At 43.3% G+C, this 57,671-nt stretch carries 48 protein-coding genes and 1 other RNA gene (2 of these 49 cut by a window edge); 44 read left to right on the top strand and 5 right to left on the bottom strand.

Features of this window, described 5'->3' with window-relative positions; translation table 11 throughout:
* The 5 genes from G588_RS0101795 to G588_RS0101815 all read left to right on the top strand — a co-directional run.
* Positions 1-732: the 3' end of a DNA internalization-related competence protein ComEC/Rec2 gene (locus G588_RS0101795; RefSeq protein WP_081644218.1), read on the top strand. Its footprint begins 1,581 nt before the window's first position; 732 of the gene's 2,313 nt are visible here — the last part of the coding sequence; the start codon falls outside the window, past its left edge; its stop codon occupies positions 730-732.
* A 93-nt stretch (positions 733-825) separates the two neighbouring features.
* Positions 826-1,851: a DNA polymerase III subunit delta gene (gene holA / locus G588_RS0101800; protein ID WP_022777044.1), complete on the top strand. Its 1,026-nt coding sequence runs from the start codon at positions 826-828 to the stop codon at positions 1,849-1,851.
* A gap of 57 nt (positions 1,852-1,908) precedes the next feature.
* Positions 1,909-2,529 (top strand): DUF1653 domain-containing protein, encoded by a 621-nt coding sequence (locus tag G588_RS0101805; protein WP_022777045.1) that lies wholly within the window; start codon positions 1,909-1,911, stop codon positions 2,527-2,529.
* 7 nt (positions 2,530-2,536) lie between these two features.
* Positions 2,537-3,562, top strand: a complete 1,026-nt coding sequence (locus G588_RS0101810; RefSeq protein WP_022777046.1) for a glycosyltransferase family 2 protein — start codon at positions 2,537-2,539, stop codon at positions 3,560-3,562.
* 121 nt (positions 3,563-3,683) lie between these two features.
* Positions 3,684-4,394 carry a phosphatase PAP2 family protein gene (locus G588_RS0101815; protein ID WP_022777047.1) on the top strand — a complete coding sequence of 237 codons (711 nt, stop codon included), beginning with the start codon at positions 3,684-3,686 and terminating at the stop codon, positions 4,392-4,394.
* Positions 4,395-4,476: 82 nt separating this feature from the next.
* On the opposite strand, the gene G588_RS0101820 is transcribed toward G588_RS0101815, so the two are convergent.
* Positions 4,477-5,460 carry a diacylglycerol/lipid kinase family protein gene (locus tag G588_RS0101820; protein ID WP_022777048.1) on the bottom strand — a complete coding sequence of 328 codons (984 nt, stop codon included), beginning with the start codon at positions 5,458-5,460 and terminating at the stop codon, positions 4,477-4,479.
* Between the two features lie 157 nt (positions 5,461-5,617).
* Between G588_RS0101820 and glyA the strand changes: the two genes are divergently transcribed.
* Positions 5,618-6,856 (top strand): serine hydroxymethyltransferase, encoded by a 1,239-nt coding sequence (gene glyA, locus G588_RS0101825; RefSeq protein WP_022777049.1) that lies wholly within the window; start codon positions 5,618-5,620, stop codon positions 6,854-6,856.
* An 891-nt stretch (positions 6,857-7,747) separates the two neighbouring features.
* On the top strand, positions 7,748-9,028 hold the full coding sequence (locus G588_RS18795) for a glycoside hydrolase family 3 N-terminal domain-containing protein (RefSeq protein WP_022777050.1): 1,281 nt from the start codon (positions 7,748-7,750) through the stop codon (positions 9,026-9,028).
* Between the two features lie 36 nt (positions 9,029-9,064).
* On the opposite strand, the gene G588_RS0101835 is transcribed toward G588_RS18795, so the two are convergent.
* Both G588_RS0101835 and G588_RS18800 read right to left on the bottom strand, forming a co-directional pair.
* Positions 9,065-9,946: a YitT family protein gene (locus tag G588_RS0101835; RefSeq protein WP_022777051.1), complete on the bottom strand. Its 882-nt coding sequence runs from the start codon at positions 9,944-9,946 to the stop codon at positions 9,065-9,067.
* Between the two features lie 67 nt (positions 9,947-10,013).
* A complete protein-coding gene (locus tag G588_RS18800; protein WP_022777052.1) occupies positions 10,014-10,790 on the bottom strand; it encodes a PHP domain-containing protein in 777 nt (258 codons plus the stop codon).
* 134 nt (positions 10,791-10,924) lie between these two features.
* Here G588_RS18800 and G588_RS0101845 point away from each other — a divergent pair, with 134 nt between their 5' ends.
* The 3 genes from G588_RS0101845 to G588_RS0101855 all read left to right on the top strand — a co-directional run bounded on the left by G588_RS0101845 (position 10,925) and on the right by G588_RS0101855 (position 14,248).
* Complete coding sequence (locus tag G588_RS0101845; protein ID WP_022777053.1) at positions 10,925-12,049, top strand: SGNH/GDSL hydrolase family protein; 1,125 nt, start codon at positions 10,925-10,927, stop codon at positions 12,047-12,049.
* Between the two features lie 34 nt (positions 12,050-12,083).
* Positions 12,084-13,448, top strand: coding sequence for an MATE family efflux transporter (locus G588_RS18805; RefSeq protein ID WP_022777054.1), 1,365 nt, complete (start codon positions 12,084-12,086; stop codon positions 13,446-13,448).
* Positions 13,449-13,528: 80 nt separating this feature from the next.
* Complete coding sequence (locus G588_RS0101855) at positions 13,529-14,248, top strand: DUF3592 domain-containing protein (protein WP_022777055.1); 720 nt, start codon at positions 13,529-13,531, stop codon at positions 14,246-14,248.
* On the opposite strand, the gene G588_RS0101860 is transcribed toward G588_RS0101855, so the two are convergent.
* Positions 14,224-15,048, bottom strand: a complete 825-nt coding sequence (locus tag G588_RS0101860) for a hypothetical protein (protein WP_022777056.1) — start codon at positions 15,046-15,048, stop codon at positions 14,224-14,226. The genes G588_RS0101855 and G588_RS0101860 overlap by 25 nt on opposite strands.
* Before the next feature lie 174 nt (positions 15,049-15,222).
* Here G588_RS0101860 and thrC point away from each other — a divergent pair, with 174 nt between their 5' ends.
* The 18 genes from thrC to G588_RS0101945 all read left to right on the top strand — a co-directional run bounded on the left by thrC (position 15,223) and on the right by G588_RS0101945 (position 34,849).
* Entirely contained in the window at positions 15,223-16,716 is a 1,494-nt protein-coding gene (gene thrC, locus G588_RS0101865; RefSeq protein ID WP_022777057.1) for a threonine synthase, read from the top strand.
* Positions 16,717-16,726: 10 nt separating this feature from the next.
* Positions 16,727-17,095, top strand: coding sequence for a hypothetical protein (locus G588_RS0101870; protein WP_022777058.1), 369 nt, complete (start codon positions 16,727-16,729; stop codon positions 17,093-17,095).
* 22 nt (positions 17,096-17,117) lie between these two features.
* Positions 17,118-18,491 carry a citrate/2-methylcitrate synthase gene (locus G588_RS0101875; RefSeq protein ID WP_022777059.1) on the top strand — a complete coding sequence of 458 codons (1,374 nt, stop codon included), beginning with the start codon at positions 17,118-17,120 and terminating at the stop codon, positions 18,489-18,491.
* A 168-nt stretch (positions 18,492-18,659) separates the two neighbouring features.
* Positions 18,660-20,966, top strand: a complete 2,307-nt coding sequence (locus tag G588_RS18810) for a DUF3160 domain-containing protein (RefSeq protein ID WP_022777060.1) — start codon at positions 18,660-18,662, stop codon at positions 20,964-20,966.
* 95 nt (positions 20,967-21,061) lie between these two features.
* Positions 21,062-22,420, top strand: a complete 1,359-nt coding sequence (locus tag G588_RS21160) for a CapA family protein (protein ID WP_022777061.1) — start codon at positions 21,062-21,064, stop codon at positions 22,418-22,420.
* 120 nt (positions 22,421-22,540) lie between these two features.
* Positions 22,541-22,819, top strand: coding sequence for an HU family DNA-binding protein (locus G588_RS0101890; protein WP_022777062.1), 279 nt, complete (start codon positions 22,541-22,543; stop codon positions 22,817-22,819).
* A gap of 145 nt (positions 22,820-22,964) precedes the next feature.
* Positions 22,965-23,624 carry a deoxyribose-phosphate aldolase gene (gene deoC, locus G588_RS18820; protein ID WP_022777063.1) on the top strand — a complete coding sequence of 220 codons (660 nt, stop codon included), beginning with the start codon at positions 22,965-22,967 and terminating at the stop codon, positions 23,622-23,624.
* Between the two features lie 24 nt (positions 23,625-23,648).
* Positions 23,649-25,475, top strand: coding sequence for an aminopeptidase P family protein (locus G588_RS0101900; protein WP_022777064.1), 1,827 nt, complete (start codon positions 23,649-23,651; stop codon positions 25,473-25,475).
* Between the two features lie 86 nt (positions 25,476-25,561).
* A non-coding RNA gene (gene ssrS / locus G588_RS21960) (6S RNA) lies at positions 25,562-25,769 on the top strand.
* 58 nt (positions 25,770-25,827) lie between these two features.
* Positions 25,828-26,745, top strand: a complete 918-nt coding sequence (locus G588_RS18825) for a YihY/virulence factor BrkB family protein (RefSeq protein WP_022777065.1) — start codon at positions 25,828-25,830, stop codon at positions 26,743-26,745.
* Positions 26,746-26,764: 19 nt separating this feature from the next.
* Entirely contained in the window at positions 26,765-27,907 is a 1,143-nt protein-coding gene (locus tag G588_RS0101910) for an AI-2E family transporter (protein WP_022777066.1), read from the top strand.
* A gap of 59 nt (positions 27,908-27,966) precedes the next feature.
* Positions 27,967-28,176 carry a hypothetical protein gene (locus tag G588_RS0101915; RefSeq protein ID WP_022777067.1) on the top strand — a complete coding sequence of 70 codons (210 nt, stop codon included), beginning with the start codon at positions 27,967-27,969 and terminating at the stop codon, positions 28,174-28,176.
* A 63-nt stretch (positions 28,177-28,239) separates the two neighbouring features.
* Positions 28,240-29,346 (top strand): endonuclease/exonuclease/phosphatase family protein, encoded by a 1,107-nt coding sequence (locus G588_RS0101920; protein WP_022777068.1) that lies wholly within the window; start codon positions 28,240-28,242, stop codon positions 29,344-29,346.
* A gap of 69 nt (positions 29,347-29,415) precedes the next feature.
* Complete coding sequence (locus tag G588_RS0101925) at positions 29,416-30,675, top strand: 6-phosphofructokinase (RefSeq protein ID WP_022777069.1); 1,260 nt, start codon at positions 29,416-29,418, stop codon at positions 30,673-30,675.
* Between the two features lie 182 nt (positions 30,676-30,857).
* Positions 30,858-32,246, top strand: a complete 1,389-nt coding sequence (locus G588_RS0101930; protein ID WP_022777070.1) for a GGDEF domain-containing protein — start codon at positions 30,858-30,860, stop codon at positions 32,244-32,246.
* A 125-nt stretch (positions 32,247-32,371) separates the two neighbouring features.
* Positions 32,372-32,650, top strand: a complete 279-nt coding sequence (locus G588_RS0101935) for an HU family DNA-binding protein (protein WP_022777071.1) — start codon at positions 32,372-32,374, stop codon at positions 32,648-32,650.
* 139 nt (positions 32,651-32,789) lie between these two features.
* Positions 32,790-34,451, top strand: coding sequence for a GGDEF domain-containing phosphodiesterase (locus G588_RS0101940; protein WP_022777072.1), 1,662 nt, complete (start codon positions 32,790-32,792; stop codon positions 34,449-34,451).
* Positions 34,452-34,600: 149 nt separating this feature from the next.
* A complete protein-coding gene (locus G588_RS0101945; RefSeq protein ID WP_022777073.1) occupies positions 34,601-34,849 on the top strand; it encodes an HPr family phosphocarrier protein in 249 nt (82 codons plus the stop codon).
* Positions 34,850-34,944: 95 nt separating this feature from the next.
* Here the strand turns inward: G588_RS0101945 and G588_RS0101950 are convergent, their stop codons facing one another.
* Complete coding sequence (locus G588_RS0101950) at positions 34,945-35,832, bottom strand: DegV family protein (RefSeq protein ID WP_022777074.1); 888 nt, start codon at positions 35,830-35,832, stop codon at positions 34,945-34,947.
* Between the two features lie 738 nt (positions 35,833-36,570).
* Here G588_RS0101950 and G588_RS21165 point away from each other — a divergent pair.
* From G588_RS21165 to G588_RS0102030, 16 genes are all read left to right on the top strand, one after another.
* The gene (locus G588_RS21165) at positions 36,571-38,313 is read left to right on the top strand and encodes a GGDEF domain-containing protein (RefSeq protein ID WP_022777075.1); all 1,743 of its coding nucleotides are present in this window, start codon (positions 36,571-36,573) and stop codon (positions 38,311-38,313) included.
* A gap of 169 nt (positions 38,314-38,482) precedes the next feature.
* The gene (locus G588_RS0101960) at positions 38,483-38,968 is read left to right on the top strand and encodes a manganese efflux pump MntP (protein WP_330361396.1); all 486 of its coding nucleotides are present in this window, start codon (positions 38,483-38,485) and stop codon (positions 38,966-38,968) included.
* Between the two features lie 414 nt (positions 38,969-39,382).
* Positions 39,383-40,429 carry a phenylalanine--tRNA ligase subunit alpha gene (gene pheS, locus G588_RS0101965; protein ID WP_022777077.1) on the top strand — a complete coding sequence of 349 codons (1,047 nt, stop codon included), beginning with the start codon at positions 39,383-39,385 and terminating at the stop codon, positions 40,427-40,429.
* Between the two features lie 31 nt (positions 40,430-40,460).
* Complete coding sequence (gene pheT / locus G588_RS0101970; RefSeq protein ID WP_022777078.1) at positions 40,461-42,881, top strand: phenylalanine--tRNA ligase subunit beta; 2,421 nt, start codon at positions 40,461-40,463, stop codon at positions 42,879-42,881.
* Positions 42,882-42,967: 86 nt separating this feature from the next.
* Positions 42,968-44,467, top strand: coding sequence for an aminopeptidase (locus tag G588_RS0101975; RefSeq protein ID WP_026668523.1), 1,500 nt, complete (start codon positions 42,968-42,970; stop codon positions 44,465-44,467).
* Positions 44,468-44,487: 20 nt separating this feature from the next.
* Positions 44,488-45,453: a glycosyltransferase family 2 protein gene (locus G588_RS0101980; RefSeq protein WP_026668524.1), complete on the top strand. Its 966-nt coding sequence runs from the start codon at positions 44,488-44,490 to the stop codon at positions 45,451-45,453.
* 8 nt (positions 45,454-45,461) lie between these two features.
* Positions 45,462-46,517 (top strand): tRNA preQ1(34) S-adenosylmethionine ribosyltransferase-isomerase QueA, encoded by a 1,056-nt coding sequence (queA, locus tag G588_RS0101985; RefSeq protein ID WP_022777081.1) that lies wholly within the window; start codon positions 45,462-45,464, stop codon positions 46,515-46,517.
* 61 nt (positions 46,518-46,578) lie between these two features.
* Entirely contained in the window at positions 46,579-46,932 is a 354-nt protein-coding gene (locus tag G588_RS18835) for a PilZ domain-containing protein (protein ID WP_022777082.1), read from the top strand.
* A gap of 92 nt (positions 46,933-47,024) precedes the next feature.
* A complete protein-coding gene (locus tag G588_RS0101995) occupies positions 47,025-48,215 on the top strand; it encodes a nucleotide sugar dehydrogenase (protein WP_022777083.1) in 1,191 nt (396 codons plus the stop codon).
* A 183-nt stretch (positions 48,216-48,398) separates the two neighbouring features.
* Entirely contained in the window at positions 48,399-49,499 is a 1,101-nt protein-coding gene (locus G588_RS0102000) for a prephenate dehydrogenase (protein WP_022777084.1), read from the top strand.
* A 23-nt stretch (positions 49,500-49,522) separates the two neighbouring features.
* Positions 49,523-50,851, top strand: coding sequence for a 3-phosphoshikimate 1-carboxyvinyltransferase (gene aroA, locus G588_RS0102005; protein WP_022777085.1), 1,329 nt, complete (start codon positions 49,523-49,525; stop codon positions 50,849-50,851).
* A gap of 167 nt (positions 50,852-51,018) precedes the next feature.
* Positions 51,019-53,109 (top strand): elongation factor G, encoded by a 2,091-nt coding sequence (locus tag G588_RS0102010; RefSeq protein ID WP_022777086.1) that lies wholly within the window; start codon positions 51,019-51,021, stop codon positions 53,107-53,109.
* A gap of 133 nt (positions 53,110-53,242) precedes the next feature.
* Positions 53,243-55,189 (top strand): EAL domain-containing protein, encoded by a 1,947-nt coding sequence (locus tag G588_RS0102015; protein WP_081644221.1) that lies wholly within the window; start codon positions 53,243-53,245, stop codon positions 55,187-55,189.
* A gap of 175 nt (positions 55,190-55,364) precedes the next feature.
* Positions 55,365-56,801, top strand: a complete 1,437-nt coding sequence (locus tag G588_RS0102020) for a 2-isopropylmalate synthase (RefSeq protein WP_022777088.1) — start codon at positions 55,365-55,367, stop codon at positions 56,799-56,801.
* A gap of 10 nt (positions 56,802-56,811) precedes the next feature.
* Entirely contained in the window at positions 56,812-57,495 is a 684-nt protein-coding gene (locus G588_RS0102025; protein WP_022777089.1) for a GntR family transcriptional regulator, read from the top strand.
* Positions 57,496-57,609: 114 nt separating this feature from the next.
* A protein-coding gene (locus G588_RS0102030; protein WP_022777090.1) for an NADP-dependent isocitrate dehydrogenase crosses the window boundary here: on the top strand, positions 57,610-57,671 show its 5' end (the start). It continues 1,144 nt past the right edge of the window; the window shows 62 of its 1,206 coding nt (coding positions 1-62); it begins with the start codon at positions 57,610-57,612; the stop codon falls past the right edge of the window.

Raw genomic sequence — 57,671 nt, forward strand, 5'->3', positions numbered from 1 at the left:
ACCTCCGAGAAGCAGATAGGTAAATATAAGCTGATTCCCTTCTTGCAATATGAAGGTATCGGTTATATCGACATAGCGGTTATGACCCATGAGGATACGGATCATATAAGCGGGCTTCTGGAGCTTATGGACGATATGGAAAAGGGTGGAATTGCTATTGGTAACCTGGTGCTTCCGGGGATTCCTGAGAGCCTTAAGGGCGATAATTATCATGAGCTGGAGAGTAGAGCCTCTAAGCTTAATATTCCCATAACATATATCTGCGAGGGCAAGAAGCTGGTTATTCCCGGAACAAGCGCTGAACTTATCTGCCTCAATCCGGACCCGCATATTTCCTATGAAGGTGCCAATGAATACTCTACTGTTCTATATATGCGATATGGTGATTTCTCCGCTCTTTTTACAGGAGATGTGGAAGGCGCCGGGCAGGAGAATCTCAAGGAAAATATTGCATTGGCAGGGGGTGAATATTCAGGTCTTACGCTACTTAAAGTGGCCCATCATGGTTCCGAATACACCACCGATGAGGAATTTCTTAATATGGTCAGGCCAAAGATCGCAGTGATCAGCTGCGGAAAAGACAATTCCTACGGGCATCCCCACAGAGCCCTTCTTGAGAGGCTTAACTCCTTGGGCGCAGGAATCTATCGCACCGATGAAAGCGGCGCGATAAGGATAGAAACAAACGGGAAGAACTGCAAAATCATCCCATTCGTGAGCTTAGGAGAGTAAATATGGAAATTGGCCAAATAGTCAGTTGTTATTGGTCAGCCAACTTGCTAAAATATTAGGGATATTATTACAACCATTTGGAAAAGGAATAAAATGCCGGCTAAAACGTCAGACTTTCAGGTAAAGCAAAAACAACTAAACGATGATATCAAGAACGGGGTTTTTAAGCCTTGTTATCTTATCTGTGGTGAGGAAGCCTATCTGAGATACCAGAACAGGGACAAGCTTCTCAAGGCTCTTTCCGCGGATGCTTCTTCCATGAATTTCACAAGATATGAGGGAGACGGCATCAATCCTCTTGAAATAATCGATATGGCAGAGACAATGCCTTTTCTTGCGGATAAAAGAGTACTGCTTATAGAGGACAGCGGCTTTTTCAAAAACGGATGTCCTGAGCTTGCGGAGTACCTTAAGAGTCCTGCTGAGTCTGCAGTCATAATATTTGTGGAAAAGGACCTGGATAAGAGGAAAGATATTTATAAGGCCCTCAGTAAGACGGGCTTTGAGATAAGCTGTGATGTACAGGATGATCAGATGCTTATCAGGTGGATCCTTTCCAGAGTCACTTCCGAAGGAAAAAACATTTCACCCGGTGCTGCGTCTTTTTTCCTTGAGAGAGTGGGAACGGATATGTCCAATATCAGCACGGAGATTGAGAAACTTGTGTGCTATTGCATGGACAGAGACCGCATAACGGAGGAGGATATCGAGGCAGTCTGCGCCAACTGGCTTACCAGCCGCATTTTTGCCATGACTGATGCCATTGTTGAGAGGAATCAGAAGAGAGCCATCGATCTTTATTATGATCTGCTGGCACTTAAGGAGCCTCCTGCCAAGATCCTTGCACTTATCACAAGGCAGTTTAATATCATGCTGCAGGTCAAGGAGATGACAGACAACAGGCGTGATAAGGGAAGTATCGCAAGTGCACTTAAGATTGCCCCTTTTCTTGTCGGAAAATATCAGAACTGGGCCAGAGGATACAGCAATCAGGAGCTTTTGGATGCTCTGGAGCTGTGTGCCTCCAATGACGAAGCGGTCAAGACCGGCAAGCTGGATTATGTCATCAGTGTCGAAATGGTCATAATAAAATGTACAACGGTCAAAAAGGTGGTTTAAAAAAAACTGACTTAAGGTTATACTAAATAAATGTGTATTGATTTAGGAGGTTATAAGGTGGAAAGACCGGTTAAACCAAGCCCACAGGAGTTATACAGGCATTTTAAAGGAAATCTGTATCAGATAGTTACAGTGGCCACTCATTCCGAGACCAGGGAAGAGATGGTGGTATATCAGGCCCTGTACGGTGATTACAAGATATATGTACGTCCGCTTGATATGTTTATGTCCAAGGTGGACAGAGTAAAATATCCTAACGCCGTTCAGGAATATAGATTTGAGAAAGTCAGCCCTTCCAAGGAGGTTTCCGTTAAGGAGCTGAATGATACTTCTTCCTTCGAAACACCTTCAGGAAAAAGAACTTTTGAACAGGCCAGAGAGGACTTCAGGAAAGAACCATATAAGCCCTCGCAGGTTATGGCCAAGACAGCCGATGAGGAAGCCAGTGAGCTCAATCTTGATCCGCTGGTGATCAAATTCCTGGATGCAGACCTGGCAGCGGAGAAGAACGATATTTTATCCAAGCTTCGCCCCATAATAACCAATGATATGATAGACATAATGGCAATGTCTTTGGGCGTTGTTGTGGAGAAGGGGGATGTGTACGATCGCTTTAACGATCTTCGTACCTGTCTCAGTGCCATAGAAAAATTTGAAAGCAGTAGATTAAGGAGTTAAGAAACAAATGAAATTACTTTCAGTAGCAGTACCTTGCTATAATTCAGAAGCCTACATGGAGAAATGTATCGAATCTTTGCTTCTCGGTGGAGAAGAGGTGGAGATTCTTATCGTAGATGACGGATCCAAGGACAGAACTGCAGAAATCGCAGATGAGTACGCAAGAAAATATCCTACGATCGTCAAAGCAATTCACAAACCCAACGGAGGACACGGTTCTGCTGTAAATGCAGGTCTTGAGAATGCCACCGGACTTTATTTCAAGGTTGTTGATTCCGACGACTGGGTAAAAGAGATAGCTTACAGAAAGATCTTATCAACTCTTTCAGAACTTTCAGGAGGGGAGAAGCCTCTTGACCTTCTTATCAGTAACTTTGTATACAACAAGGTTGGAGAGAAGAGACATAAGGTAATGCGTTACAACACCATGTTCCCCATCGAGCAGCTCTTTACCTGGAAGGATGTTAAGAGAACTCCCAAGGGACATTATCTTCTTATGCATTCCGTAATCTTTAGGACCAAACTTCTTAAACAGTGTGGTCTGAGACTTCCGGAGCATACCTTCTATGTTGATAACATTTATGTTTTCAATCCGCTTCCTTTTGTTAAGAACATGTATTATCTTGATGTTAATTTTTACTATTACTACATTGGAAGGGAGGATCAGTCCGTTAATCAGAAGATCATGCTTTCAAGAATCGATCAGCAGATCCGTGTAAATAAGCTTATGATCGATTACTATGTAGAGAACTATGGCATGATTCGTTCTCAGCGAGAGAGACATAAATACATGTTTAACTATCTGGAGATCATTACAGCTATTTCTTCAGTGCTTCTTATCACTGAGGATACTCCTGAGAACCTGGCTAAGAGAAAAGAGCTTCTTCAGTACATCAAGGACAAGAACTTCCTTCTGTATATGAAGATCAGATACAGCATTGAGGGCACCTATATTTACCTGCCCGGAAAAGGCGGAAGAAAGATAACTCTTGCAGGCTACAAACTGCTGCAGAAGATCTTCCACTTTAATTAATAACGATAATATGATATAATTTATCTTTGTAGATGATCATAATCTACTTGAGGAGTAATGTGATTTAGTGCAAGAACTGACATAATTACATATACAGTTTCTTTGCAATGAGGATTTATTTATGAAAAAACTATACGAGAAGTGGGCCGGAAGACCGTTTGACAGAGATACGGTGTCTGATCTTTTGAAGCTTGCGACACCGATTTTTGTCTATGCGCCTATTTATCTTATCTGGTTCATTTGGATAGAGCATCACAGATTTTCGCATTATGCGATAATCCACACGCAGCTCGATGACCTTATTCCCTTTGTGGAAGCGTTTATTGTTCCTTACTACATGTGGTTTTTGTATGTTTCGGTAACACTGCTGATACTTATGTTTAGCTTTGAAGTGGAGGATTATTACAAGAATTTCTTCTTCCTGGCTACAGGAATGACGATATTCCTTATTATTTCAACCCTGTTCCCGAACATGCATCACCTTAGACCTGTAGTAATGCCAAGGGACAATTTATTTACACACCTGGTCCTTGGAATATACAAGGCCGATACACCTGCCAACCTGTGGCCCAGCATTCATGTTTACAATTCAATCGGAACCATGATCGCCATTCAGCGCAGCAGGAGATTTAACAAGACAGCCAAGGTGATCGGACATATCATAGGAGCATCGATTATCCTTTCAACAGTATTTGTTAAGCAGCATTCCGTTTATGATGTTATTACTGCCTTTATCATGGCAACGATTTTCTACTATGTGTTCTATCACACATCACTGGTGGAGAGCTTTTGCAGGAAGAGACAGGAGCAGGTTGCTTACAGGTACAACTAAGATTATCATAACAAGAATATCAGAAAGAGCATGAGATATTACATCCCATGCTCTTTCTTACTGTTGATATTGGTATATGCACTTAGCTCATAAGCTGAAGTTTTTTGCGGAGACACTCAAGTGTGATGTTGTCGGATTTAACCGATACTTCGCCGTCTGTGTGAACCCACATGGGTTTATCTGTCTTGATGGTGATCTTATCCGTGAGATAATGATCAATTCCTCTTATCCAGTAGTGATGTCCGAAGAAAACAAAGGGGAGAGCGCCCAGCATCTTGAATCTTCCCAGATTACCAGCCATGCAGATATCAAAAAGTCCGTCTGTGAGATCCGCCTTGGGAGCAAATTTGAAGCCTCCGCCTTCATAATGATGAATCATAGCTGTTATAACGATGAAGTGATCAAGCTTAACAGTATTTCCGTCGGCAAACTTTACTTCGCAGGGAATCTTCTCAGCACCCAGGAGCTGCTTGATGGCAATGGTTCCATAGGTGAGCTTGCCAAGACCTATTTTGTTAAAAAAGTTCTTGGTTCCGGAGGAGAGGGCCTCTTCGCATACGGCGGCGTCAAAGCCGATTCCTGAACTTACATCAAAGAGTCTTGTATTAAGAATATGCTCGTCATGAAGACGCGACATGTCTCTGGACATGGCATTGTAGGTGAGTTTACCAAGGTCAAGATGACGTCTGACCTTGCCCTCAACTATTCGGTTCAGCAGATCGTCGATATTCTTGGGATAATCCAGATCCCTTGCAAAATCGTTACTGGAGCCGATTGGAATATAACCCAAAAGAGTGTTGTCGAAGTCTTTGATACCGTTAATGGCTTCGTTTAGTGTGCCGTCGCCGCCCATAACGACGATTTTTTTTGGAAGCTCATGGCCTTTCTTTTTATCGTCGTCGATTTTCTCCGTTATCTGAGATGCGAGCCTGGTTGCATGTCCCGGACCTTTGGTATAAACCACCTGGTATTCGATTTTCTTTTCTATGAAACGTTTTTCAAGATTGTCCCAGATTTCTTTTCCTTTTCCCGAGCGGGCAGAAGGATTAACAATGCAATAATACATATCATTCCCCAACTTTTCTTTTGTTAATTATTAAATTAATACAGTTATTATAGCATTTTTTACGAGAGTGTGTTACGATAAGCGGGATGTTGCTTTAGCGCATTAAATTGAAAAAATATAATAGTATTAATCTATCTTTTTCAGGAGGGAATGGAAAATGTATTCAATTGATGAACTTAAAAAAGTGGATCCTGAGATAGCAGCTCTTATCGAAAAGGAAGTTGCACGTCAGAACGATCACATCGAGCTTATCGCTTCAGAGAACTGGACCAGCAAGGCAGTTATGGCCGCAATGGGCAGCCCCCTTACCAACAAGTATGCTGAGGGCCTTCCGGGAAAAAGATATTATGGTGGATGCTATGTGGTAGACGAAGTAGAGAACATAGCAAGAGACAGAGCCAAGAAGCTCTTTAACTGCGATTATGCCAATGTTCAGCCCCATTCCGGAGCTCAGGCCAATCTGGCTGTTCAGTTTGCTCTTCTTCAGCCCGGTGATACCATCATGGGCATGAACCTTAACCAGGGCGGACATCTTACCCACGGCAGCAGTGCCAATATTTCAGGAACCTATTACAAGGTAGTTCCTTACGGTGTAGACGAGAACGGTGTTCTTGACTACGAAGAAATGTACAGACTTGCAGTAGAACACAAGCCCAAGCTTATCATTGCCGGTGCTTCCGCATACTGCAGAACCATTGATTTCAAGAAGTTCAGAGAAGCAGCAGATGCCTGCGGCGCTGTACTTATGGTTGATATGGCTCACATAGCAGGTCTTGTGGCAGCAGGTGTTCATCCGAGCCCATTCCCATATGCTGACGTTGTTACCACAACAACACATAAGACACTCAGAGGACCCAGAGGAGGACTTATCCTTTGGAACCAGGCTGCACAGGATAAATTCAAGTTCAACAAGGCCGTATTCCCCGGAATCCAGGGAGGACCTCTTGAGCATGTTGTTGCAGCCAAGGCTGTATGCTTTAAGGAAGCTCTTTCACCTGAGTTCAAGACCTATGCTGAGAATGTTGTTAAGAATGCCAAGGCCCTTTGCGATGGCCTTATGAAGAGAGATATCAAGATCGTATCAGGAGGCACTGACAATCATCTGATGCTGGTTGACCTTACCAACTACGGTCTTACCGGTAAGGAGGTTGAGGCATGGCTTGACGATGCTCATATCACCGCCAACAAGAACACTATTCCAAACGAGCAGCAGTCTCCCTTCGTTACAAGTGGTATCCGTCTCGGAACACCTGCAGTTACAACCCGTGGCATGAACGAGGAAGACATGGACAAGATCGCTGAGGCTATTGCTATTGTTATCAAGAACAAGGGCGAGAAGAACGACGAAGCCCGCGCTATCATCAAGGAGCTTACAGACAGATATCCCCTTGATTGAAATTGATTTAATATGATCAGATGACAGCAGGGACGGTTTTTATACCAGTGGGGACGGTTCTGTTTGGTAAAGTTTTGTCTGCAAAACTTTACCAAACAGAACCGTCCCCACTGGTATAAAAACCGTCCCATTGTCATCCCCTCAGTCAACTGTCGGCATAGATCATTAAAAATTCTGTAAATATATCATTTGCTATTTTTGGGGGATGTTAAGTGTGTGAAAACAGATTTTGCATTATCACGGCATTTATAACAGCTGAGAATGAATCTGCATAATTGTGTATAATGTATATTCAATTAGAATAATACACAGATTATTTTACAATTATAGCCTAATAATCAAAAAACATTAATTTTATTGCAAAAATGTATTGACAACTTAATGCCGGGTGCTATAATGAGTACATCAAGAGAAAAGAAACACAAATACTTCTCTAGCCAATATGTCGATTTGGGGAGAAAGAAAGGCAGGTATAGTCCAAAGGGATAGTTAATTAAAATATTCAGGGAAAGGATGGTACAGACCACCAGACTACTAAAAAGGTTTTTTAAAAAGATTTAAAGTTTTAAAAGTATTCAAACGAAGTATTAGGAAATAAGATCCAAAAATACAGCATTTCAAGTACATGAGTAGTGGCTAGGACAAACGTAACGGTTTGCAACCACAGCATATGAATGCAAAAGTAAATGGAACGAATTGGCTGAGAAGATCGGAGGACGGTCCATTGGACGGAATAAACAAGGAAATTGAAGATAAGTACTCGGTATGAGGGCAGAAGCAGGTAATATAGATGAAGCTTCTGCCCTAGTTTTTTGTCTTTTTTATCTCAAGATCAGGCCATTTTATGTTAAAATAGAACAGTAGAAATTAGTTTTGTTTGACGGGGATAAAATGGGTAAATTTGAAGATCAGGATTTAGATGAGAAAAGACTTCGCAGGAGACAGAGGAGGAAGAGAAGCCAGCTGATGGCGGCTATTACTCTTGCTGTCTTTTTATTGCTTATAATTTCGGGAGCGGCATTTGGCATACACTATCTTAAGGGGATTCTTAAGGATAAGAAAATCGTGCAGGAGGTACAGGAGGCTGCAGCTGCTGAACAGTCGAGCCAGGAGATAGTTATTGAGACGCCTCAGGAAGAAGAGGAAGTCCCGGAACTGTCTGAGGAGGACCTTCTGGAGGAAATAGTAGATACCTGTATTTCAGAGATGCCGTTGGAGGATAAGGTGGCAGGATTGTTCATCGTAACTCCGGAGCAGATAACAGGTGTTGAGACGGCGGTTAAGGCCGGAAGCGGAACCCAGGATGCTCTTGCGCAATATGCAGTCGGAGGAATATCCTATGCAGCCAAGAATATCAAGTCAGAGGACCAGATAACCGATATGCTTAAGGCTACAGTATCCATGAGTAAATATCCTATTTTTACCATGGCTTCCGAAGAGGGCAATATTCAGTCAGCCATAACCTCCTCCATAGATACTGTTGGAGCGGATGAGATCACTGATGTAGCATCTGCAGAGCAGGCAGGCTCCAAGATCGGAGCTGTTATGTACAAATACGGATTCAATATGAATCTGGCACCGACAGTAGTGTTATCAGAGGACAATCATTTCGGAGCGGACCCCGGTGAAGCCGGAAACCGTATGACATCGTTCATAATAGGACTTAAGAGTCAGGGCATTAACAGCTGTGCCAATTCTTTCCCGGTATCAGCTGATACAGATGAAGAGACCCTTTCTCAACTGACCAAAGAGGATCTTGAGGCAGGGGCATACATACCTTTTAAGAATGCTATTGAAGGGGATAATCTTACGGCAGTGCTCGTTGGCAATGCGGTACTTCCTAACATTGCAACTGATTCATCTCCCGCAAGTCTCTCCGAGACAATGATAAATACAGAGCTTAGAGGGAACCTTGGTTTTAACGGAATCGTTATTTCCGGACCTTTTAATGACAAGGCTATAACAGACAGTTATCCTGCAGACAGAATTGCAGTGCAGGCTTTGAGTGCCGGAGCGGATATGATTTACCTCTGCAGTGATTTTGAAGCAGCCTACAATGGCCTTCTGGAAGCAGTTAAGAGTGGTGAGATATCCGAGAGCAGGATTGATGATTCCCTGAAGCGTATATACAGGATCAAGTACGCTGACAGAGTTGATGAAATAACAAATTGATAGAAAAAGGACGGCCATGGCCGTCCTTTTCTGCTATTAATCTCTGGGCTTCATATAGAAGTTACCCATAATTTCTTCTGTTCTGACTGAATTGATAAATGCATTTCTGTCAATCTCTTTGATCTTGGGAATAAGCTTTCTGGTATCAGAAGCGCTTACTATCGAGTAAACAATCTTTTTATTCTTATGTGCAAAAGAACCTTCGCCGTCAATAAGTGTGGCACCGTGTCCGCAGGTTGCGTAGATGAGAGAACATACTCTGTCGGGCATGTCGGTAATGATAAACAGGGTTCTCTGCTGATAGGTCTTGTACAGTACGTGAAGCGCCTGAGTTGTTACATACTGGAATATCATGGAATAGAGCGCCTTGCCCCAACCAAAGACGATACCTGCAACCGTAAGGATGACGATATTGCCTGCCAGAATATAAGGGAAGGCATCAATTCCTTTTTTCTGTGACAAAAAGATTGATATGAAATCTGTTCCGCCGGAGGTGGCATCCACCTTAAGGCACATGGTAATGGCTATTGCGTTTACAATACCTCCGAACACAGCCACAAGAAGCGGATCATGTGTCACCTGGAAGGATGGGAGAATATCGACGAATACACCGTTGAAGAACACCATTATCATTGAGAACAGGGTGAACTTCTTGCCGATATATCTGTAGCCGATATAGACGGGAATCGCGTTGAGGACAATGTTTATCGGAGTATACAGCAGGTTGATGCCAAAGTACTTGCTGAATATTCGCTGTGTGATGATGGTGATTCCCTGGGCGCCGCCGGGATACAGTCCTCCTGCATTGATGAAAGTGTTGATGTTAAACGCCATGAGAAGAGCTGACAAAAGAACGACCACCAGTCTGAAGAAGTCTTTTTTGAGCGTCGTTTTGATACTTTTTTCTGATGAATCCATATATTACCCCATATTATTAAGTATTAATATAATTTAAGTATACAATAAAGTAGGTTCAATGGACAAATCACAAATTATCGTGATCTATAACCGGCAGAACAGGCGGCTGTGTTACCGTAGTAAGTTCACTTGTAGCTTCAACGGAAATGAATTCTTTTGCCTCGGCTGCATTTCTTTTCTGAACAGGAGTGCCGTCTCCTGCCTTGAAAGCTCTGACAAACTCGGAGATTGAACCAATCTTGTAGGGGAAGCTTGTTCCGCCCATGTCTTTCTGACCCAGAAGATGAATATCAGAGCCGCCTGTCATAAGGAAATCATGCTCTTTGCCAAAACGGTAACCAAGAGCGTTCTGATAATCCGGGTTGGCTGCATTGTAGCATTCTATTCCATCGCATACAGAGGGCATAAGGTGTATTGCGGACAGATAGTCCCTTTCTCTGTAAGGGTGAGCCTGAACCATAATGCCGCCTGCTTCGTGAACCAGGTCTCTTACAAGGCATCTGTCCCTTTCCATGATCTCAGGGTGGGCAAGAAGCCATTCTTTATCTATTCCGTAGAGAAGGTATTCATCCCCCTGGAAGTTATATTCTATTCCAAACATTACGGTAAAGTCGCGGCCTTTGGCTGCTTCAAGGGCATGCTCATAGCCGCTGCAGTACATCTCGACTCTTTCGCTCCAGGGAAGGTCTGCCGGTACGCAGCTGTTGCCGGTAAAAAAGTGATCGGTTACGATTATTCCGCTGTAACCAAGATCTATCATATAGTCTATGTAGTCTTTACCCGGAGTTTTGCCGCATTTGCTGGCTTCCACAGTGTGAAGATGAGTCTCATATACGTAATTCATGTTTTATCCTTTTCCTTTTTTTGATTTTGACCAATGGATATTATAACACAGTAAAAAAGGTTGAATATGCGCTTTTTTTTGAAACGAAAAGCAATATAATAAAATATAATGCTTAAGTCAGAGAGGGAAAAAAGATGGGAGAGTTAAGGTATTTTGCGGTAAATGATATTGAAGACAGAAATATAAATATCTACGGAAGACTTGGCAGGGTAAGACAGCCCTTGCCGCTTCTTTTTAACGGCAGCGCCGTTGAGATCAGGGTTTCTGGCTCCGACTTGTGGATCGAGGTGGAGACGGACAACGACTTCCATGAGCCATGGGTTGCCTATGAGTTGAACGGAGCACTTATGGGGAGACAGATGCTGCTTCCGGGAAAACACAGGATCTGCCTGTTCAGAAACATGGATCCCGCCGGAATTAAGACCGTGAAATTCTACAGAGAGCTTCAGGCTATGAGCGAGGATGAGAAATGCAAGGTTCTGGTTCACGGCTTTGAACTAAACGGAGAATTTCATGAGGTGAGAAAGCTCACAAGAAGACTTGAATTCATCGGAGACAGTATCACCTCCGGAGAGGGGAGCTACGGCGCTGTTACAGATACAGACTGGCTTGCCATGTATATGAGCGCCTCCGTGAACTATGCTGTTATGACGGCCAAAGAGCTTGATGCTGACTACCACATTCTGTCCCAGGGCGGCTGGGGAGTATTCTGCGGTTGGGACAATGATCCAAGGCACAATATTCCCAAGGTATATGAGAAGGTCTGCGGTCTTGTGACAGGGCCTCTTTCTAAGGAACTTGGTATGGATGAGCCCTATGACTTTACATCCTGGCAGCCCGATGCTATAGTTGTAAACTTGGGAACCAATGACATTACTTCTTTTTCACAGCCGCCTCTTGTAAATCCTGAGGATGGCAAGACCTACAAGATGAGAAGAAATGAGGACGGATCCCTTAACAGGGAGGACGAGCTCAAGGTAGAGAATGCAGCGGTGAATTTCCTGAAAATGCTCAGAAAGAACAATCCCAAGGCCCATCTGGCCTGGTGCTATGGCATGCTGGGATGTGATCTGAACCTTACAATCACTGAAGCAATAGCGAAGTACAAGGAAGAAACAGGGGACACCAACGTATCCTTTTTCCAGCTTCCAAACACCACCATGGAGACCTTCGGAGCTCATATGCACCCCGGAAAAAAGTCCCATGAGAATGCCACAGCAGCTCTGACGGCGTATCTCAGGGAGAAACTAAACTGGTAACTAAAACCGGTATTGATATAATTGAGGATTTTTTATGGCCCAGACAGCATCAAAAAAGTTTTCCAGGGACATGACTGAAGGCGTACCCTATAAGCTTATTCTGTCCTTCATGCTTCCCATGATGATGGGAAACATCTTTCAGCAGTTTTATAATATCGTGGATACAATAATCGCAGGAAGATTCATAGACGCCAAGGCACTGGCTGCAGTTGGATCCACCGGCTCAATTACCAATCTGTTCTTTGCACTTGGTAACGGTCTTGCGACAGGAATCGGAATTTTGATATCTCAGAATTTCGGAAGCGGCGATATGAAAAGTGTTAGGAAGGTGATAACCAATGCTTTTGTTATGGTGAGTGTCACAGCGTTGTTTGTGGGATTTCTTGGATTTAGCCTGTCGGGATATGTGCTCAGGAACCTTCTGAAAACTCCTGCGGATATCGTGGATTCCGCCACAGCCTATATGGCCATTACCTGCATAGGTTTCATAGGAACAGCTCTTTACAATACGATTTCCTATATTATGAGAGGTGTGGGAGATTCCAAGACACCTCTGTATTTTCTTATAGTATCCAGCTTTCTCAATGTTTTTATGGACCTTTTGTTTGTAATATATTTCAAGATGGGAGTTGTGGGACTTGCGCTCGCCACAATTACGGCGCAGGCTCTGTCTGCCGCAGGCTCCATTGCATATGCTTTTTGGAGAAATCCTGTCTTTAAGATTGAGAGAAGCGACTGGAAACTGGATCCGGATATTATCCGCAAGTGCTATACCCTTGGAGGTTCAATGGCACTTCAGAGCGGACTTATTGCGCTGTCCTTCGTTATCCTTCAGAGAGTTATCAATTCCTTTGACTCTATTGTTGTTGCGGCTTTTACCACCACCAGCAAGATTGAGAACATTGTCAATATGCAGTTCAAGGCTCTTCAGGATTCGCTGTCTACCTACACCGGTCAGAATATCGGCGCCAAAAAAGGTGACAGAGTCAAACAGGGCTTTAGAAGCGGCATGATAATGATGGTTATATATGCTGCGGTGATGATATCTGTTATGATGCTTTTCAGCGATATGTTCGTGAAAATATTCATTGATGGTTCGGAGACCGAGATCATAAGCTTCGGATCAAAAGCAATGAAGATCCTTTCTATATTCTATCTGCCACTTGGAGCAATCTATGTGGGAAGGGGAATACTCAATGGGGCAGGAGATGCCAAGTTTCCGCTTATCTCAGGAATAGCCGAGATGACGGGAAGAGTAATATTCCCCGCATTTCTGTGTTCGCTTCCTTTTCTCGGAGCCTGGGGACTGTGGGTTGCAACGGGAGTTACCTGGACTATAGTGGGAGTTACAGCCATTGCCAGATATAATATGAAGGATTGGAGAAATGGACTGTTTTAATTTGTGGGATCAAAGCTTTGAAATATAAGCTTATGAAACTAGAATTAAGAAAAAACAGGAATGGAGAAAGTGATTTAAGTATGTTTAATAAAGAGAATTTTGTTGGGACTATTGTTGGATCAGTGTTATTAGCTCTTGGCTTGATTTTCTTTGGTGTCGGAATTTTTATATCCGTTTTTTTCCATAATTTTCAGGCAAACGCTGTTGAGATAACCGGAGTTATATCTGACATAGAGGTTGAAACCAGAACGGTTCATAGAGACGGAAGAAACAGAAAAGAGAAAACTTATTACACCTATGTGGATTATACTTACGAAGGCAGAGCCTATGACCATGTAAGTTACGGTTTTTACACTACCGGAATGGAAGTTGGAGATGAGGTGCAGATTCTTTTGAATCCCGATGATCCTTCCAAGATCATGGCACCCGGTATGAATATCATTGGATATATATTTGGCGGAATAGGTTTCGTATTTGCAATAGCAGGAGCCATCATAGTAAGTATCGTCGTGGCTGCGAAAAAGAAAAAAGAGAGACTGCTGCAAAATGGCTGGATTGTACAGGCCATAATTACAAATATTACCGGAACCGGTAACGCTTTTAGCAGGAGACAGCGACCTATTGTTGTATATGCAAACTATGTAGAGCCATCAAGCGGTGCGGAATACCGTTTTGTCAGCGAAGGATTATATAACGTAACTAATGATGTCAGAGCCAGATTAAATGTGGGCTATCCCGTAAATGTATATGTGGAGCCCGGTAATTTCAGAAATTATTACGTTGATCTGGGTGTCTGCTGAAGTTCATAAATTTTAGTTGAAACCTTAAGTTTAGTGTAAATATCGGCATATTGGGATGGAGAAAGATCTTCCACGTAGTTAAGTTGGAAATTTTTCTTTATCCCATTTTTTTTGAGAATATCAGCGGCTTTATTATAGGCGATGGCTGCCTCGGCTTCTGTGTTGTACTTGCCGATCACATAATTACTCTTGACATGTATTACGCTTTTGTAGCGGATGAAGCCTTTTTCGGCAAATTGCATTACACCTCTGTATCTGTTCAGAATGATGATGTTTTCATATCTAAGGTCTGTACTGTCATCATTTGCAAAGCGGTAATCTCTTCCTTCCACGGCATAGCTCTTGATCCCATAGCGGGCAAGGACGGACAGCTGACTGCCGTAGTCCGCAACAAAAAGATGACGTCCTCTTTTCATGATCTTATGAGAAGAGTAGTAAAACAGATCCTCTATATCGAATTTGTAGACAAGCGTTGGAGACAGATAATAAAAGAAGTATTTCTTTTCAAGATAAATAGGATTGGAGATGTACATGCCCTTATCCCTGAAATTAATAAGGCACACGCACTTATCAAAGGGAAGGTACATATTGGAGTTGTATGAAGAAACAACAAAGTCAGGGTCCGATAATATGTGACGGGCTTCTTTGTAAACAACGGCAGCAGTGTTCGCATCGGAAAAAGACCCCAGGGAAATATGCTTTCCGCCGTGGGTGATGGAGGCTCTGAAGGAGGGAGTACCGTCCTTCAGGGCAGTTTCGTAGACGCCGATATTGCGGATCTTACTTATCTTTTCTGCCATCTTTACAAACCTTTTGTTTAGTGCTTTAATAATTCAAAGTATTAAAATGAATGGTAGATATTTTCGTGGGTATTATGGTATACTGATTACTCAAAGGGTAAAATCTTACCTTGAAAAATCTATAATTATCACTATATCAATTAATATTTTACCAATAAATGAGGAGTGAAAGCAATGGCAAAGGAAGTTTTGTACAGCAGTACCAGAGGAGCAAAAGGACAGATCAAGGCGTCTGAGGCGATTCTCAGAGGTTTGGCACCGGACGGAGGATTATATGTTCCGGATCATATACCCACCCTTGAGAAGTCATTGAGAGAATTAGCACAGCTTGATTATCAGGGCACAGCCTATGAGGTTATGAAGCTTCTTTTGACGGATTATACTGAGGAGGAACTCAAATACTGTATCTCACACGCGTATGATTCCAAGTTTGACACAGAGGAGATCGCACCCTTGTCAGAGGCAGGTGGAGCATATTACCTGGAGCTCTATCACGGAGCAACCATTGCCTTTAAGGATATGGCTCTTTCAATTCTTCCATATCTAATGACAACAGCTGCCAAGAAGAATAACGCCAAGAATGAGATCGTTATTCTTACAGCTACATCCGGAGATACAGGTAAGGCTGCACTTGCAGGTTTTGCAGATGTTCCCGGCACAAGGATCATTGTTTTTTATCCCAAGCACGGCGTAAGCCCCATACAGGAACAGCAGATGGTTACACAGAAGGGTGATAACACCTGTGTTATCGGTATCGAAGGAAACTTTGACGATGCCCAGACAGGCGTTAAAAAGCTCTTTACAGATCCTGAGCTTGCCAAGGTTATGGATGAGAAGGGCTTCCAGTTCTCTTCAGCCAACTCCATAAACATCGGAAGACTGGTTCCTCAGATCGTTTATTATGTTTATTCTTACTGCAAGCTCCTCAAGGAGGGCAGAATCGCCGACGGCGACAGCATCAATGTAGTTGTTCCCACAGGTAACTTTGGAAACATTCTTGCGGCTTATTATGCCAAGAACATGGGTGTGCCTATTGCAAAGCTTATCTGTGCATCCAATTCCAACAAGGTTCTCTTTGACTTCTTCATGTCAGGAGCCTATGACAGAAACCGTGAGTTTGTGCTTACTTCATCGCCTTCAATGGATATTCTTATCTCTTCAAATCTTGAGAGACTTATCTATCACATTGCAGGAGATGATTCAGCAGCAGATGCAGCTTACATGAAGGACCTTTCCGAGAACGGCAAGTATGTTATCACAGATGAGATGAGAAGTAAGCTCACAGATTTCTATGGTAACTTCGCTTCAGAGGAAGAGACTTTTGCCACCATCAAGAAGCTTTTTGAGGATGCAGGATATCTCATCGATACACATACAGCGGTTGCAAGTGCTGTTTACGACAAGTATGTTAAGGACACCGCAGATAAGACCGTAACAGTTATTGCTTCCACAGCAAGCCCATATAAGTTCACAAGAAGCGTTATGAATGCCCTTGGCAAGGGCGATGAGAGCAAGGATGACTTTGCTCTGGCAGATGAGCTAAGTGCTGTTTCAGGAATTGCTATACCCGAGGCAGTTGAATCCATCAGAACCGCTGAGATAAGACACAAGACGGTTGTGGAAAAGAGCGAGATGGAGAGCGCAGTTAAGAACTTTCTTGGAATCTAAAGGATGATTTATGGATACATACAGCAATATTTTTGACATAGCCATCGTTCTGGGCGGTATTTACATGATTTATGCTGCTCAGATGATGAAACTTAATGATATAATAAAAGTAGGCGTTATTTTGCCACCTACAGTGAATGTACACACTCTTACCGACAGAGAGGCTTTCAAGAAATATGCTTACCCAAGGCATCTGGCAGAGGGGATGATCTTGGTGCTTCTGGGAATGGTCGGCATAGGACTGGATCTATACGGATACGGCATTTATCATGCCATTATCTATGCGGTGGTCCTTGTGGTGTGGATAGTATTCTATCTTTCGGTTGAGAGGGGAAAGAGAAGATTTTACAGTCAGAATAACAAGAAACAGAAGAAATGAATATTCCCGACAGGAGGTGCGTATGGATTTAGGTAAAGGATATTACTCGGAAAACACACCGGAGATTGTTGAGCTTTCTAACCTTTCGAGAGAAGCAAATCTTATTGAGAATGAACTTTTTTTGAAGTATGACGTAAAAAGAGGACTTCGAGACCTTAACGGTAAGGGAGTCCTTACGGGGCTGACTCGTATATCCGAGATTGTAGCCAAGAAAGTGGTTGACGGCGTGGAGGTTCCCGCCGACGGAGAGATCTTTTTCAGAGGCTACGATGTTCATAAGCTTATTGACAATGCAGTTGCAGAGAACAGATTTGCATTTGAAGAGTGTGCTTATCTGCTTCTTTTTGATAAGCTTCCCACAGGTAAGGAACTGTTTGAATTTGAGAAGCTTCTTGGTATCTACAAGAGTCTTCCTCCCAGCTTTGTACGCGATGTTATCATGAAGGCACCCAGCAGGGATATGATGAATACCCTGGCAAGAAGTGTCCTTACACTGTATTCCTATGATGACTATGCAGATGACGTTTCACTTCCAAATGTGCTGCGTCAGTCACTGCAACTTATCAGTATGTTCCCGCTGCTTGCTATCTATGGATATCATGCTTACAACCATTATCATGAGGGCAATTCTCTGTTTATCCACCCTCCGAGAGAGGAACTGGGAACAGCAGAGACAATTCTGTACCTCTTAAGGCCTGACAGCAAATATACGGAGCTTGAAGCCAAGCTTCTTGATATCTGCCTTGTGCTTCATATGGAACACGGCGGCGGTAACAATTCATCCTTCACAACCCATGTAGTTAGCTCCAGTATGACGGATACCTATTCCGTTATCGCAGCGGCAATAGGGTCTCTTAAGGGACCACGCCACGGCGGTGCCAATATTAAGGTTGTTCATATGTTTGATGACATTGAAGCTAATGTCAAAGACTGGAAGGATGAGGATGAGGTTACAGCATACCTTGATAAGATCCTTAATAAGGAGGCTTTTGACAAGGCTGGACTTATCTATGGAATAGGACATGCCATTTATTCCAAGTCAGATCCAAGAGCAATGATCCTTAAGAGCTTCGTCGAGAAGCTGGCAGTGGAGAAGGGCAGGGAAGACGAGCTTGCACTCTATGAGATGGTAGAGCGCCTTGCTCCCAAGATCATCAGCGGCGAGCGCACCATGTACAAGGGCGTAAGTGCCAACGTGGACTTCTATTCAGGTTTCGTTTACAGAATGTTGGATCTCCCTGAAGAGCTGTATCCCACCATATTTGCCATGGCACGTATTGTTGGCTGGAGCGCCCACAGAATGGAGGAACTGGCCAATAACGGCAAGATCATTCGTCCTGCGTATATGGCTATTGAGCCCCGCAAAGAGTATAAGCCGATGAAGGACAGACAATAATTTAATATGACTACGAAGGATGCTGTCTTTTTGCAGGGCGGCATTCTTTTTTGTTGCACAAGGCCGGCAGGCGAATTCGTTTTGCGCTTCTTATCTGTAATATATATATAAGGACATGTGTTATAATGGATAAAGTCTAAGTTTTAAGACATTCAGAGGAGGACAAAAATGACAAAAAGAATGTTGGCAGTTTTACTGGCAGCTTCCATGACACTGGGTGGCTGCTCAGCTTTAGGCAATCAGGAAGTACCGATAGAGGATGGCGCTGTGGAGGCTTCAAAGTCCAATGATGAGTTATCGCAGGCATCCACTGACCAGACAACCGACCGGGCTACTGATGCAACATCAGAAGATGTATCAGATCAGGCAGATAACATTACGATGGATACCACCGCGCATGGTGTATATGCGGTAGGAACATCATTTTTGGGAGACAGCGAAGAAATCTATTATGATAAGAACCTTGTGCCCTCTGTGGAACCAATGACCATCGCAGATGACTTTTCAAACGTTTATGTTGCAGAGCGCTTTGATTATTTGCTGGATCCCAGTAATGAAAGTCAGTATAACCATGTAAAGGACCGCATGAATGCACTTAAGAACAACGGATTTTATGTATCTAAAAGTGGCGATGAGGAATTCTTTGATATCTATGAGTACAACAGATATTGCATGTTCCCAAATTTTGTCACTGTAGATTCGCTTTTACATACTTATCACCTTTACTTTGCGCATCTTCTTGAAAAAACCGAAGAGAACTATCTGACTTCGAAGCTTACTTCTCTTACGGATGCCATGACAGCAGAGGCAGAGAGCGCTTATTCGGAACTTAAGGGCACTGAGTGGGAAAGTGCAGCCTTTAGAAATCTTATCTTTTTCTACACCGCAGAGCTTATTCAGAATGATGGAAATGCCACAAGCCTAATGGATAAAGAGGCTCTTGATACAGCAAAAGGAGAGTACGACAAGATAATGGCTGCGGGCAATATTGAGAAATGTCCGTTGACAGATGAGTATGAGGACTACACTCAGTACAAGCCCAGAGGTAACTATACTAAGAGCCCCGAGCTTGAAAAGTATTTCCGCACAATGATGTGGTACGGAAGGATCGGCTTCGTTCTTAAGGATGAAGATCAGGTAAGAAGCAGTATCCTGATAAGTGCGGCTATTTCCGGGAATGAGAGCTCTTGGAGTGAAATTTTTGACATCACTTCATTTTTTGCCGGTGCATCTGATGATCCGGGATATGCTCAGATGAAGGAGATATTAGTCAAGGCTTATGGCAAGATCCCGGAGATCTCTGATATGAAGGATAATTCTTCAGCTTTTGATACGGTTTTGGCAGAGCGTTTAAATCTTGGTGTTCCCCAGATCAATTCGGTTCCCGTAGATGAGGGAGATAACCCGGTTATTCCAACCTTCAGATTTATGGGACAGCGCTTTACCATTGACGCTGCGATCTTCCAGAGACTCATGTACAAAGAAGTTGAGGAAAATGCAAACGGTGAGAGAAGAAGTCTTCCGGATACTCTTGATGTTCCCGCAGCCCTTGGATCACAGAAGGCCTACGAGATCCTGAAGGAGGAAGGTTCCACCGATTATCCCAATTATGATGAGCAGCTTGCCAAGGCAAAGGCTATGTTTAACAACGATGATCCTGTTCTTTGGAATTCAAGTCTCTATGCGGGATGGCTGAACATCTTAAGACCTCTTTTGGAGGAAAAGAAGGAGGGGTATCCTTCCTATATGCAGTCTGATGAATGGACCAGGAAGAATCTTGAAACCTTTGCAGGTTCCTATGCCGAGCTTAAGCATGATACCATTCTTTATGCCAAGCAGGCCTATGCCGCAGAGATGGGCGATGGCTGGGAGGATGAGCCTGATGACAGAGGATATGTGGATCCTCAGCCCGTTGTTTACAGCAGATTCGTATTCCTTTCCGAGAAGACAAAAGAGGGACTTTCAGCAAGAGGAATGCTTGCTGCTGAAGATGCCGAGAACCTTGATAAGCTTACAGAGATAGGAAAAACTCTGCTTACCATTTCCGAAAAAGAGCTGACGAATAAAGAACGCACCGACGGTGAATATGAATTTATCCGTGAGTATGGCGGTTATCTTGAGCATATCTGGTACGATGTAAACAAAGACAGCATTGATGATCTTTTTGAGAGCAACCAGGCTCCCTGTCCGGTAGTTGCTGACATTGCTACAGATCCCAAGGGCACTGTATTGGAGATCGGCTCCGGAAAAGCTGACAATATCTATGTGGCATTTCCCATGGATGGCAAGCTCCATATCGGAAGCGGAAGCGTATACAGCTTCTATCAGTTTGAAACCCCGATAAGTGACCGTCTCACCGACGAAGAATTCAGGGAAAGACTGGACGGCGGCCATATGGATGACAACTGGAACTGGGTTAAATCAGAGCCTGCTCCCGACAGGGCAAAATGGACACTGAGCTATCGTGTGGATTAAAAATGCATAAAAATAAATTTCTAAAAAATCAATATTTTTGGCTACTGCTGCTTTTTACGGCGGCAGTAGTTTTTTGCATCACGATTTTCCTGCGTTTGGGAAAAGGGATACCCCTTCATGTCAAGTGGAATGAGACAAAAAGGTATACCGGGAGCGGAATTGCCGGAATACTGAAGGATAAAAAGCTTGTTGTGACGCTTCCGGGAGGCGAAAAGCTATGGGAATCGGGAAAAGAATACAAGATACAGGATTTTCTTTTTTCCGACCTTGACGGAAACGGGCAGACGGAGATATTACTTCTTCTCTGGAAGAAGGGGATATACGGAAAAGCAAGGCCTTTCTGGATTACGGATAATGAGGATGACAGGTATTCACAGCATATTTTTATCTATGAGATTTCCGAAGATAACGAGGTGAGACAGAAGTGGTGCGCTTCTTACATAGGCGAAGAAATGACCAGGATGAAGCTCATGGAGCAGAATGACAAGATCCTTCTTACCGAGCGGATTTCCGGTAACAGCACCCTCTGGATATGGAATTCATTTGGAATCAAGAGCATCAAAAATGATGTGAAACTTGTTGCTTTTGGAGACAATCTGATCCACAAGGAAATATATGAATATGCCAATATGAAACATGGCGGAAACTATGATTTTTTGTATGAGCCTTTTGTTTCGGAAATTCAGAGCGCCGACATAGCGACAATACAGTTGGAATCCATACTTGTGAATAATGAGGAGGCTGTTGGAGGTTATCCTTCTTTCGGATCTCCCATGGCAGTTGGGCAGGCAATTGCAGGTGCCGGCTTTGATGTGGCTGTATGCGGCTCCAATCATGCGCTGGACAGAGGAATTACCGGCATTGACGATACTGTTTCTTTTTTTGAAAAAGAGAATATTCTTACTCCGGGGGTTCAAAAGAGCAGCGATACTGAGTATAAGCCCTATGTGATAAAGGCATGCAACGGCATGAAAATCGCACTTTTTTCCTACACCTACGGAACCAACGGGTATGATGCGAAGGATGAATATCCATACATTGTACACTATCTTCCGAGCAGCCAAAAGGAGAGAGCCAAGGTGCTGGAAGATATGGAAACAGCCGGAAAAGAAGCTGATATTCTCGTGGTTTTTGCCCACTGGGGTGAGGAGTACCAGGCGGAAGTGTCCAAGCAGCAGGAAGAGCTGGCAGAGCTTTTTGCAGAGGGCGGAGCAGACATTGTTATCGGAACTCATCCTCATGTGACCCAGAAAGTAGAAGAAAAAAATAGGCCTGACGGTAAAAAAATGCTAATTTTTTACTCTTTAGGGAACTTCAGAGCCTATCAGGGACTGCATGATAATACAAAAACAGGCCTTGAAGCCATAATTTACCTTGAACACAGCTATGACGGCGTAAGGGTGAAAAGCTACGAAACAAGGGATGTTGAGGCTTTTGTTAAGCGTTCGGAATAATGTGAATAAAAATGCGTTTGACAAGGTACACATTCTGTACTACGCTAGTAGAGTAGTTTGTGACTTGCGGGGGACTTGCAAGTACACATGCAATCACAAGTATGAGAAGGGAGAATCAGAATGAACAAGACAGAATTAGTTGAAGCAATCGCAAAAGAGACTGGCCTTACAAAGGCTGCATCAGAGAAGTCTGTAAAGGCTTTCGTTGACGTAGTTACTAAGGAACTTAAGAAGAAGGGCAAAGTTCAGCTCGTTGGCTTCGGTACATTTGAGACCGCTAAGAGAGCAGCTAGAACAGGTAAGAACCCTCAGACAGGCGCTGCAATCAAGATCCCTGCAGCTACAGTTCCTAAGTTCAAGGCTGGTAAGGCTCTTAAGGACGCTGTAAATAAAAAGTAATTCATGACTTTCAAGGCCGCAGCCATTGTGCTGTGGCCTTTTTTCGTGCCCTTCTTTGCAAAGTTGCGCGACTATGCTTATGGGGATATAATGGTCTATGCATAAGAAACGATAGTTTTTTAACTATATGAGAAAGGATAGAGCTATGGAAGAGAAAGATATTTTGAAACTCATTGATCACACACAGCTTCAGGCTGATGCTAAATGGGAGGATATCGTAAGCCTTTGCGATGAGGCTGTTAAGTACGGCACAGCTACTGTCTGCATTCCTCCCACATATCTTAAGAGAACACATGACAAATACGGCGATGCACTCAAGCTTTGCACGGTAATCGGATTCCCTCTTGGTTACAGCTGCTGCGCATCCAAGGTTGTTGAGGCACAGGAGGCCATCAAGGACGGTGCATCAGAGATTGATACCGTAGTTAATATCAGCGATGTTAAGAACGGCAGATTTGATGAGGTTAAGAAGGAACTTGAGGCAATCCGCAAGGCTTGCGGCGACAAGCTTCTTAAGGTTATCATCGAGACCTGCTACCTCACAGAGGAAGAGAAGATCGAGCTCTGCAAGATCGTAACAGAGGTTAAGGCTGATTACATCAAGACTTCTACAGGCTTTGGATCTGCAGGTGCCACACTCGCAGATATCGAGCTTTTCAAGAAGCACATCGGCCCTGATGTTAAAATCAAGGCTGCCGGTGGAATCAGAACCATCGAGGATGCCAAGGCATATGCTGAGGCAGGCTGCAGCAGAATCGGTTCATCCAAGGTTGCTCCTCTTATCGCAGCAAAATATAATCTTTAATTGAGCTGGGAGTGTAAAATTTACATGTCTTACGAAAATACAGTTATAAAAGAAAGGCTTAAAAACCTGCGTGCCAAAATGCAGGAAAACGGCATAGATTATTACATGATGCCTACCTCAGACTTCCACAACTCAGAGTATTCCGCAGACTTTTTTAAGGTAAGAGAGTACTTCTGCGGTTTTGACGGCTCCAACGGAACCCTTGTTGTGAGTAAAGACCATGCCGGTATGTGGACTGACGGAAGATACTTCATCCAGGCTGAGAACCAGATGAAGGGTACAGGGGTAGAGCTTTTTAAGATGATGAATCCCGGCGTTCCCACAATAGAGGAATTCCTGGAGAAGAATATGAAGGACGGCGAGAGCCTCGGTTTCGACGGAAGGGTCATTTCCACCAGTATCGGTGAGAAGCTGGAGAAAAAGCTGTCTCATAAGAACGTTACCTTTAAGATTGAAAAGGATCTTGCGGAAGAAGTATGGACAGACAGGCCGGAACTTCCCTGCCACGATATGTATGTTCTTTCTGACGAACTCTGCGGTAAGAGCTTTGCCGAGAAACTTGCGGATCTTAGGAAGGCTATGAGTGAATATGGCACAACTTCACATCTTCTCAGCAAGCTGGATGACATCATGTGGCTTACAAACTTAAGAGGAAATGATGTGGAGTGCAATCCGGTTGCTCTTTCCTATGCCTATGTGACAGATTCCGAATTTGTTTTGTTTGTTCAGGCAAAAGAGGTTACACCTGAAGTTAAGGCATACTGTGACAGAGTGGGTATCGTGCTTAAGGACTATCATGAGCTCACTGCTTTTCTTACAGATATTAAGTTCTTCGGGGATGTTCTATATGACAAGAGAAATACCAATTTCCTTACGTACAAGACTCTTGTGAATAAGGCCAAAGAAGCCGGAGTTGAGCTTAAGAACCAGAAGAACCCCACCGAGCTGATGAAGGCAATCAAGAACGAGACTGAGCTTAAGAATATCCGTGAGGTATATCTTAAGGACAGCGCCAAGCTCACTGAGTTCATTTATTGGGTCAAGAAAAATGTGGGCAAGATTCCCATGACCGAATATTCAGCTGCAATGAAGCTGGATGGCATGAGAGCGGAGATTCCCGGATTTATTGAACTGTCATTTCCTACCATCAGTGCTTACAATGCAAATGCCGCTATGGCGCATTATGAGGCTACTGAGGATAACTGTGCGGAGGTTAAGGCAGAGGGAATGCTTCTTGTTGACTCAGGAGCTACCTACACAGGCGGCACAACTGATGTGACAAGAACAATTGTTGTCGGTGAGATTTCCGGGGAGATCAAGAAACATTACACAGCTACAGTTGCAGGTATGCTGCAGCTTGCTGGGGCCAGATTCATGGAGGGCTGCACCGGAAGAAACGTTGATATTTTTGCCAGACAGCCTCTGTGGGATATGGATATAGACTACAACCATGGAACAGGTCACGGAATCGGCTATATGCTCAATGTCCATGAGGGACCTCAGAACATCAGATGGAGATTTGCTCCCGGAATGGAGGAAGCTCTTTTACAGCCCGGAATGATCGTATCCGATGAGCCCGGTGTATACATTGAGGGAAGTCATGGAATCCGTATCGAGAACATCGTTGAAGTCGTTAAAAGAAACGAGAATGAGTACGGCAAATTCTACGGCTTTGATCATCTGACCTATGTGCCCATCGATCTTGAGGCCATAGATACAGCTTATATGAAGCCTGAGAATGTGAAGGCCCTCAATGATTATCATGCACGTGTGTATGAGAAGCTCCTTCCTCTTATCGAGGATCAGGAGGTCAGAGAATGGCTTAAGGAGGCCACCAGACCCATAAATTAAATTGCTATTAAAATAGTGTTAAATTGCGGGTAGAGCCTTGAAAAAAGCCACGTCTTGGATATAATAGAGTTAGAAACTACTTAGTAGTTTTCCTGGGATGTCCGACACCTCCTGTGTAATTTGAACCTACATTACTTTAAACGGGACTCCTACATCATCAATATAAATGTCACGCCTTCGGCCCTGCGCATGCGCAGACCAGCTATGGGAGAGGAAGACAGGCATATTGGTTGCGGTAACCCACCTGGCGTTAGCTAGGAGTCAAATAACAGGAACCGGCACTCTGGGACCAAATTGGAAATAAAAGCAGTCATCTCTGGTGGCTGCTTTTTCCATGTAAGGGGTTAGTTTTATGAATGTTAAGGCAGTACTGATCGCAATGTCCAAGGACTTTGCTGTTAGAATGCAAAAAAAGAATATTGCTGCCTATGCCGGTAGTACGGCATTTTTTCTAATACTCTCATTGATACCTCTTCTTGTGACACTTTCGTCTGTACTTCCCTATACAACGGTTACCGAGACCGATCTGGTAGAGGCGGTTGTTGATATTGCACCGGATTTTGCGGATGATATAATGACCAAGCTTATAAGTGAAGCCTATGAGAAATCCGTGGCAATCTTTTCCATATCAGCCATTGTTACTCTGTGGGCGGGAGCATTGGGAATGCTTGCTCTTATAAGGGGACTCAATGTGATATATGATGTTGATGAGAGAAGAAATTATTTTTATCTCAGGTTCATTGCAACGCTGTATACCATAGCAATGATCATTACGGTTCTGCTGATGCTTATGCTGATGGTCTTTGGTAAACTCATAAAAAGCATTATACTAAAAGCATATCCTGCGCTATCCAAGCCAGTAGTTTTTATGGTGAATTTTAAATTTATTCTGGTCATCGCTATCGCTACGCTGGCCTTTGCGTTAATATATACTTATATACCAAGTGCTAAGATGAAATTTATATATCAGCTGCCGGGAGCAGTATTTTCAGCGATTGTATGGTATGTGTTTTCGTGGCTGTTCTCTGTATATGTCAACAACACGGACAGCTATTCGATATACGGAAGCCTGGCAACTCCGGCAATTATGATGTTCTGGCTTTATACATGCATTTATATTTTCCTCATAGGCGCCTTTATTAACCGCTTTTTCCATCCGGGAGTGAAGGCACTCTATGATGATCATCACAGAAACAGAGTGAGAAAAAACGTTAAGAAAAAGAGCATGAAACGGGCAAAAAAGCGCAGACGTTACAACGATTTTGGATGATAAGGAGGATGGTAGCTTAATGAAACTAAACGACAAATGGCTTAAGAAAAGATGGGTCGCCAATACCTTTGCACTGTGCGCTGCAGTGGCTTTTTATATGATAATCACGCACTTTTCCGATATTTTTGGAGGAGTCGGATCGTTTTTTAGTTTTCTGAAGCCCATAATAACTGCGGTTGTTATTGCTTATATTTTCAATCCTGTATCCAATCTGTTTCGGGATTATGTGTTTAAGAAATTAAAGAACAGAAAGACAGCCTGGAAGTTGTCCGTTGCCTTCACCATTATCGTCATCATATTGGCGGTGACTTTGCTGTTCGTGGCTCTTATACCGCAGCTGGCAGATTCCGTTATGACACTTGCGAACAATATGGGCGGCTATGTGGAAACAATGCAGTCTATTCTTGAGGGATTCCAGAAGGGCAACCAGAGTTTCTTTGGAGTTGATCTGACAGGCCTTGCGACTTTCAGTGAAAAGCTCCTGACGACTGTTACAGACTATTTTTCACACAATATGTCAAACGTGGTTAATACATCTGCCAATATCGGTAAGAGTGTATTTGATTTGGTTATATCCTTCATTCTTGCCATTTATCTGCTACTTGATAAGGAGAGGATAATAAACGGTGTCTCAAGGCTTTTTGCACTTCTTATGAAGGATGATACCTACAAAAATTCGTGCCTTCTTCTGGACAGATGTAATGCCATTCTTATCAGATATATCAGCTTTGATATAGTTGATGGAATAATCGTGGGCATCATCAACCTGATATTCATGCTCATTGCAGGACTTCCGTATTCGGTGGTAATTTCCTTTATTGTTGGTATCACCAATCTGGCGCCTACCTTCGGTCCCATTGTGGGAGCTGTCATCGGAGCCTTTATTCTGGTTCTGGTCAAGCCCTGGTATGCACTGGCTTTTATCATCTTTACGATCGTACTTCAGACAATTGACGGCTATATCTTAAAGCCCAGGCTTTTCGGAGAGAGCCTTGGAGTATCGCCTCTTATGATCCTGATTTCCATAATTTTGGGCGGAAGACTGTTCGGAGTCATCGGAATCCTGCTGGCTATTCCTTTTGCAGCTATTTTTGATTTTGTCTGGAAGGATTATATATTAAAAAAACTTGAGTTACGCAAAGCAAAGAAGTACAATATATAGTATGATAAGTTTTATGATATAGAGTATCATGGTCAGCTAATTACGGAGGTAATTATTCTATGACAGATTTTGTGGTAACAGCAATTGATTTTGCCAAGGAGAAGATAGACAAGGTTATGGATATCTGGGAGGGCTTTGACGAAGACAAGAAGAAGCTCTTCGTAGGTTGCGCCGTTGCTGCAGTAAGCGTTATTGTGATCGCTGCCATTGCCTATGGCATTGGCAAGAATGCGGGAAGAAGAATCGCTTTCGAGGAAGAAGATTTTTAATAAGGATTACTATGGGCATCTGCAATACTGCGGATGCCTTTTTTAAACATTTTCGAGGGGCATATGGAGATAACAGTTAAAAAGATTCTGAAGATCGTATTACAGATACTTCTTTTACTGCTTATAGTTGCCGGCATGCTGGGCGCATATCTGACGGTGGATGAATACAAACCGGCAGATATTGAACAACTGACTCTTTCCGGTGATAAGGGAGATAAGGTTGTTCTCGGCAAAGAGTATACTATTGAGACCTGGAACGTGGGATACGGTGCCCTTGGTGACAATGCCGACTTCTTCATGGATGGCGGTAAGATGGTCAATACCGCGACTAAGGACAGGGTATATTATAACCTTAATGGTATCCTTAATCAGATAACTACAGAGGCTCCGGACTTTCTGTTCCTTCAGGAACTGGACAGAAATTCCACCAGGGCTCATTATGTGGACGAGCTGCATTATCTGGCAGATAACAGTACCGGAGGCGTTCTCTCGGGACAGAATGCTTATGCCACCAATTTCAGAGTGGCATTTCTTCCATATCCCATTCCGCCTATAGGCAAGGTTGAATGCGGGCTTGGGCTTTTTTCTACCTGTCATATTGATGATGCCAAGAGATACAAGCTTCCTACCACCTTCAAATGGCCGGTCAGCGCCATCAATCTCAAAAGGTGCCTGATGATTGCCAGATGTCCAATTGACGGAAATGATAAGGAACTGGTATTTATCAATTTTCACCTTGAAGCTTATGATGACGGCTCGGGCAAGATTGCCCAGACCAAGATGCTCAAGGAGCTCTTGATACAGGAAGTTGAGGCCGGTAATTATGTTATTGCAGGCGGAGACTTTAACCAGGTATTTACAACCGTGGATACTTCCGATTACCCGCAGCTGGAGGGACTGTGGGTTCCGGGTGTCATAGATGCAACGGAATTCGAGGAGTATGCATCTTTTTATACAGGAGATAACGCGCCTAGTTGCAGATCGCTTGACAGAGCACTTACAACTGCACAGAGCAGAGATCCCAAAGATTTTCAGTATTATGTGATTGATGGATTTCTGGTTTCTCCCAATATCAGCGTGAATGAAATAACGACAAGGGATATAGGATTCGAGTTCGCGGATCACAACCCTGTTGTGATGAAATTCGAGCTTACAGGCGGGGACAATTGATTAGTGACATGGCACGTTTTTTCGACTATAATCAAAAGGTATGAAACTTTCGAAAGGGGACAGGAGTCAATGGTACAGAAAAAGAAACGTAATGTAATTGTTGGACAGTCGGGAGGCCCTACAGCGGCAATCAACTCCTCACTCGCAGGTGTTTACAGAACCGCTATCGACCGTGGATATCAGAAGGTTTACGGAATGATCCATGGTGTACAGGGACTTATGGAAGGCAGATATGTTGACCTTGCTGATCACATTCAGTCAGGACTTGACATTGAGCTTTTGAAGAGAACTCCATCTGCATATTTGGGATCATGCAGATTCAAGCTTCCTGAGATTTTTGAAAGCAAGGAAATCTATGAGAAAATCTTCCAGATTCTGGATAAGCTCGAGATTGACTGCTTCATCTACATTGGTGGAAATGATTCAATGGACACCATCAAGAAACTTTCCGATTACGCTATAATTTCCGGATCAGCCATCAGATTTGTAGGCTGCCCTAAGACAATCGATAACGATCTGGCACTTACCGATCATACACCGGGTTACGGCTCAGCAGCCAAGTATATCGGTACTTCTGTAAAAGAGATCATCAGAGACAGCTGGTCACTTGAGACAAGCAACGGCCAGGTTATCATTGTGGAAGTAATGGGAAGAAATGCCGGATGGCTTACAGGCGCTACAGCACTTGCCAAGGGCGAAGACTGTGACGGACCTGACGCAATTTATCTTCCGGAGCTTCCTTTTGACATGGATGCTTTCGTCAAGAAGATCAAGGGACTTCTCAAGAACAAGGCTTCTATCGTTGTTGCTGTTTCAGAGGGTATCAGAACCAAGGACGGCAAATATGTCAGCGAGCTTGGAAACAGCATCGATTATGTGGATGCTTTCGGACATAAGCAGCTCACAGGTACAGCAAGATATCTCTGCGAAGTTGTTGCCAAGGAATGTGGTTGCAAGACTCGTCCCATCGAGCTTTCAACTCTTCAGAGAGCAGCAAGCCACTGTGCATCACGTGTGGATATTCTTGAGGCCTATGAGGTTGGTGGTGCTGCAATGAAGGCTGCAGACGAAGGTGACAGCGGCAAGATGGTTGTCATCGAGAGACTTTCCGATGATCCTTATCAGGCAGGAACAGAGGTTAAGGACGTTCACAAGATCGCAAACGATGAGCGTACAGTTCCAAGAGAGTGGATCAACAAGGAAGGAACCTATGTTACACAGGAGTTCATCACCTATGTACGTCCTCTTATCCAGGGCGATGTAGGACCTATCATGGTTGATGGTATTCCGAGACACCTTTACAGACCGGGATTCCAGGATATTCTTTGATTGAAGTGTTAAACTTAATATAACGACGAAGGCTGTCATTTCCTAAAGGGGATGGCAGCTTTTTTAATAGTAATTATCGATAATGCGTTATACTTTTTTTATTTGACAGGCAATTTCCTCGATTTTATTATATTATTAGATACTGTCGGCAACTGACTTTTCAGGGGTCATGAGGTAGAAAAATGATCAATTATAGTACAGGGCAGGTTGTAACCGACGCAGATCTTAATCTGATAAAGACTAATGACGGATATTTGGATTTTGTAAGTGATGGACAGGCCAATGATTTTATGTCTAATGTCTTTTTGGATGATCAGCATATTCTATATGAAACAGTTGAGCGTCTTGAGAAAAAGACCTCTGATATCCTATGCTTCAGAATGCTAAATAAAAGCGGTGAATATACATGGGTTACTGCCAGGTGCAGCAAGGATGAAGCTGACGGTTATATGAAGATAACTATGGATTTTCAGGATATTTCGGTGTTAACTCAGAGTGAAGACAGAAATGTCCTTGATGAGGCCACAGGACTTCTTACGAAGAAGGCCATCACCGATTATGCCAAGGCCAAATGTGCCAGTGTTACTGATAGAGTCATTTGCCTTGCAATTCTTGATGTGGATAATTTCAAGCAGGTCAATGATACCAGAGGACATGCCTTTGGAGATGAGGTGCTTCTGGCGGTAAGTGAAGTCATAAGAAATACACTTGGAAGCTATGGTAAGGCCGGCAGAATAGGCGGCGATGAGATCCTTCTGGTCATAGAACTTGATAACGGCAAAGAGGAACTGCGTCCTATACTCAGGAATATCAGGGAGAAGGTGGAGAAGCTCTTTTTTGATGAAGAGGGGTATCCGCTTATTACGGTATCTATTGGAGCGGCCGATTTCCCGACCTATGTAGATAATTATACAGATCTGTTTAATCTTGCTGACAGGATGCTCTACAGAGCCAAGAACAGGGGCAAAAACAGATATGTTATGTATACTCCCGAGATTCATGGCATCGTTGTAAACGGTATCCTCAAGGAAGAGGACAATAAGGCTGTTAACAGTGCTTCTCCAAGGGATAAGACCAAGCTGGTTCTTGAAACTATAGATGGGTTCTTTGGTACCATGGGAGAGGCTATATCAGAGGAAATGGCCAAGATTGCCGCAACCTATGAGCTGGATGAAGTCTATTTGTTTTACAAGGATTTACGAAAGAGTGTATATGGTTATAAGAGGCTTGAGAACATCGATCTGCATGGCGTCAAGCTCAGCAAGATCATGGAAGCTGAATCGGATATAAGATATGTTCAGGAGTCTGGATTTGAGCAGAAATTCAACAGTAATGGTGTCTTTGTTGTGGATGTTCCGCAGACGCAGCTTCATATGTCCACCAAAGCCAGGGAGTTTTTTGAGGAGCACGGTATCAAGCATGCCTTTATTTATAAAATGCAGGATATGCCCTACGAAGGTTATATTGCCTTCTATAATACCCGGGATTTATCAAGAAAATACCCTCAGCCGGACATCACAGACTTTACATATCTGTCCAAAATGATAGAAATTGCTCTGAAAACCCGATGAAACAACGTTTTTTCTCCAAAAAAATCGAATTTTTTGCGTATTTTAGCCATTTTTGTGTTGTTTGTAGTCAAAAATAGTGGTAGAATGGGCAATGTAGTAAAATATTTCTTTTTGGAGGGAAAAAAATGAACAAGACAGAACTTATCGATGCAATTGCTAAGGAAGCTGGTCTCACAAAGAAGGATGCTGCTGCAGCACTCAACGCTTTCACAGAGACAGTAACTAAGGAGCTTAAGAAGAAGGGTAAGGTTCAGCTTGTTGGCTTTGGTACATTCGAGACAACAAAGAGAGCTGCTAGAACAGGTAAGAATCCTCAGACTGGCGCTGCTATCAAGATTCCTGCATCTGTAGCACCTAAGTTCAAGGCTGGTAAGGCTCTTAAGGATCTTGTAAACAAGAAATAATTTTTACGAATTCCGGAAGCTGCGCTTTTTAGCGCAGCTTTTTCATTATCTGAAAAAAATAAATCCTATCATTGAAATAATAGACACTTTTATATAATATAGTGATATGTACTGAAAAACTTTTCTAAAGGGCGCTAATATGACTTTTGAAAGAAGCTTTGAGAACTTTGTGCAGATACTGTCGGAAGAAGAGGTTACTCCTGAAATTTCGCCAAGCGCATTGGCAGATCTTTCCAAGGAGTATTTTCTGCGCTCCATAATAGCAGTGGTTTCCGATGCCAAGTATTCTGACAGAGCAGGTGAACCTGAGACGGTTATTCCGCTTTTTGGTCCTACACCGGAGAATGAGGCACCGGCATATCTGTTTAAGCACCGTATAGCCGATAAGAAGGTGGTTGTTTACAATATCTATCTTATGCCGGACAAAAGCTGGAATGAAGAGGAATACAAGAGCTTTGCCATTATTCTTGATGTCCTGTCATTTCACATGGAAAAATATCTGCTCACAAGCATTGTCAGAAACAGTGCTCTTACTCAATATCTTACAGGTCTTCCCAATTCGGGAGGCTTTATTGCCTTTGCCACACGTCTTCTTGAATCAAGGGCGATAATGGGCTACGATTCCTTCTATTTTAATCTTAAGAGCTATGGACTTATCAGCAGACGTTACGGCCTGTCTGAAGGTGATGAGATTATGAAGCGTTATGCTGCCAAACTGCGGGAGTTCTGTGAACCTGATGAGATAGTTGCCCATTTTGGAGGGGATAATTTTACCGCCCTTATCAAGAAGGAGAGAACCAAGCAGTTCATCAAATACCTCTCAGGAGTAAAGGTTTTTGGCGTTAAGAATGGCAGGCAGGAAGAAATAAGGATCGAGGCAGTATCCGGAATATATGCCGTAGATGATTCCCTCAAGGAGGCAGGACAACTCATCTCCAGAGCTATGATGGCCTGCAACTATGCCAAGAATGTGGCCAACAAGCCCTATGTATTTGTGAATAAGGCCATGAGCACGAGAATATACAGACAGAAACAGATCGAGGACAGATATGAGGAAGCTCTTGCCAATGACGAGTTCAGAATCTATCTGCAGCCCAAGGTTAATACAAGGACCGGAGAACTTATTGGCGCTGAGTCTCTGGCCAGGTGGTTCTGTAACGGCGTAGTACTGTATCCCACCGAATTTGTGCCTATTCTGGAGCAGGAAGGCATGGTTGCGTCTCTTGATCTCTATGTCCTTAAGAAGACCTGTGAATTTGTCAAAAACTGGGAGAAGAATGGTATTACACCTGTGCCTATATCGATCAACTTCTCCAGAAGGGATCTTAATTACAAGAACCTTGCTGGAGAGATTGTAAAAATAATTGATGACGCCGGTATTTTAAGAAAATACATCCAGATTGAGGTTACAGAGACTGCCAGTGAGGATGAGAGACTTCTTATGACGAACTTTCTTAAGAAGCTTCGTGAGATGGAAATTGAAACCGCTATCGATGATTTTGGAACCGGTTATTCCTCCCTGTCCAATCTCCGTGATTTTCCTGTTACTGAGATTAAAATTGATCGTTCTTTCATCAATAATGATGAGCTCAACAAGAACGATGAGATAGTTCTCCGCAACATTATAATAATGGCCAAAGAGCTGGGAATCAACGTGATTGCGGAGGGTGTAGAGAGACCGGATCAGACCAGACTTTTGGATGAAGTTGGCTGTTATATGGTTCAGGGGTTCCTATATGATAATCCTATGCCGGAACCGGAATTTCAGAAACGATTAATCAAGAGGAAATATACAGAATAGAGTGTTTATCTGCGTTTTTCAAGAAACCGCTTACATTTTATTTTATACTTTTTTAATTTTTATATTGTTCACATTTCCCTTTCAAAGTGGTAGACTAAACACTGTTCGCAGATGCAAGCCTGCAAACTTATGAGAAGGGGAAAAGATATATGAGAAAAGAAGTAAAGGTTTCGCTGGGCGGGAAAACCCAGATCAGGCAGTTCATCAATATGAACTCCAAGTCTTCCTGCGAGATTGATGTTCAGGATGGCCACAGTTTTATTGATGGAAAGTCTATCGTTGGTCTGTTGTCACTTAATCTTTTCAGACCACTTCAGGTAACTGTCATCGGAGACGACAAGACAATAACGGATCTGATCGATAATTACAGCACACATCAGCTTCTTCTTGCCAAATAAGGCATGAAGTTACCAAAAAAAAGACTCATGTTTCCGGCGATAATGCAGAAACAGGAGTCTTTTTTATTTACTATTTTTTACAGTTAAACTGTTAATCAGTCGACACGCTTTTTGCCCCAGAAGAACAGTGCTACTGTGCCCGGACCTGTGTGGCTTCCGATGGTGGTACCGATACTGTAGATGCGGACCTTGCCCTTCATTTTGGGGAATTGTTCCTCGATCAAATCCGCAACCTTGCGGGCATCTTCATAGCAGTCGGAGTTGGAAATGAAGCATTCTCCGTCGTAATCTGTGCCGTTTGCTGCATTCTCAACCATCTTCTGAACCTGAGCCTTCATGACGGCGCTCTTACCTCTGATTTTGGATCTTACAATCAGCTTACCCTGATAGTCAACGTTCATAAGAGGGCAGATATTAAGTACACTGCCGATTGTTCCTGCAACCTTGGAGACACGTCCGCCTCTTATAAGGTATTTAAGATCTGAAACGAAGAACCAGTGCTGGCATTCCAGTCTGTGTTCGATGGTCCATTCGTAGAGGGAGTCGATGCTCATTCCCTCGTCACGAAGATCGGCAAGCTTGTCCATCAATAATCCATAGCCTGCGGAAGCGGCCAGGGAATCCACAACATAGAGCTTCCTATCGGGATACTTCTCCTTAAGCTGGTCTCTTGCGATAATTGCAGAATTAAGGGTGCCGGAAATTCCGGAGGAAAGGGTGAGATGAAGAATATCCTTACCTTCCTGGAGCATAGACTCAAAATATTCGATGTATTCACCGACACTTACCTGAGAAGTTTTGGTCATACTGCCTTCGGCCATCTTCTTATAGAAATCCTTAAATGGAAATGATTCACCCAGATCATCGGGGTAATCAGCTCCATCTATCTGAAAATGAAAACAAACATATTTGATGTCTCTTCGCTGAAAATGAGCATTGTCAAGATCGGCGGTAGAACAGCAGCTTAATACGTAGTTACTCATATTTTTCCCCTTTTCTATCGTATTTAATCATTACAATGATACATTAAAAATGACCGAGTATCAATCAAATCATTAAACAGTGCAAATTGCACAAGCGAAAAATGGGAAGCTGTTTGAATAGACTGAAAACTTGCACAATTTTAAAAACAAGGTTGACAACTTTTTGTGCACATGGTATATTATATATACAATCACATAGCAAATAAAACCTACGCAGTCGAGATGGCTTAAGCTTCATCGAAGACGAGCATTGGTTTTCGGAGCGACTGGTATCCACAGCGACGGCGGCGATGCTTCACCTTAGCCAAGGGATTCCAACAAGTCGCGAAGGGTGTGATTTAAAATATATAGTTGTCCAAGACATCGCAACTAGGAAAGATGAGGATAAGACCCTTGGAAATTTCAATTTAAGGGCGGGTATTCATTAGAATAATGGATGCCCGCCTTTTACTGTCCCCTGATATTTTTGCTTTTAGATCCGGATGCAGGCCTTTTTGATCAGATGCCAAGATTAAATATAATATATAACATATATAATAAATCGTGAAACTTAGCTTCTATAAAGAGTGTCTGACAATAAAATAAAAAAACTATAAACTCTGAAAAAACATAATTGTTATATTGTAGGCAATTTTATTTTTTTATAATATGATATAGGTGCCAAAAGATACTTTTGACACTTACATCATAATATAAAATAAGTAATAATGGGCTGTTAACAAGAAATTTGAGGCTGATATGCAGGAGATTAATTCTCACGAAATCGTGATCGATGCAAAAAATCATACAATGATATCCGGTGACTCCAAGGCGGACAGGATCCTGAAGGAAGTGGGATCTGTCCCTTTTGAGCAATGCGTGACCGAAGGGTATAGGGATCTTTTTCTTCAAAATTTGAAGGATAAAAAAGGTGTATGGTTCCCTACTGAGCTTCGTTACGATGATGAATTCGCATATTTTTATATCAAGGCTGAACAGGGCGAGACGAAAGATACTGTTTTGCTTAAGATAGTAAGTCTTGACGGACTTCTTGACAGCCAGCAGGATATGTCCCGTACCATCAGATCCTATAGGGCACAGTTGGACATATATGAGGACGTTTTCTTTGAGTATGATCCCCAAACCGGTATGGTTGAGGTGTTTAATGCGCAGGAAGCCTATTTTGAGGCCGGTAGTTATTCCATTGATGCTTTTGAAGAGCTGCTTCTTAAACAAGCTTCAGACAAGCAGATTAGTGCTGTTAAGAGCTTTGTCTCCCAGATAAGATCCAAGACCGGAAGATTCGGAGTTAAGGTAACAGGAAATCTCCTTAATGATGACACATCCCTTAACGTAACCATGCTTGAGGGCGGCTTTGTGTTCTTTGACAAGGAAAGGGAAGGCGTAGTCGGGCATATTCATTTAAGGAGCTCTAAGGGTAAGCTGGTGGCTGCAAGTATAAAACATGACTCCCTTACAGGACTTGTTGATAAGGCAGATATTACCAGGATAGCAATGGAGAGGATAGATGAAAGGTGTCTTTCGGGAACAACACTTGCTATCGTTGATATAGATTTTTTCAAAACTGTAAATGACACCTATGGCCATCAGTACGGCGATTCCGTGATCAAAAAGATTGCAGATATCATCTCCGCAGAAGTGGGGAGTGACGGAATTGTCGGGAGATTTGGCGGTGATGAGTTCCTGGTTGTTTTTTACAATATTTCAGATGAGGAGACGCTAAGAGGGTATCTTCGAAATATGAAGAAAAAGATAGAAGCTGCCTTTCCTGATAAAGGGGTTGATGAAAACACTCCCCTTTCTATTTCGGTGGGAGCAGCCATATATCCCAAGGACGCAGATACCTATGAGGACGTCTTTATGGTGGCGGACTATTGCCTTTATATAGCCAAGGATAAGGGCAGGAATCGCTACATCATATATGATGAATGCAAGCATGGTCTTGTGGAAGCGATACGTCTTAAGAAAGACACTGTCAAGAAACGCAATGACAGAGATGTTTCTCTGGGGGATGTGATGGTTCGGATGTTTGATCAGATCCTTCACGGAGATGGCAGCAGTCCTGAAAGGATTCTGGATGAGTTTGCCCTTTCTTTTGATCTTCAAAGAATCACTCTTCTTGTGGGTGAGCCCTTCAGATTCAGGTATTCATCCGGAACGGAGGCTATTAAGAATCCTGAGGATGCACAGTTTTTGCTGGGCTTTCTTAACAGTGATTTCAAGAATAAGTATCTTGGAGATCAGACTTTTATTGTAGTTAACAGGATAGATTCCCTTCCGGTTCAGGCCGGTGCCATTAAGTCTTTTTTGAGAGAAGCCGGGATTTTGTCTTATGTCATTGTGAAGTTTTTTGACAAAAATAAAAGAGAGTGTATACTTATGATTTCAAGCATCGGTAAACAGACACAGTGGAATCAGATGCATTATAAGTATTACAGGGCGTTAGGAGATCTTCTGTCTCTTTATTCGCTTAATTTCTGAATTATATAATAAACACTGACTGATGCTGTGATTTGATTGCGGCATCAGTTTTTTGGGAGAGTATATGGCAGCTTTGGCAAAATTTTTTCTAAATAGCATAATGCTTGGCGTAGGACTAGCAATGGATGCTTTTTCCGTGTCATTGGCAAACGGATTCGCGGAAAGCAGGATGAATAAGAAAAGGATGGCATTTATTGCCGGAATATATGCGGGATTTCAGTTCCTTATGCCGGTGATCGGCTGGGGATTGGTGCATGAGGCTCTTAGCTTTTTTAAGGCTTTTGAACCATTTACTCCCTGGATTGCGCTTATTCTTTTGTGCTTTATCGGTGGAAAAATGCTGATTGAGGGTATTAAGGACAAAAAGTGCGGGGGTGAAGAGGACTGTGCCTGTTCAGACAGGATATCAACCAAGCTCTTGATGACTCAGGGCGTCGCAACTGCAATAGATGCTCTTTCAGTTGGCTTTACCATTGCTGAGTATACGATGATCATGGCGGTTACAGCATCACTTATCATTGGTGCCGTAACATTTGTTATATGCTTTGCGGGCCTTAAACTTGGAACCAGATTTGGAACTAAACTTGCCGGAAATGCCAAGATTTTAGGCGGAATCATTCTTATTGCCATAGGACTTGAGATCTGTTTCTTCTAAGACCGTGGTGAAAATAAGTATATTTTTAAGTTGACGGTTGACTTTTTTTATAAAGAAAAATAGAATATTTAAAGCGAATATAGAAAATGCATTGATGGTGCGGGGGTAACCCCAAGATGTTATGTCATCCTTCTAGAGAATCGGAGTCATCGGCTGGAAGCTCCGCAGGTAATGGCATATACGGAAATTTCCCACCGGAGCAGTCCAAATGAAACGATTACCGAGTATTCGAAAGTAGTTTGGAACGTCTGTCTACGTTACAGATAGCAAAGAGCCTGTTATTTATGACAGGAACATGGGTGGTACCGCGGAACAATTCGTCCCATAGCATTATTAGAAATGCTATGGGACTTTTTTGCGCGTGAAGCAGAGCCATGCTTCACACGCAAATCCAATCAATAGGAGGAAGGAAATTTGGAAAACAACGCTTTACGTGAAAAAATCGAAGCAATCCGTGAAGAAATCAAGGCAAATGCCGAAAAGCTTGATAATTCCAAGCTTGTTTACGAGATGAGAAAGACTTTCTTGGATAACAAGGCCGGCAAGATCAGTGCTCTTATGAAGGAAATGAAGAATATTCCCGCAGAGGATCGTGCTGAGTACGGAAAAAATGTAAATGAATTAAAGCAGTGGGCCCTTGAGCATTTTGAAGAGCTTGATAAGAAAATGAAGGAAAAAGAGCTTCAGCTTAGATATGAGGCTGAGAAGCAGGATGTTACAATGCCCGCCAAGATGCGCTATGAAGGAAATCTTCATCCGGTAACACAGATGAGAGAGACTCTTATCGACATTTTTGCCGGAATGGGATTTGAGATTTATGAGGGCACTGAGATTGAGAATGATTATTACAATTTCACAGCTTTGAACACCCCCAAGGATCACCCTGCAAGGGATATGCAGGATACCTTCTATCTTAGCCCTGAGTTCCTGTTAAGAACACAGACCTCATCAGGACAGATCCATGTTATGGAGAACTCCAAGCCTCCTATCAAGATCTTATCCCCCGGTAAGGTTTTCCGTTCTGATGATGATGCTACGCATTCACCTATGTTCTCACAGATGGAAGGACTTGTGGTTGACAAGGGAGTAAACCTCTGTGATCTGAAAGGAGCACTGGAAACATTTGCGCAGAAGATCTTTGGAGAGGGAACAACCACAAGACTTCGTCCTTCATACTTCCCATTCACAGAGCCTTCTGTAGAGGTTGACTGCAGCTGTTTTGCCTGTGGCGGTAAGGGATGTAATCTTTGCAAGGGTACAGGCTGGATCGAGGTACTTGGAGCCGGCGTAGTTAATAAAAAAGTTTTAGAGAACTGCGGAATTGATTCTGAAGAGTATAGTGGATTTGCTTTTGGTATCGGTATTGAGCGTGCAACAATGCTTAAATACGGTATCAACAATATCAAGCTTTTGTACGAGTCAGATCTTGATGTTTTGAAGCAGATTGATCACTACGAATAATTCAGGTTTTCTAAAATAGGAGGAAGATAAAATGTTAGTACCCTTAAGTTGGCTTAAAGATTTTGTTGATATAGATATTGAACCCAAGGAACTTGAGAAAAAACTCTTTGACTGCGGTTTCGAAGTAGAAGAGTGCTGGGAAGTGGGTAAGGATATTTCCAAGGTTGTAGTTGGTGAGGTTCTTACCTGCGAAGCTATTCCCGATACACATCTTCATGTATGTACAGTAAATGCCGGTGAGCACGGTACATTCCAGGTATGCTGCGGTGCTGATAATGTTCAGGCCGGTGGCAAGTATCCTCTGGCTCTTGTAGGAGCTACAGTTATCGAGACTGCCAAGGACCATGTGACAGTTGTAGGTGTTGCAACCATCAAGAAGGGCAAGCTTCGCGGTTACGATTCAGAGGGTATGCTCTGCTCAGGCGTTGAGCTTGGCGTAACTGAGGACATGTATCCCGGTGCAGGCTATAACGGACTTCTTGTATTCCCTGAGGATACAGAGGTTGGCGCAGATGTTAAGCCTCTTCTTGGCCTTGATGAGTGGATCTTTGATGTTTCCATCACTGCCAACAGACCTGACTGTCAGAGCATTTACGGTCTTGCAAGAGAGGTTGCGGCTGCTCTTGACAAGCCATTAAAAGAAATTGATCTTAGCTATACAGAAACTGATGTGGAGAACGAAGGCTTCAGCGTAACAGTTGAAGACCCTGATCTCTGCCCAAGATATATCGGACACTATGTATATGATGTAAAGCTTGGCGAGAGCCCTCTCTGGATGAAGAGAAGACTTGCTATGGTTGGCAATAATGCCATCAACAATATCGTTGATATCACTAACTATATTATGAGAGAGCTTGGTCAGCCCATGCACGCTTTTGACGGCAAGTTCCTTGAGGATAACAGGATCGTTGTAAGACGTGCCAAGGCAGGAGAGAAGATCACAACTCTTGATGAGAATGAGTTTGAGCTTACTACAGATAACCTTGTTATCTGCGATGGCAAGAAGCCCGTTGCTCTTGCCGGTATCATGGGAGGTCTTAATTCAGAGATCCGTGATACAACAACTACAGTTACTTTTGAGGCTGCCAAGTTCATGCGTGACAACATCCGTAAGAGTTCAAGAGCACTGGGCCAGTCTTCTGACTCTTCAGCTGCTTTTTCAAAGGGTGTTTATGAGTACACAACAGTTATCGCCATGAAAAGAGCTCTTCACCTTATCGAGCAGCTTGGAGCAGGTAAGGTTTCCAAGACTCATGTTGACGTTAATACAGGAAACAGCCTTGAGAAGAAGGAAATGAAGGCTTCCATCAGGAAGGTAAACGGAGTTCTTGGTATCGAGGTCCCTGAGAATGAGATCAGGAGAATCCTTACAAACCTTAATTTCGAGCCTGTAATAAACGGCGATGAGCTTACTATCAAGATTCCTGCATATCGTGAGGATATGGAGAACTATCCTGATATTGCAGAAGAGCTTATCCGTATGTATGGCTATGATCATGTACAGCCTACATTCCTTAAGAGCTCAAGTGTAACAATGGGAGGAAGAAATCAGAAGCAGAAGACAGAGCTTAGGATCAAGAGAGCTCTTTGCTCACAGGGCGCATTTGAGTGCATGCACTATTCATTCTTCTCACCCAGTGACTTGGATCTCCTTAGATTCCCTGAGGACGCTGCAGAAAGGACTGCCATCAGGATCCTTAATCCTATCAACGAGGATCTTTCTCTTATGAGAACAACTCTTGCAGCTCAGATGATCCATGCTATTGCAAGGAACCAGAAGAAGGGAACCCTGGAGGGAAGACTTTTTGAAGTAGGTAACAGATTTGTTCCTAAGGCACTTCCTCTTACAGAGTATCCTGAGGAGAAGGCAACTCTTTGCATCGGTATTTTCGGTGATGGCGAGGATATCTTTACATTAAAGGGACTGGCAGAAAATGTTGCTGCTGCACTTCATATCAGCTTTAAGTATGAGGCGGCCACAAAGACATTTTTACACCCCTACAGAGCAGCTAAGATCCTTTGCGAGGGCGAAGAGGTTGGATATCTTGGCCAGATCACCTATGAGATCCAGGATGATACAGATATGAGAATTCCTGCATACATCTGTGAGATTGACCTTTCTCTTCTTGAGAAGTGGTATGGCAAGACACCTACATTCCAGCCACTTTCAAAGTTCGCCACTGTTAAGCGTGACCTTGCGCTTGTTATGGACAAGACAGTTACCTGCGGAGAGGTTGAGGATGCAATCTATGGTTCCTGCAAGTATGTAACAGATGTTAAGCTCTTTGACGTGTACGAAGGACTTCCTATTCCTCCTACCAAGAAGAGTATGGCATATACAATTACCTTCACTCCCAAGGATGAAGAACTTACAGATGATGCTATAAACGGATACGTTGACAAGATGCTCAGAAAGCTTTCATTTACAATGGGTATCGAGATCCGTAGCTGATTTGATTAGAAACAAAACAGATGTTATAATAGCCATTGCTTACAAGTGAAGCAATGGCTATTTTTTCCAGAAAGGAGCTTTCATATATGAACAGAAAAAATGTATGGACAACATATTCACAGGCACAGCTTAAGGCTTGTGACAAATTTGCAGAAGACTATAAGAAGTTCTTGGACAACTCCAAGACAGAGCGTGAAGCCATCGACGAGATCGTAAACGAGATCGAGGCAGCAGGCTACAGAGAGCTTAACACTCTCATTGGTTCAAAGACCAAGCTTAAAAAGGGAGACAAGGTTTATTCAGTTTGGATGAACAAGTCAATTGCCATGTTCCAGCTGGGATCTGAGCCCCTTGAGGCGGGACTTAATATTCTTGGAGCACATATCGATTCTCCAAGACTTGATGTTAAGCAGAACCCTCTTTACGAGGACGGCGGCTTTGCTTATCTTGATACCCACTACTACGGCGGAATCAAGAAATATCAGTATGTTGCAATGCCTCTTGCCATCCACGGTGTGTTTGTTAAGACCGATGGAACAACAGTACAACTCAATGTAGGTGAGGATGAGGATGATCCTGTATTCTTCGTTTCAGACCTTCTTATCCACCTTGCGCAGGATCAGATGGGCAAAAAGGCATCTGAGGTGATCACAGGTGAGGCTCTTGATCTTATCGTTGGTAACAGACCTTTCGTTATCGAGAGCAAGGAAAAAGAGAAGGCCGAGAAGGAAGATGCCAAGCTCTCAGCAGGCGAGAAGTACGCCATCAAGGCCGAGAAGGAAGAGAAGGCTGAGTCAGGCAAGGTTTCAGGTGCTGTAAGACGTGGTATTCTTGCTATCCTTCATGATCTCTACGGTGTAGAGGAAGAGGATTTCATTTCAGCTGAGCTTGAGATCGTTCCTGCCGGAAAGAGCAGAGATGCAGGCTTTGACAGATCAATGATCCTTGGCTATGGCCACGACGACAGAGTGTGCGCATTCCCTTCAATGAGAGCGCTACTTGAGGCTAAGAATCTTAAGAGAACAGGTTGCTGCATCCTTGTTGACAAGGAAGAGATCGGCAGCGTTGGTGCAACAGGTATGAGAAGCAGATTCTTCGAAAATGCCCTTGCAGAGCTTATGAATCTTACAAAGGAAGGCTACAATGATCTGGCTCTGAGAAGATGTCTTGCTAATTCCTGCATGCTTTCTTCTGATGTTAATGCAGGTTTTGATCCTACATATGCATCCTGCTTTGAGAAAAAGAATGCTTCTTTCCTTGGACAGGGTCTTGTATTTAGCAAGTTCACAGGTTCAAGAGGAAAGTCAGGCTCAAATGATGCCAATGCTGAATTCATTGCAGAGATCAGAAGAGCCTTCGAGAAGGACAAGATCGTATATCAGACAGCTGAGCTTGGTAAGGTTGATGTTGGCGGCGGCGGAACTATCGCTTACATTCTTGCCCTCTACGGAATGAATGTTATCGATGCCGGAGTTGCGGTTCTTAACATGCATGCACCTTGGGAAGCTATCAGCAAGGCTGACCTCTTTGAAGCTAAGAGAGGTTATGTTGCATTCCTTCAGAATATTGATTTCAGAAATGAATGATTAAACTTATGAGGGAGAAGATGATTTCAGTACTGCTCTCTGTTTATAACAGAGAGCAGTATTTAAGGAAATGTATAGACAGTGTTCTTGCGCAGAATGCTGATTTTGAACTGATAATTGTAGAGGACGGAAGCACCGATGGTTCCGGGGCTATCTGTGATGAGTATGCCAAAGAGTACTCAAACATAAGAGTTATCCATCAAAAGAATCAGGGAATAAGTGTGGCACGCAATGTGGCACTTGATGAAGCAAAAGGGGATTTCATCATGTTCCTTGACAGTGATGATTATTTGCCGGCGGGGAGTTTTGAGACGCTGTTAAGGCTCCAGGAAGAAAACGACGCTGATTGTGTTGCCGGCAATTATGCCTGCTGCAATGATGATGGCTCTTTCGACAAAGTAATAGATATTCCGGACAAATACAATAACAGACTGCTTACAAACAGAGAAATCTGCGAACTGCTATTGTACTCAGGTGAAACCCATGTGCTTATCGTATCCTGGGGGAAACTTTTTAAAAGAGAGGTTTGGGATAATATCAGGTTCCCTAACGAAGTTGTAAAGAGCGAGGATCAGTTTGTGTTCCCTGCGCTGATGGAAAAAATGCCAAGGTTTTATTATACCAACAAGATTGTATATAACCAGGTGTTTTCCAATAGCAGTATCACAAGAAGTCCGTTTTCAAGAGAACATCTTTTTGATGCTGAAGGTGTTGCTATCGTAATCGGTTATCTAATGGATAAGGGGTATTATGATATTGCACTCTATAAGTTTGGTGTTGGAACGAGAAGGATCATCAACATGAAACGAGTGCTTGAGGACAACGAATCTAAAGCAGAGATTAAGAGGCTGTATAAAGTTTACTGCGACATTGCCGAGAAGCTGTCGCCGCATTTGACTTTTAACAATAAACTAAGGATGGCCCTTTACAGAATAAATATGGATGTTTATGCCCACATCAGAGATCGGATGTGTGATTCAAAGTGAGAAATACTATGAGTGAAAATGAAATGTTAGGACTGTCTACCGCGGATTATTATTTTGATCTTCCGGAAGAACTGATTGCTCAGGATCCCATGGAAAAAAGGGATGAGTGCAGACTGCTGGTTGTTGATAAGGAAACCGGAGAGACAGAACACCACAAATTTAATGAAATTATAAATTACCTTAATCCGGGAGATTGTCTGGTTCTTAATAACACCAAGGTAATCCCAGCAAGGCTTCTCGGACAGAAGGAGGAGACAGGCGCAGCAGTTGAGATTCTGCTTCTTAAGAGAAAAGAAGCTGATGTCTGGGAAACTCTGGTTAAGCCCGGTAAGAAGCTTCGCCCCGGTGCGAGAGTAACCTTTGGAGATGGAATTCTGAAGGCGGAGATTCTTGATATTGTGGATGAAGGCAATCGACTTGTTAAGTTTTACTACGACGGAATATGGGAAGAGGTTTTGGACAGACTTGGTGAGATGCCGCTTCCTCCTTACATTACCCATAAGCTTCAGGACAAGAATATGTATCAGACGGTCTATGCCAAGTATGAGGGATCGGCTGCTGCACCTACTGCAGGACTTCATTTTACAGAGGAGCTTCTTAAAAAAATCGAGGACAAGGGTGTTGATCTTGCCTATGTAACTCTTCATGTGGGTCTTGGTACCTTCAGACCCGTTAAGGTTGACAATGTAAAAGAGCATCACATGCACACTGAGTGGTATCAGGTTACCCAGGAGGCTGCCGATAAGATAAACAGAGCCAAAGAAAACGGCCATAAGGTAGTCTGCGTCGGGACAACCAGCTGCAGGACAATAGAGAGTGCAGCTGATGAGAATGGCAGACTTACTGCCTGCAGCGGCGATACTTCGATATTTATCTATCCGGGATATAAGTTTAAGGTCCTTGATAATCTGATCACCAACTTCCATCTTCCTGAGTCAACACTGGTTATGCTGGTATCCGCACTTGCGGGAAGAGAGCATGTTCTGGCTGCTTACGAGGAGGCCATTAAGGAGAAATACAGATTTTTCTCCTTTGGAGATGCCTGCCTGTTTTACAAAAAGTAAATGCTTTGTTACAATAAAATGGTAACTAAAAGCCGTTTATTTTTATGGGGAACATGAGCAGATGGAAGAGAGAAGAAAGAATAAGAGGTTAGAGCTTACCGGAGAACTTATTTTGAATCAGCTTGGCGGAAACGGTGAGGCAAAGACAGCCAGAATAGATATCCATGACTGTTCCAGAGACGGATTGGGTTTTAACTGCAGCAATCAGCTTGTCATAGGTGATAACTATGAGGCTAATCTGACTATCTGGACCAAGGAAGTCCTTCATGTCTTTGTGCAGATAGTAAGAGCTGTTAAGCTTGAGGATACTTTTAACTACGGCGGAATCTTTATCGGAATGCCTGATGCGGACAAGATGCGTATTGAGGTATATGAGACCGTTAAGGACACATTGGAGGCAGAACATAACGCTTAAATTGATTAATATTCCATTATGGAGTAAGATTAGGAGGGCACTTTGTGCCCTCCTATATTTTGCGAATAAGCAATTATGACTAAAGAGAGGTAATGATTTTGAAAATTGCAGTTGTAGGAACCGGCTATGTTGGCCTTTCCAATTCAATTTTACTTTCCCAATACAATGATGTAACAGCAGTTGATGTTATCCCTGAGAAGGTTGAGATGATCAACAACAGGAGATCACCCATTGTTGACAAGGAGATAGAGGAGTATCTTAAGAAGGATTCTTTGAGACTCCATGCCACTCTCAATGCATCTGAGGCTTATGAAGATGCGGACTTTGTAATTGTTTCCACACCCACCAACTATGATGAGAAGATGAACTATTTTGACACATCTTCCGTTCTTAGCGTCATCGATCAGGTCAGAAAAGAGAACCCCGATGCCTATATAGTTATTAAGTCCACTATTCCCGTTGGATATACCCAGGAACTTCTTGAGGAGTATCACACAGATCACATCATGTTCTCACCTGAGTTCCTGAGAGAAGGTCATGCTCTGTATGATAATCTGTATCCGTCAAGAATTATTGTGGGATATGACACCGACAGCGAGGAGGCAAGGGAAAAGGCTGAGCTTTTTGCCGGACTTCTCAAGCAGGGAGCCATCAAGGAGGATGTTCAGGTACTCTTTATGAACTCCACAGAGGCTGAGTGTGTTAAGCTTTTTGCCAACACTTTCCTGGCACTTAGAGTTTCATACTTCAACGAGCTTGATACCTATGCAGAGGTAAGAGGACTTAATACCAGAAATATCATCGATGGTGTCTGCCTTGATCCCAGAATCGGTAATTTCTATAACAATCCTTCCTTTGGCTACGGCGGATATTGCCTTCCCAAGGATACCAAGCAGCTTCTTGCCAATTATGAGGATGTACCCAATAACCTCATTACAGCAATCGTAGATGCCAACAGAACCAGAAAAGATTTCATCGCAGACAGAATCTGGGCACTCAAGCCCAAGAAGGTTGGCGTATACAGGCTTACCATGAAGGCCGGTTCCGATAACTTCAGACAGTCAGCCATCCAGGGCATCATGAAGAGAATCAAGTCCAGAGGTATTGAGTGCGTTGTATACGAACCTACACTCAAGGATGATGATTTCTTTAATTCCAAGGTCGTAAGAGATCTTGACAGCTTCAAGAAAGAATGCGATTTTATCATCGCCAACCGTCTCACTCCTGAGCTTCAGGATGTAGTGGACAAGGTATATACCAGAGACCTGTTCGGCAATGAATAATAAATAAAAATTAGGGGCCTGTCCCCATTAACAAACTGTGAACAGCAATGAATATCGCAAGTCTGTGAAGTTCACAATTTGTTGATGGGGACAGGCCCCTTTCAGTTGAATTTGCTACTTTAAAGTGCTATAGTATAACTTAGAGATACTGAACAATACTGGCTTTTTGGGGGTTATACATAGATGAACGGCGATATATACGGTTTTGTGGGACTTGGGCTTATCGGAGGCTCTATAGCAAGAGCAATCAGGAACAAGGAGCCTGATTCAACGATAATAGCCTACACACCGCACAGAGAGACTGTTGACACTGCCCATGCGGAGGGCGTTGTTGATAAGCCTCTTTATGAGATAGGAGAAGAATTTCGCAGTTGCGATTATATTTTTCTGTGTGCTCCGGTTGAGATCAATAATGAGAACCTGGAGAAACTGGTGCCATACCTGTCTGAGAAGACAACGATCACAGATATTGGCAGCGTTAAGAACAGCATCCATGAGGTGGTCAAAAGACTTGGTCTGGAGGACAGATTTATCGGCGGTCATCCCATGGCCGGCACCGAGAGGATAGGCTTTAACAATTCCAAATCAGAGATACTCAAGAACGCATATTATATCCTGACCAAGACGGATTCAACACAGGAGGAACGTCTGTCAAGATATTACGAACTGGTTCGCATGATAGGAGCTATTCCGCTGGTGGTGCCCTTTGCTCAGCACGATTACATAACAGCGGCGATATCACATGTTCCTCATGTGATATCAGCTTCCCTTGTTAATCTGGTTCATGACAATGATTCAGAGGATGAACTGATGAAGACCATTGCTGCAGGAGGTTTCAAAGATATTACAAGAATATCTTCTTCCTCCCCTGTTATGTGGCAGCAGATCTGTATGACCAATTCCGGCAATGTTTCGGAACTTTTAAGCAAGTACATAGATTCTCTTTGCGATATTAAGAAAGCTATTGATGATCACGACAAGGACAGGCTGTTTGAGTTCTTTTCATCTGCAAGAAGCTACAGAGAGTCCTTTATCGAGACCTCCAGCGGGCCGATCAGGACATCCTATGTGGTCAGAGTTGAGATCGATGACCAGCCGGGACGTCTTGCCAAGGTCGCAACGCTTTTGTCTGATAACGACATTAACATCAAGAATATCGGTATCGTGCACAACAGAGAATATGAGAGAGGTACACTTCGCATCGAACTCCATGACAGGGAGGGACTTGACAGAGCTACCGAGCTGCTTAGGGATAACAGCTACAATATTTATACCAATCATTGACGTATAGCAACAGGAGGATGCATATGATTGCATTGGAAAAAGCGGCAAAACCCTTAAGGGGTGACGTTTTTGTACCGGGAGACAAGTCGATTTCCCACAGAAGTATTATGTTTGGTGCCATATCGGAGGGAACCACCGAGATTACAGGTTTCTTGGAGAGCGCCGACTGCTTGTCAACCATTGATTGTTTCAGAAAAATGGGAATTATTATCGATCATTCCATGAGACCCTCCAACGGAGTTCCGGTTATAACTGTTCACGGCAAGGGACTTGGCGGCCTTAATGCGCCTAAGGATACCCTTTACACCGGCAACAGCGGAACAACCACCAGGCTCATGTCAGGAATTCTTGCAGCCCAGCCCTTTGACTGCAATATCACAGGCGACAGTTCCATTGAAAAAAGGCCCATGAACAGAGTTATGAAGCCCCTTAATCAGATGGGGGCAGACATTACTTCTCTTAGAGGTAACGAGTGTTGTCCTCTTCATATTTCGGGAGGCAAGACTCTTAGGGGAATTAATTACAGGAGTCCGATAGCGTCGGCACAGGTTAAGTCGGCAGTCCTTCTTGCGGGATTATATGCAGTGGGAGATACGGTTGTGTATGAACCGGCCCTTTCCAGGAATCATACGGAAATTATGCTGACAGCCTTTGGAGCGGATATTCATAATGAAGTGGCTACAGACGGCTCCGCAGCTGCAATTCTTCATCCCGGAATGCCTCTTCACGGAATTAAGATCAATGTTCCCGGTGATATTTCCTCTGCGGCATATTTCATAGCAGCAGCCCTTGTGGTACCCGGCTCAGAACTTCTTATCAGGAATGTGGGAGTTAACAGCACAAGAGACGGAATTATCAGAGTGCTTGGTCAGATGGGAGCGGATATTACGCTTCTTAATCTTGATGAGTCCCAGGAACCCAAGGCAGATATCCTTGTCAGATACAGTGAGCTCTCCGGAGGAGCAAACGGCAAATTCGAGATAGGAGGCAAGGATATACCGACTATGATAGATGAGCTTCCTGTTGTTGCTGTTATAGCAGCCTGTGCGGATTGTGACACCATTATCAGAGATGCAGCCGAACTTCGCGTCAAGGAGTCCAACAGAATAGATGCCGTTGTTGAGAATCTAAAGGCTATGGGCTGTGACATAGAGGCCACTGAGGACGGAATGATCATACATGGCGGCAAGCCTCTTCACGGAGCTGATATCAAGACCTATAATGACCACAGACTCGCCATGAGCTTTGCCGTCGCAGCGCTTGCGGCGGAGGGAACAACCAGGATTGTGGACGATCGCTGCGTCGGAATTTCATACCCAAGCTTTTTCAAAGATTTGCAGTCTCTGTTATAACGATAATGTTTTAACCACTAGATGTAGTATAAAAATGCTTGTGCAAAACGTCTAAAATACTTGTTTTAGTGCATCGTTTTTAGTAGAATATTGTTATGAGATTTTTTGGGGGAAACTTCATATCTCATGAATAATACCCAAAATATTGCAACTGGAGGACCAAAGATATGAACGTTTATACAACTGACAAGATTAGAAACGTGGTACTGCTCGGACATGGCGGTGCAGGCAAGACAAGTCTCTCTGAGGCAATGGCTTACCTGGCAGGTATTACATCCAGAATGGGGAAAGTAGAAGACGGAAATACTATCAGCGATTTCGATAAGGAAGAGCAGAAGAGACATATTTCCATCAGCACAACAACCATACCGCTTGAGTGGGATGGACACAAGATCAATCTTCTCGACACACCGGGCTTTTTCGATTTTGTCGGTGAGGTGGAAGAGGCTATCAGCGTAGCAGATGCTGCTATCATAGTGGTATCCGGCAAGGCAGGAATTGAAGTTGGAACAGAGAAGGCTTGGGACCTTTGCGAGAAGTACAAGATTCCCCGCATGTTCTTTGTTTCAGACATGGACATCGATGATGTTTCCTACAGACAGGTAGTACAGGATCTTACCGATAAGTATGGTAAGAAGATGGCTCCTTTCAATCTCCCTATTCGTGAGAATGAGAAGTTTGTAGGTTATGTAAATGTAATTCAGGAGAAGGGCTTTAGGTGGCAGGGCAAGGAAGTTGTTGAGATTCCTGTTCCTGAATATAATGAGGCCAACCTCAAGCTTTTCCGTGACACTCTTATTGAGTCCGTAGCTGAGACCTCCGAGGAGTTCATGGAGAGATATTTCGGCGGTGAGACCTTCTCAGAAGCTGAGATCAGAGCCGCTGTTCGTTCTAACGTTTGTGATGGCTCCATCGTTCCTATCGAGATGGGATCCAGCACTCTTTGTCAGGGTATCTATACCCTCCTTGATGATATAGTTAAATATATGCCCAGCCCTGAGAACCGTAAGATGGCAGGCATTAATACCAATACAAATGAGATCTTCGAAGCTGACTTTGATTTTGCTAAGCCTAAGACAGCTTTCGTATTCAAGACCATGATCGATCCTTTCATCGGTAAGTACTCACTTATCAAGGTTCGCTCCGGCGTACTCAAGCCCGATGATCAGATGTACATCGCAGGCAAGGATCAGGATGTGAAACTTGGCAAGCTCTATATTCTTCAGGGCAACAAGGCTACTGAGGTTTCAGAGCTTCATGCCGGAGATCTCGGTGCTCTACAGAAGCTTGACATTTCTACAGGAGATACACTTTCAACCAAGGCTACTCCTGTACAGTATGCTAAGATGGATATTTCACAGCCATATACCTACATGAGATATCACGCTCAGAACAAGTCCGATATCGACAAGATTGCGCAGTCTCTTGCTAAGCTTTCAGCTGAGGATCAGACTCTTAAGGTTGTCAATGATGCCGAGAATCGCCAGACTCTGCTCTATGGTATGGGCGACATGCACCTTGAGGTTGTTCAAAGCAAGCTCCTTAATGTATACAAGGTTGCCATTGATCTTACCAAGCCCAAGGTTGCTTTCAGAGAGACCATCCGCAAGAATTCCGATGTGGAATACAAGTACAAGAAGCAGACCGGTGGTCACGGACAGTACGGACATGTTAAGATGCGCTTCGAGCCTTCAGGTGATCCCTCGACACCTTATGTATTTGATCAGGTAGTCGTAGGCGGAGCAGTTCCCAAGAACTTCTTCCCTGCAGTTGAGAAGGGTATAAATGAATCTGTTCAGAGAGGACCTCTTGCAGCATATCCCGTAGTTGGCGTTAAGGCTACATTGTATGATGGATCCTATCACCCTGTAGATTCTTCCGAAATGGCCTTCAAGGTTGCAGCATCCGGAGCCTTCAAGAAGGGCTTCATGGAAGCTGGCCCTGTACTTCTTGAGCCCATTGTATCTCTCAAGGTTACCGTGCCCGACAGCTTCACCGGAGACGTTATGGGTGACCTTAACAAGAGAAGAGGTCGTGTGCTCGGAATGAATCCTTCACTTACAGGTAAGCAGGTGATCGAGGCCGAGGTTCCTATGATGGAACTCTACGGATATTGCACACAGCTTCGTTCCATGACAGGAGGAAGCGGTGACTTCGAGTATGAATTTGCAAGATACGAGCAGGCTCCTTCAGATGTTCAGGCTAAGGAAGTTGCAGACAGAGCTGACAAGGTTGCAGCTGCCAACTCTGAGGAATAATTTTACAGTAAGTATCAGCCTCCCGGTATTTTCCGGGAGGCTTTTTTACGATGGGGCTTCCCTGCTTTAAATCTTTAATATTTTTTAATATTCTTTTTGTTATCGATATTTAGTTTTATGTTAATATAAAATTATGGAAAACATTAGATTTCTAGAATACAATTCCATAGGTGAATTTGCGGGACTTCTCATGGCGGGACTCCTGCTTTTTGTCATGTTGTACACCAAGCCTAAGAGAACCTATGTATACAGATATGTCTTCCAGGGAATAATATGGTCAATTGCAGCCATTTTAGTGCAGTTGTCCATCGTCATGGTGGCCAATAATCCGGCAAAGCTGTACAACAGATATCTGTTCATGGGACAGCTCATGGTATTTCTCCTTTTGTATAACGGAATCCTGTTTTACATTTTTTCCTATGTAAACATGATGTCCATTGTCAGAAGAAAGCAGAGAAAAGAGTTCGTGCTTATGTTTGTGGCTCTTACGCTGGTGTACCTGGCAGCCGTCGCCGTTGAGATTGCGTCAAGAGGATTGTATACAGTCAATCTTGATGGAATTGATATAAGCAATTTCACCAGATTTTATTGCAGTGCAGGCATTATCTGTGCGGTCATCTGCTTCAATGCCAGCATAACCAATAGAAAGAATATCTCCAGAGTTATTTGGCATGCGGTATGTCTTTTTGTTCCAATGGATCTGATAATCTTGATATCACAGATAATAGGTGTCGGAATTAATCATACCATTTATTCGGCTACGACCTATGTGCCTATCTTTGCGCTGGGGTATCTGATGTTCCACAGCGTTCCCTATGATGAGGTCACGGGATGTCAGAGTATATATGCTCTGGATGCATTCGTGTCCAAAAATACAGGCAGAAAAAAATATTATGTATCTTATCTTATGGTCTTTTTACCCGGAATTGAGGCTGTATCCAATGACGGAAGTGAAGATACGCTCAAGGGAATTGCCATATGCAGAGCAGTGGAAGCCATTTCTCCCCAAATAAGGATGTATAAGATTTCTGACTATAGATATGTGAATATCATCGATACAGACAAGGAAGAGGAATATGAGAACTATTGTCAGCAGCTGAGGGGGATTTTTGATAATGTAAGGGCCAGTACAGATATTCCTTTTAACTATGTGATGGTAAATGCAGAAGCAAAAGCAGAGCTGGAAAATCCTGTTAAGGTGAGACAGTTCTTTGAGTTCCTGGCAGGCAGATATAAGGATCAGAACAGCAGCCATTTCTACATGGCTACCACCATGGACTACGATGAATTTGCCGAGAACTATGAGATCACCACTACGCTGAAGGATATAAGGAATCGCCTTGATCTGATGGATGATAGAGTTCAGGTTTTTGCGCAGCCTATCTACAGCGTTGAGACAGGGAGCTTTAGGGTAGCAGAAGCTCTGATGAGACTCAGAATCGGTGACAGGCTGTTTTCGCCTGACAGATTTATACCTCTGGCAGAAAGGATCGGATGTATCCATGCACTGACCTGTATTATATTGAATAAGGTCTGTGATGCCGTATCTCTTCTGTCTGAGAATTATGATTTCGATGCTATATCCATTAATTGTTCCTCCAAGGAACTGTCCCAAAAGGATATGACAGAGGACCTTATTGAGATTATCGAAAAATATGATATCGATATGGCCAAGATAAGGCTTGAGATAACTGAAAGTGCTATGTTTGAGAACTTTGATATGGCAAAGGATAATATGACTGTTCTTACAAAAGCCGGAATTCAGTTCTATCTTGATGATTTCGGAACAGGATATTCCTCCCTTGAAAGAGTAATGAACTGTCCTTTCAAGACGATCAAGTTTGATAAGACTCTTTTGTACAAGTCTCTTGATGATGATCGTATGGATGATATCGTAACCTATATGATAGAAGTCTTTAAAAAGAACGGATTCATCACTCTGGTGGAAGGTGTTGAGGACGAATGCCAGAATCAGTACAGCGTTGAGAGAGGTTTTGACTATATTCAGGGATATCATTATGCCAAGCCTGAACCTATCGAAGAGATGAGAAAGTATTTCACAAGGAAGAGTAAATTCTGATCTGATATACAAAAATACAATGGAACAATAGCCTGCGGCTGTCGGATTTTTTTCGTAACCACGGGCTTTTTTAATGTGCTAAAATAGCATTTTTCGCCTTCTTGACACGGATGGTATGATTGTATACAATTATACCCAAGGTTATTTGTTGAGTTTTCAAGAGAGGTTTTCAGCTATGCAGGATAATAACACATTCCAGAATCGCCCCGTGACTATGAATGACAAGAATAATCTTCTTCAGATAGAAGAGCACATGTACATTCTTGACGATGTAGTCAAACCTAATGTCTTCAGAAATATGTTTCCTTACGAGGAAGTTCCCAAGATTCCTTTCAACGATAGAATCGTTCCCCACAACATGCCAAAAGATATATGGATAACAGATACCACCTTCCGTGACGGCCAGCAGTCCAGAGCGCCTTATACCACGGAGCAGATTGTTCATATCTATGATATGTTCCATGAACTGGGCGGCCCCAACGGTATGATCCGTCAGAGTGAGTTCTTTTTGTACAGTAAAAGTGACAGAGACGCGGCTCTCAAGTGTATGGAGAGGGGCTATAAGTTCCCGGAGGTAACCAGCTGGATCCGTGCCAGTGAAGAGGACTTCAAATTGGTTAAGGAGATCGGAATGAAGGAGACAGGTATCCTTGTCAGCTGTTCCGACTATCATATTTTCCTGAAACTTAAGATGACGAGAAGACAGGCTTTGGATCATTATCTTAGCATTGTTCGTTCCTGTCTTGAGGAGGGCATCAGCCCAAGATGCCATCTTGAGGATATTACAAGAGCAGATATATACGGCTTCGTTGTTCCCTTCTGTGTGGAGCTTATGAAGCTTAAGGACGAATATAAGATTCCCATTAAGGTGCGTGCATGTGATACAATGGGATACGGTGTCAATTTCTCAGGTGCCGTTATTCCCAGAAGCGTACAGGGAATCATCTATGCCATCAATACCAACGCAGGTGTTCCCAGTGAACTTATTGAATGGCATGGTCATAACGATTTTTACAAGGCTGTTACCAATTCAACCACAGCCTGGATATATGGTTGTTCCTCCGTCAATACATCATTGTTCGGAATCGGAGAGAGAACAGGCAATACGCCTCTTGAAGCCATGGTATTTGAGTACGCACAGCTCAAGGGCACCCTTAACGGCATGAATACCCAGGTTATCACGGATCTTGCCGAGTACTATGAGAAAGAGATAGGATTTACGGTTCCTGCCAACACACCTTTTGTAGGCAAGAACTTCAATGTTACAAGAGCCGGAATCCATGCGGACGGTCTTCTTAAGAACGAGGAGATCTACAATATATTCGACACCGAGAAGTTCCTTAGAAGACCTCCTGTAAGTGCTGTTTCAAATACATCGGGTCTTGCGGGAATAGCCCATTGGATCAACGTTCATTACAAGCTCAGAGATGAACATTCACTTTCCAAGAATTCACCGCTTGTTACAGAGATCAAGAAGTGGGTGGATCAGGAATATGCAGGCGGACGTGTTACGGTTATGACTGATAATGAGCTTGTTAGAGAGATAAACAGGGTTTCTGAGGACTTGGGACTAATTGTAAAAGAAGGGGAGATTCTAGAGGTCTCCAAATGATGAGGTTTTTATGGAAACTAATGATTTAAAGCAGGAAGTAACAGATAAGTATTCCCTTAGAGGCAGAGTTTTTAACAGAATCAGAGAGGATATCCTCAACGGCAAGTACAAGGACCATGAGGAACTCAAGGAAGTGGCCATCGGACAGGAGCTTGGCGTATCAAGAACTCCTGTAAGGGAGGCTTTCAGACAGCTTGAGCTGGAGGGACTTATTCAGATCATTCCAAACCGTGGTGCCTATGTGACCGGAATTAAGGTTAAGGACATCCAGGATATCTATATGATTCGTTCCAAGCTTGAGGGACTGTGTGCAAGATGGGCCTGTGAGAATATTACAAAGGAACAGCTGGAGGAGATGGAGGAGAACATCTATCTGGCTGAGTTTCATGCTGCAAGAGGACATATGGAGCAGATGGCTGAGTTGGATAACAGATTCCACAACATCCTCTATGAGTCATGTAACTCCAAGATGCTGGAGCACCTTCTCAAGGACTATCATCAGTATGTATGGAGAGTGAGACAGAAGACTCTTTCCAGCAGCAGAGGCGCTGTATCCAATGTTGAGCACAAGTTCATTATGGAGGCCATCAGGGAGAACAATCCCGACAAGGCAGAGGAACTGGCCAATCAGCATATGATCAATGCCTATGAGAATATGCTGGATAAGGGACTTCTAGAACTTTATGAGCAGTGATAATATGGGGCAATAAAGAACAGGGACAAGAGTAATTGTGGCATGTCTTGACGTGTCACCGAGTGGAATGGGGACATGTCTTGACGTGTCCCCTTACATATAAGGAGGAGAATTATGAGCAGGATTGCGATGACTACACCCATTGTTGAGATGGACGGAGATGAGATGACAAGAGT

Source organism: Butyrivibrio sp. AE3009 (assembly GCF_000420845.1).
In the GTDB taxonomy this organism is placed as follows: domain Bacteria; phylum Bacillota; class Clostridia; order Lachnospirales; family Lachnospiraceae; genus Butyrivibrio.

Coding starts and splice junctions, on each gene's coding strand:
- holA (WP_022777044.1), top strand. CDS start 826: ATGCCGGCTAAAACGTCAGACTTTCAGGTAAAGCAAAAACAACTAAAC.
- G588_RS0101810 (WP_022777046.1), top strand. CDS start 2,537: ATGAAATTACTTTCAGTAGCAGTACCTTGCTATAATTCAGAAGCCTAC.
- G588_RS0101815 (WP_022777047.1), top strand. CDS start 3,684: ATGAAAAAACTATACGAGAAGTGGGCCGGAAGACCGTTTGACAGAGAT.
- G588_RS0101820 (WP_022777048.1), bottom strand. CDS start 5,460: ATGTATTATTGCATTGTTAATCCTTCTGCCCGCTCGGGAAAAGGAAAA.
- glyA (WP_022777049.1), top strand. CDS start 5,618: ATGTATTCAATTGATGAACTTAAAAAAGTGGATCCTGAGATAGCAGCT.
- G588_RS18795 (WP_022777050.1), top strand. CDS start 7,748: ATGGGTAAATTTGAAGATCAGGATTTAGATGAGAAAAGACTTCGCAGG.
- G588_RS0101835 (WP_022777051.1), bottom strand. CDS start 9,946: ATGGATTCATCAGAAAAAAGTATCAAAACGACGCTCAAAAAAGACTTC.
- G588_RS18800 (WP_022777052.1), bottom strand. CDS start 10,790: ATGAATTACGTATATGAGACTCATCTTCACACTGTGGAAGCCAGCAAA.
- G588_RS0101845 (WP_022777053.1), top strand. CDS start 10,925: ATGGGAGAGTTAAGGTATTTTGCGGTAAATGATATTGAAGACAGAAAT.
- G588_RS18805 (WP_022777054.1), top strand. CDS start 12,084: ATGGCCCAGACAGCATCAAAAAAGTTTTCCAGGGACATGACTGAAGGC.
- G588_RS0101855 (WP_022777055.1), top strand. CDS start 13,529: ATGTTTAATAAAGAGAATTTTGTTGGGACTATTGTTGGATCAGTGTTA.
- G588_RS0101860 (WP_022777056.1), bottom strand. CDS start 15,048: ATGGCAGAAAAGATAAGTAAGATCCGCAATATCGGCGTCTACGAAACT.
- thrC (WP_022777057.1), top strand. CDS start 15,223: ATGGCAAAGGAAGTTTTGTACAGCAGTACCAGAGGAGCAAAAGGACAG.
- G588_RS0101870 (WP_022777058.1), top strand. CDS start 16,727: ATGGATACATACAGCAATATTTTTGACATAGCCATCGTTCTGGGCGGT.
- G588_RS0101875 (WP_022777059.1), top strand. CDS start 17,118: ATGGATTTAGGTAAAGGATATTACTCGGAAAACACACCGGAGATTGTT.
- G588_RS18810 (WP_022777060.1), top strand. CDS start 18,660: ATGACAAAAAGAATGTTGGCAGTTTTACTGGCAGCTTCCATGACACTG.
- G588_RS0101890 (WP_022777062.1), top strand. CDS start 22,541: ATGAACAAGACAGAATTAGTTGAAGCAATCGCAAAAGAGACTGGCCTT.
- deoC (WP_022777063.1), top strand. CDS start 22,965: ATGGAAGAGAAAGATATTTTGAAACTCATTGATCACACACAGCTTCAG.
- G588_RS0101900 (WP_022777064.1), top strand. CDS start 23,649: ATGTCTTACGAAAATACAGTTATAAAAGAAAGGCTTAAAAACCTGCGT.
- G588_RS18825 (WP_022777065.1), top strand. CDS start 25,828: ATGAATGTTAAGGCAGTACTGATCGCAATGTCCAAGGACTTTGCTGTT.
- G588_RS0101910 (WP_022777066.1), top strand. CDS start 26,765: ATGAAACTAAACGACAAATGGCTTAAGAAAAGATGGGTCGCCAATACC.
- G588_RS0101915 (WP_022777067.1), top strand. CDS start 27,967: ATGACAGATTTTGTGGTAACAGCAATTGATTTTGCCAAGGAGAAGATA.
- G588_RS0101920 (WP_022777068.1), top strand. CDS start 28,240: ATGGAGATAACAGTTAAAAAGATTCTGAAGATCGTATTACAGATACTT.
- G588_RS0101925 (WP_022777069.1), top strand. CDS start 29,416: ATGGTACAGAAAAAGAAACGTAATGTAATTGTTGGACAGTCGGGAGGC.
- G588_RS0101930 (WP_022777070.1), top strand. CDS start 30,858: ATGATCAATTATAGTACAGGGCAGGTTGTAACCGACGCAGATCTTAAT.
- G588_RS0101935 (WP_022777071.1), top strand. CDS start 32,372: ATGAACAAGACAGAACTTATCGATGCAATTGCTAAGGAAGCTGGTCTC.
- G588_RS0101940 (WP_022777072.1), top strand. CDS start 32,790: ATGACTTTTGAAAGAAGCTTTGAGAACTTTGTGCAGATACTGTCGGAA.
- G588_RS0101945 (WP_022777073.1), top strand. CDS start 34,601: ATGAGAAAAGAAGTAAAGGTTTCGCTGGGCGGGAAAACCCAGATCAGG.
- G588_RS0101950 (WP_022777074.1), bottom strand. CDS start 35,832: ATGAGTAACTACGTATTAAGCTGCTGTTCTACCGCCGATCTTGACAAT.
- G588_RS21165 (WP_022777075.1), top strand. CDS start 36,571: ATGCAGGAGATTAATTCTCACGAAATCGTGATCGATGCAAAAAATCAT.
- G588_RS0101960 (WP_330361396.1), top strand. CDS start 38,483: ATGAATAAGAAAAGGATGGCATTTATTGCCGGAATATATGCGGGATTT.
- pheT (WP_022777078.1), top strand. CDS start 40,461: ATGTTAGTACCCTTAAGTTGGCTTAAAGATTTTGTTGATATAGATATT.
- G588_RS0101975 (WP_026668523.1), top strand. CDS start 42,968: ATGAACAGAAAAAATGTATGGACAACATATTCACAGGCACAGCTTAAG.
- G588_RS0101980 (WP_026668524.1), top strand. CDS start 44,488: ATGATTTCAGTACTGCTCTCTGTTTATAACAGAGAGCAGTATTTAAGG.
- queA (WP_022777081.1), top strand. CDS start 45,462: ATGAGTGAAAATGAAATGTTAGGACTGTCTACCGCGGATTATTATTTT.
- G588_RS18835 (WP_022777082.1), top strand. CDS start 46,579: ATGGAAGAGAGAAGAAAGAATAAGAGGTTAGAGCTTACCGGAGAACTT.
- G588_RS0101995 (WP_022777083.1), top strand. CDS start 47,025: ATGATTTTGAAAATTGCAGTTGTAGGAACCGGCTATGTTGGCCTTTCC.
- G588_RS0102000 (WP_022777084.1), top strand. CDS start 48,399: ATGAACGGCGATATATACGGTTTTGTGGGACTTGGGCTTATCGGAGGC.
- aroA (WP_022777085.1), top strand. CDS start 49,523: ATGATTGCATTGGAAAAAGCGGCAAAACCCTTAAGGGGTGACGTTTTT.
- G588_RS0102010 (WP_022777086.1), top strand. CDS start 51,019: ATGAACGTTTATACAACTGACAAGATTAGAAACGTGGTACTGCTCGGA.
- G588_RS0102015 (WP_081644221.1), top strand. CDS start 53,243: ATGGAAAACATTAGATTTCTAGAATACAATTCCATAGGTGAATTTGCG.
- G588_RS0102020 (WP_022777088.1), top strand. CDS start 55,365: ATGCAGGATAATAACACATTCCAGAATCGCCCCGTGACTATGAATGAC.
- G588_RS0102025 (WP_022777089.1), top strand. CDS start 56,812: ATGGAAACTAATGATTTAAAGCAGGAAGTAACAGATAAGTATTCCCTT.